This window comes from uncultured Comamonas sp. (assembly GCF_964277875.1).
In the GTDB taxonomy this organism is placed as follows: Bacteria; Pseudomonadota; Gammaproteobacteria; order Burkholderiales; family Burkholderiaceae_C; genus Comamonas; species Comamonas sediminis.
In genome coordinates this window covers 57672-100080 of the sequence record NZ_CAXYJV010000008.1, presented here as the reverse complement: position 1 = coordinate 100080, position 42409 = coordinate 57672, and the positions used below count along the sequence as shown (strand labels likewise).

Here is a 42409-nt window from a genome sequence, read left to right as displayed (position 1 = left end):
CGCAAGGCGTCTTTCGCAGTCAATAGCGAGCTATTGACAAGGAAGACAACGCAGCGGATCGCCCGAGCCCGCGTTCAGACCACGGCAGGGAGTTTTGCAGAGGGTCCCCTGGCCCGGCAGGTGTGGGATGGGGGCGGAGGCGGATCAGGCCAGATCGGCAGGCCGGGGCGCGCCATCGCGCATCAGCGCCTCGATCTCATCGGCCTTGACGGGCACGCCGCGCGTGAGCAGCTCGCAACCGCCGTCGGTGATCAGCGCATCATCCTCGATGCGGATGCCGATGTTGTGGAACGCTTCAGGCACGCCGTCGGCCGGGCGCACATAGATACCGGGCTCGATGGTGGTCAGCATGCCGGGGCGCAGGATGCGGCTGGGGCGGTTGAGGATCAGCTCGCCCGAGAGCGGATCGCGCCGCTCGCTGGTGTGGCCGACTTCGCTGGGCTCGATGTAGCTGCCGCAGTCATGCACATCCATGCCCATCCAGTGGCCGGTGCGGTGCATGTAGAACTGGAAATAGCTGCGGTTGTCGATGACATCCTGCACGCTGCCGACCTTGTTCTTGTCGAGCAGGCCCAGATCGAGCATGCCCTGGGCCAGCACGGCGACGGTGGCGTCATGCATGTCGTTGAAGCGCTTGCCAGGCCGGGCCAGCGCAATGGCCGCATCCTGGCTGGCCAGCACCAGATCGTACAGATCGCGCTGCGGGCCGCTGAATCTGCCATTGGCGGGGAAGGTGCGGGTGATGTCGCTGGCATAGCCATCGAGCTCGCAGCCTGCGTCGATCAGCACCAGCTCACCATCGCGGATGGGCGCGGCATCGGCGCGGTAGTGCAGCACGCAGGCATTGGCGCCAGCGGCCACGATGGAGCCATAAGCCGGGTACTGCGAGCCGTATTCGCGGAAGGCCTGCAGCAGCTCGGCATCCAGGTGGTACTCGCGCACATCCCGGCCGGCGCGGAGCATGCGGGCCGAGCGCTGCATCGCCAGAATATGGGCGCGGGCGCTGATAGCCCCGGCGCGGCGCAGGATCGGCACCTCATGCTCGTCCTTGAACAAACGCATTTCGTCGAGCACGGTGCACAGGTCGCACTGCTGCTCGGGCACCAGTGCGCCATAGCGGGTGCGGGCACGCACGCCGTTGAGCCACTGTGCCACCGTGCTCTCCAGCCCCTGGTGGATCGCAAACGGGTACCAGACCACGCTGCGGTTCTCCAGCATCTTGGGCATGCGGGCAGCCTGCTCAGCCACCGAATAGGCTTCCGTCACGCCCAAGGCCGCCACCGCTGCCTCCGGGCCCAGGCGGTAGCCGTCCCAGATCTCGCGCGCCAGGTCCTTGGGCGCGCAAAACAAGGTGGTCTTGCCATCGGCGGTGATCACGAGGCTGGCATGGGGCTCGGTGAAACCGGTCAGGTAGTAGAAATAGCTGTCGTGGCGGTACAGAAAGTCGCTGTCGCGATTGCGCGGATGCTCGGGCGCCGTGGGGATGATGGCGATCCCGCCTTCGCCCAGCTGGCGCGCGACCTGGGCGCGGCGCTCGGCATAGACGGACTGTGCGGGTATGGCTGGGGTGGGGGCAGGTGCGTGCATGGCGCTATCGTACTGCAGAGCATGGCTGCAGCGCCCGAGCTTGCATGGGCGCGGCAAGCCCTTTCGCCGCTTTTTATAATTTCAGCGACTTGGCACATAATGCCGCATGCCCCACCGCTGGAAACCCAACGTCACCGTGGCCGCCGTCATTGAGCGCGATGGCCGATTTTTGCTGGTCGAGGAAGACACCTCGGACGGCATCCGCCTGAACAACCCGGCGGGCCATCTGGACCCGGGCGAATCCCCCATCCAGGCCTGTGTGCGCGAGGTGCTTGAAGAGACGGCCTTCGACTTCAAGCCCTCGGCCCTGCTGGGCATCTACATGAACCGTTTTGTACGGACCAAGAGCGGCGCGGACACCACCTATATGCGCTTTGCGTTCACCGGCACCGTGGGCGCGTTCTATGAAAACCAGCCGCTCGACGAAGGCATACGCCGCACCGTCTGGATGACCGCCGATGAAATGCGCGCTGAGGCCCACCAGATGCGCAGCCCGCTGGTGCTGCAGTCTTTGGACGACTACCTGGCCGGCCAGCGTTTTGCGCTGAACCTGATCTACACCGATGCATCGGTGCTGGTGCAGCCCGATGGCGTGAACCCGCTGGAATAGACCCCGGGAGGCCTCAGGCATCGCACCGGCAGCCTCGGGGGCGGCCCCTGGCCGCTGCGTTCATTGCATGCTGATCTTGCGCTCCTTGACCACCTTGCCCCACTGCTCGTACTCCTTTTTCATGAAGGCGGCAAATGCTGCGCGTGTGGTCGGTTGCGGCGTCAGGCCGTGCACCTTCAACGCCTCGCCCACAGCGGGGTCGTTCAGCACCTTGACAATCTCCGCATTCCAGCGTTCGAGCACCGGCTCGGGCGTCTTGCCCGGCGCCACAAACGCATACCAATTGAGCGCTTCGAAGCCGGGGTAGCCCGCCTCGGCAACGGTGGGGATGTTGGGCATGTACGCGGGCCGCGTCAAGCCGGTGGTCGCCAGCGGAATCAGCTTGCCGGTCTCGATATGGGGAAGCGCTGTCGGCGGAGCCGCAAAGTACGAGGTCACGCGCTCCCCGATCAAGTCTTGCAGCGCGGGAGCGCCTCCTTTGTAAGGGACATGCACCATGTCGACGCCAGCGCGCTGGTTGAACAGCTCGCCCGCCAGGTGCGAGGCTGACCCGGCGCCGGTGGACGCATAGTCCACGCCACCGGCCGTCTTCCGGGCCTTGGCCACGAAACCGGCCAGATCCTTCACCCCAGCGCCCTGGTGCACCACCAGCACATTGGGAAAGTTCACGCCGCCCGAGATCGGCGCCAGGTCCTTGAACGGGTCGTAACCGACTTTCATGATGTGTGGCGCGATCGTCAGCGGGCCCACCGATCCAAACAGCAGCACCGAGCCATCGGCGGGGGCCTTGGCCACAAACTGGTGCGCGATGTTGCCACCGGCGCCGCCCCGGTTGTCCACGACCACCGTCTGGCCGATGTTCTCCGCGAGCTTCTTGGCAATCAGGCGGGCTGCTGAATCTGCCGCACCGCCAGCTGCAAAGCCCACCACCAGGGTGACCGGTTTGCGCGGCGGAAAATCCTGGGCATGGCCGGCGCCCTGCACTGCCACCAGTGCGAGCACCATCGTGCGCAACAGCGCTTGTCGTTTGTTCATCGTGAGTCTCCTGGGTATGGGATTTTTGTCAGTCGGCACCCAGGCCAACAGGGCTGGGCTGCCGCTTTTCGGTGTTGTGGCGCAACAGCGCGGCCGTGCGGAACACGCCATGGGCAAACTTGCCGTAGGGCAGCGTGGCGAACAATGCGATCACCGCGCCCAGGTGCAGGCACAGCAACAGTGCCAAGGCGGGCGTGCCGCGCCCCAGCCACAGCGCCATGCCACTGGAGGCCACCACAAACAGCAGCGCAATGAAGCCAAGGTCCATGGGCTTTTGCCGGGAATCGCCATGCAGCGGGTGACGGCTTCGGTGCAGGCGCCACAGGCCCACCGTGCCCACCATCATGCCCAGCCCGCCCAGCGCACCCAGCACCTTGGGCAGGCTGGGCAGCTCGTAAGGCGCAGGCAGGTCGAAGGCATAGTGGTACACCGTCCCCAGCGCCGTTGCCGCAAAGCACAGCGCAAAGCCGTAGAAGGTGAAATGGTGGAACCGGCGGCGCGCCAGCGTGTAGGCATCGTCTTCGTTGTGGCAGCCCTCGCCATGGCCGCCATCGAGGTACTTGAGGCGCAGCACATCCTGCGTCGCCTCTGCCGCAGCCGGCATACCGACATCCACCCCACTGGTGGCGGGCTTGACCTCCTTCCAAAAGCGGCGCACACCCATGAAGAGCGCCAGCACCACCAGCAGAAACACCGGTGCAAAGATGCCCACCATCAGGCCATGCGGGAACAGGTTGTAGAAGTTGTTGCCCAGCTGCGCATTCCACAGCTGGCCCACGCCGCCCCGCAACGCGATGGCCAAGGCCAGAAACAGGAACAGCCCCAGCACCATCGCCAGCGACAGGGTCAGGCCGTTTCTCTGGTACAGCCGCCCCAGCGCAGGGGGCCAGGCGTAGTCGGCATAGGTCTGGCCCCGTACCTCGGCCATGGCCTGGGGGATGTTGATGGCAAACTCGTGCGGCGGCGCGTACTGGCAGGCATGCAGGCAGGCGCCGCAGTTGTGGCACAGATTGGCCAGGTAATGCGCATCGCCCTTGCCAAACTCCAGACGGCGCGTCATCGCCGGGAACACGGCGCAAAAGCCTTCGCAGTAGCGGCAGGCATTGCAGATCTGCATCACGCGCGCCACCTCTTGCTCTGCGGGCGTCTGCGTGGGCGCAGCGATGATGGGGATGACCTTGCCAGTGGCCAGGGTCTGGGCCTGCTGACCCAGTTCTTGCAGTGATTGGATGCTCATTCAGACCTCGTCATTCACAGCGCCATGCAGCGCGGGCTGGCCGGCAGCGGCCAGTGCAGCATTGCGGCCGGCAATCCGCCCGAAAGCGGTACCAATGGACATGCCCACCCCCGCCGTGTAGCCCTTGCCCAGAACATTGCCCGCCATCATTTCGCCCGCCACGAACAGGTTCTGGCTGGCCTGCCCGCCAAAGCGCACTGCCGCGCTGTCATCGACCTTCAAACCCAGGTAGGTGAAGGTCACGCCCGGGCGCAGTGCATAGCCATAGAACGGGCCGGTATCCAGCGGCCGGGCCCAGTGCGTCTTGGCGGGGCTGATACCTTCGGTGTGGCAGTCGTCCAGCGCCGTATGGTCGAAATGGCCCGCCTTGCAGCTGGCGTTGTAGGCCTGGAGGGTCTGCATGAAGGTCTCCACCGGCAGTCCCAGCTTCTGGGCGAGCTGCGGCAGCGAATCAGCGCGCACGCCCGGAAACACCGGCGGCATGAAGCGGCCGATGGCTTTGCTGTCGATGATGGAATACGCCATCTGGCCAGGCTGCTGCGCCACCAGCCGGCCCCAGATGGCATAGCGCTTGGGCCAGAAATCCTCGCCTTCATCGTAGAAGCGCTGGGCATCGCGGTTGACCACCACGCCCAGCGACACGCAGTCAATGCGCGTGCAGATGCCCCCGTCATACAGCGGTGCACGGGCATCGATGGCCACCATGTGCGCCTGGGTGGGGTCGCCCACGGCATCGGCATGCTGGTCCTGGAGCATGTGCTTGAGCAACACACCCTGGTTGAAGGCCGTGCCACGGATGAGGAAGTTGTCGGCAGGCCATTCGCCACGGGCGTTCTGGCCCCAGGCCTCGCGCAGCCACTCCCGGTTCGACTCAAAGCCGCCGGCCGCCAGCACGCAGCTTTTGGCAGTGATGCGCTCGCCCTTGCACCAGGCGGCCTGGAAGCGGCCGTTGGCGATCTCCAGCCGGTCCACCGGTGACTCATAGCGCACGTCCACGCCCATCGCCTGCGCACTGCGGTAGTAGGCATTGACCAGAGCCTTGCCGCCACCCATGAAAAACGCGTTGGTGCGCGCCACATGCAGCGCGCCTGACAACGGAGGCTGAAAATGCACGCCATGCCGGCGCATCCAGCTGCGGCAGGTCGAAGAGGCGCGGATCACCAGGCGGGCCAGCTGCTCATCGGTGATGCCGGCAGTGACCTTGAGCAGGTCTTGCCAGTACTCCTCCTCCGGATAGGCATCGACCAGCACATCCTGCGGGGCGTTGTGCATGCAGCGGAGATTGCGGGTGTGGCCGGAGTTGCCGCCGCGCCATGCGCGTGGTGCCGCTTCCAGCAGCAGCACGCGGCTGCCCGCTTCACGGGCCATGAGGGCGGCGCACAGCGCGGCATTGCCGCCACCGATGACGAGCACATCGGTGTCAAAGGCTTCAGTATTCATGAGGGGTTGCCACAAGGCGTTCCTGGTGGCGGTTCAACGTGGGAAGGGCCCGTCCTGGTCGTGGCGCTGCATCACAAGGGACGCGGCCCCAGCACCCTGAGCGGCGAGTGTTCCTCCCACTGTAGACAACCGGTCCGCGCCGGTGCAGCCGTCCCAGCGCATGGGGGTATCACGGTTTGTGATGTGGCCGGGCGCTGCCCGCGTTCAGGCCGCGAGCGAGGCGCCCAGCCATTGGCCCGACTCCACCAGCCGTCTGGCGCAATCGACCAGCACCACACGCGCGGCGAGCGCCGCGGGCGACAGCTCATCATCCGACAGGCTGCACAGCGCCGCCTTGCGGCGCACCGAATCGTCTGCAATCTGCGACCACTGAAAACGCGCCTCCGCATCGCGGTACATGCCGACGGCCGACCAGGGCTGGACGGTCGCACCCATGCCTGCGTCCACCGCCTCCATCAACAGCGGCAGCGAATCGATTTCCATCGCCATCTGCGATTGGAAACCCGCACTGGTGAACGAGGCCATCACCGAGCTGCGCAGCCCATGGCTGCCCGAGGGCAGGATCAGCGGCACCTGTTGCAGCTGCGCCAGAGTGACCGGCGCGCCATGGCGGATCTTGGGTGCAACAGGGCACTGGCGGGACTGGATCAGAAAGAGCTGCTCTTCGAGCAGCGGCGTCACCCGCCAGCGGCGTGCGCTCTGCGTGTCGAACAGAATGGCAATGTCCATCTGCCGGGCGTTGAGCAGACTGGTCAGGTGGCCGGACAGCGCCGAGACCATGTGCAGCCGCACATCGGGGTAGCGCTCGCGCATGGCCCGCAGCAGCGGCAGGCCCAGCACGTTGGCGATCGTCGGAGACAGGCCCATGCTGACAGCGCCCGACAGCCGCGCCTGCTGGGCCGCATGGATGGCCTGGTCGGCATGGCGCAGGCTGAGCTGGGCTTCATGGAAAAACGCCAGGCCCGCCTCGGTCGGGATGACACCGCGTGAGGTGCGCTGGAGCAAACGGGTAGAGAGCTCGGACTCCAGGCGGCTGACCTGCTGGCTCAGGGCCGACTGCACCATGTCCAGATCCAGCGCGGCGCGGCTCATCGAGCCCAGTTCAACGATGCGTACAAAGTAGCGCAGCTGGCGCAGTTCCATGGTGGGGTTCCTTCCGAAGTCGCAGCCGCGAGCGCGTGCAGATGCGCGCATCCTCGCACAGATTGGAGCCCCGCCGGCGCCTGGCGCCAACGCGATTGCGCAGCGCGGGCAAGCATGGCATTGTCCCTGGACCATAACGAGGAGACATACCATGCCCCACCACGACCCCCGTCGTTTTGCCACGCGCCTGGCGCTGCCACTGGCCGCTGCGCTGCTTGCCGCCGGTTGCAGCTCCCTGGGTACACCGCCCACCAGCCAGCACAGCGCCAGGATTGCCGGGCTGGAAAAGCCGGCCGAGGTGCTGGTCGACCAGTGGGGCGTGCCGCACATCTACGCCGGCACCACCTATGACGCTTTTGTCGTGCAAGGCTACATGGCGGCGCGCGACCGGCTCTGGCAGATGGACTTGTGGCGCAAGCGCGGACTGGGCCAGATGGCCCAGGACTTTGGGCCGGCCTGGGTCGAGAGCGACAAGGCGGCGCGCGCGGTGCTGTTCCGTGGCGACATGTACCGCGAATGGCTGGCCTATGGCTCGGACTCCAAACGCGTCGCCGAAGCCTTTGTGGCCGGGGTCAACGCCTTTGTCGCCCAGACGAAGGCCGACCCCAGCCTGCTGCCCGAAGAGTTCAGGCTGCTGGGCTACCAGCCGGCCCGATGGGCTGCGGAAGACACGGTGCGCATCCGCCACCATGGCCTGACCCTGAACTTCACTGGTGAGGTGGACCGCGCCCAGGCCTTTTGCGAGGGCAAGCAGAACGGCGCCCGGGTGGACTGGCTGCGCCGCGAGCTGGTGCCCGATGTGAAGCCGCAGATCCCCGAGGGGCTGGATGTCTGCGGCCTGCCTGGCAAGGAGCTCAAGCGCGCCTATGCGCTGGCCACTGCCAGCCCGCGCTTTACCAAGGACAACGTCAAGGTGTCGGCCCAGGACATGGCACCCGAGCAGTTGCTGGCGCTGTCCGAATCCACCTTGAACCAGCCCGATGCGAATACCTTGGCCAGCTACGGCAGCAACAACTGGACGATCGCACCGGGCATGACCACCACCGGCCGCCCGATTCTGGCCAATGACCCGCACCGCGCCCATGGCGCGCCCAGCCTGCGCTATATCTCGCACATCTCCGCGCCTGGCATGGATGTGATCGGTGCTGGCGAGCCGTTTTTGCCTGGCATCTCCATCGGCCACAACGGCCGCATCGCCTTTGGCCTGACGCGCTTCTACATGGACCAGGAGGACCTGTATGTCTACGAAACCAACCCGCAGAACAGCAAGGAATACAGGTACCAGGGCCGCTGGGAGCCGATGACCCGGGTGACGGAGAGTATTGCCGTCAAGGGCGCCGCCCAGCCCGTCATCGTCGAGAACTGGTACACCCGCCACGGCCCGGTGCTGGCCGCCGAGGGCAACAAGGCCTATGCGCTGCGCGCCGCCTGGCTGGATTTGGGCATGGCGCCCTACTTCGGCTCGATGGACTATATGCGTGCGCAGGATTTCGACCAGTTCCGCGCCGCGATGAACCGCTGGGGCGCACCGGGCGAGAACCAGGTCTATGCCGACAGCAGTGGCAACATTGGCTGGATTCCGGGCGGGCTCACCCCCATCCGCCCCAACTGGGATGGGCTGACACCGGTGCCCGGTGACGGCCGCTATGAATGGTCGGGCTACCGCAACGGCGACGAGCTGCCCTGGGAGTTCAACCCGCAGCGCGGCTATGTCGTGACGGCCAACGAAAACAATGTGCCGCCCACCCACCCGCTCTACCAAAAGGGCATTGGCTACGAATGGTCCGATTCGGCCCGCGCGCAGCGCCTGCATGGCCTGTTTGAAAAGGCCGCCAAGGACGGCAAGAAGCTCAGCGTCGCAGACTCCGAAGCCTGGCAGACCGACATCGTCGCCGTACCGGCCCAGCGCCTGCTGAAGCTGCTGGCACCGCTGCAAAGCAGCGATGCACAGACTGCCCAGGGCCTGGCACTGCTGCAAGCCTGGGACGGCACGATGGCCAAGGACAGCGCAGCCGCCGCGCTCTACGAAGTCTGGAGCAATGCCACCCTGAAGAAAGCGCTGACCGACAAGGTGCTGGCCGCCAACGAGCGCAGCTTTGCCAAAGAGACCAGCGCCACCCGCATGATTGCGGTGCTGGAAAGCCCGCAGGGCTGGATGAGCGAGGCCGAGCGCGACCAGGTGCTGCTCTCGTCCATTGCACCGGCGATGCAGTGGCTGCAGACCAAGCTGGGGGCCGATGCCAGGAGCTGGACCTGGGGCAGCCTGCACCAGGCGATCTTTGTGCACCCGCTCGCCGGTGTGGTGGACAGTGCCACCCAGCAAAGGCTCAATGTCGGCGTCGGCGGCATCGGCGGCTCCTGGGCTACGCCGATGGCCACCAGCTACAACGTGGACACCTACCAGCTGACCTCTGGCGCATCCTTCCGCATGGTGGTGGACGTGGGCAACTGGGACGCCTCGCGCGTGGTCAACACGCCAGGCCAATCGGGCAACCCCGCCAGCCCGCATTACCGCGACCTGGCCAACACCTGGGCCGCAGGCCAGTACTTTCCGCTGGCCTACTCGCGCAGTGCGGTGGAAAAAGCCACCCGCGAGCGCATTGCGTTGACACCGCAGTAAGCCACGGCGGCGCGGCAGCCCGCAAGGCGATGCAGGCCATCGTCGGATCGCCTGCATCGCCCTCTGCCCCCACAGGTCTGCGGGGGTGTGGGGCAGGTGCTTACAGCAGGGCCAACCGCAGACCTTCTGCCGAGAGCCCATAGGCCTGCATGAACACCTCATAGCGCGCATGCGTACGGGTGTCCTCGAGGGTCTCCATCCCCACGCTGTGCAGGTTGCCTTGCAGCCGCTGGCCTTCACGCAAGGGCTGGTTGCCCCATTGTTCGGCCAGCGCGTAGCTGCCATCGGCCAGCTGCAGGCCGATGAGGCCGGTCTGCGGCTGGTAGACCAAGATCTGTGCTTGCTCCATGGCGGGACTCCTTCGCAGTGGCAACCGGGTGGGCTAGGGCAACGGCGCCTTACTGGCCGCCCTTGGCGCGCGCATAGCTGTTCATCAGATTGCGGTAATCCGGAATGTGGTTGCTGAACAGGGTGCCCAGGCCTTCGACATCATTGCGCCAGTCGCGGTGCAGCTCACAGGCCACGCCGAACCAGGTCATCAGCTGCGCGCCTGCCGCCTCCATGCGGCGCCAGGCCGAATCGCGGGTGACTTCGTTGAAGGTGCCCGAGGCATCGGTCACCACGAACACGTCAAAGCCCTCTGCAATCGCCGCCAGAGCCGGGAAAGCCACGCAGACCTCGGTCACCACACCGGCAATGATCAGCTGCTTTTTGCCGGTGGCCTTGACGGCCTTGACGAAGTCCTCGTTGTCCCAGGCGTTGATCTGGCCGGGGCGGGCGATGAACGGTGCACGGGGATGGGCCTGGACCAGCTCAGGTACCAGCGGGCCATTGGGCCCATCTTCAAAGCTGGTGGTCAGAATCGTGGGTAGCTGGAAATAATTGGCCAGATCACTCAGCGCCAGCACATTGTTCTTGAACTTGTCGGGGTCGATGTCGCGCACCAGCGAGAGCAGACCGGTCTGGTGGTCCACCAGCAGCACGGCAGCATTGTCTTTGTCGAGGCGAACATAGGGCTTGGAGGTCATGGTCGTTCCTTTTCTGAAGCGCTGGCGGGACGGGCCCACCGCAAGCGTCTGCAACGAGGATTCGTGCTTAACGCCTGGAACGAATATTAGCGATGGAACGATCAACGATAAATCACTGAAATTCGCATTCATCGTTCAAAAAAATGAACGATTAGCATGGCTTGGCGCATAGCCCTTGCACAGCGGCCGCCCGCTGCCCAGCGGATAATTGCGCCCATGGTTAAACAGCGCATCGTAGTGGGGCTGAGTGGCGGCGTGGATTCGGCCGTCACCGCGTATTTGCTCAAAAAGCAGGGGCACGAGGTCGTCGGCATCTTCATGAAGAACTGGGAAGATGATGACGACAGCGAGTACTGCTCGTCCAACATCGACTTTGTCGATGCCGCAGCCGTGGCCGACGTGGTGGGCATCGAGCTGGAACACGTCAACTTTGCGGCCGACTACAAGGACCGGGTGTTTGCCGAGTTTCTGCGCGAATACCAGGCCGGCCGCACACCCAACCCGGATGTGCTGTGCAATGCCGAGATCAAGTTCAAGGCCTTTTTGGACCATGCCATGCGGCTGGGCGCCGAAAAGATTGCCACCGGCCACTACGCCCGCGTGCGCCAGAACCCCGGCACCCAGCTGTTCGAGCTGCTCAAGGGCCTGGACCCGGCCAAGGACCAGAGCTATTTTCTGCACCGCCTGAACCAGGCCCAGCTATCCAGATCGCTGTTCCCGGTCGGTGAGCTGAAGAAGACCGAGGTGCGCCGCATTGCCGAGGAAATCGGCCTGCCCAATGCCAAGAAGAAGGACTCCACCGGTATCTGCTTCATCGGCGAGCGCCCTTTCCGCGATTTTCTCAACCGCTACATCAGCCAGGAACCGGGTCCGATCCTCGACGACCGCAACCGCAAGCTGGGCAAGCATGTCGGCCTGTCGTTCTACACCTTGGGCCAGCGCTCGGGCCTGGGCATTGGGGGCGTGAAGGAAAAAGGCGCTGCCCGTGGCGCAGGCGAGCATGCGCCGTGGTTTGTGGCCCGCAAGGAGCTGGACAAGAACATCCTGCGCGTGGTGCAAGGCCATGACCACCCCTGGCTGCTGTCGCAGGCACTGGACGCCGACAACACCAGCTGGGTCGCCGGCCACCCGCCCGCTGCCGGCACCTATGGCTCCAAAACCCGCTACCGCCAGCCCGATTCGCCCGCGATCATTGGTGCCGATACGACGCCCGCGCAGTTCCACCTCGACTTCCCCGAGGCGCAATGGGCAGTGACGCCGGGCCAGTCCGCCGTGCTGTATGACGGCGAGGTCTGCCTGGGCGGCGGCATCATTGCCAGCGTGGCGCCTTCAACGGCCGCTTAAAAATCCAGCAGCTCAGGCGGGTGCGGCAGGCGCCTGCGCAGCGCCCGGCAGCTCATCGCGCAAGATCCAGGCGGCCTCCTGCGTGCAGGCATGTTCGGGGTAGCGGATCTTCATGCGCATGAACACGCGCACGGCCTGGTCGGGCTTGTTGGCGCCCTGCTTGAGCACGCGCACCGTCAGCTCCAGCGCCTGGGGCACCAGATCGCTGCCGGCATAGCTTTTCTCGAAACCATGGAGCAAGGCCAAGGTGTGCGGCAGTTGCATGCGCTTCCAGGCCATCTGTGCCAGTGCCAAGGCATGGCTGGCTTCGTTCAGCCGAAAGGCTTTGTCGCGCTTGTAGCAACTGCCCCAGACCTCTAGCGCATCGGCACTGCGCTGCTTGCGCAGCAGCAGCGCAACATAGCTTTGCGCATGGCGCGCCAGCTCGTCGCCCTTGTCGCTGAGCTTGAGCACGCGGTGGTAGCGGCGCTGGTCGGCCAGGCTGTCCGGTTCGCTGCGCTGCCATTCACGGGCTTCAGCCAGGGCGGCGTTCATGTCGCCGCTTTGCACCAGCTGGGCCACCTGGGCATCGCGGCGCTGGGCCAGCGCGGTCTGCGGGTCCACCACCGGCGCGCCGGCTTCGGCCTGCGGCGCCTTGTCCGGCGTGATGCCCAGCGCCGCATGGTTCTGGTACATCACATAGCCGATCATCGCGGCAATCACGCCGTTGAAATAGATCACGACAAAGGCCAGCAAAGGCGCCAGCAGCGCCTGGGGCACCACCGTGACCAACAGCGCAAAGGCCATCGGCACGCCCTGCATCAGCAGGAACAGAAACAGGCACAGCAGGCCATAGGGCAGACCGATGGCACCCATGGTGCCAAGCAGCAGGAAGGGGTTGATGGCCGCACGCAGGCTGCCGCTGGTGATCAGCACCATCAACGTGGCGGGGATCAGAAAGGACGAGAGCAGATCGCCCAGCGCCGCCAGCCCCGGGCTGACCCGGGCGAGCATGCCGATCAGAAAGCCATGCACCAGCAACACGCCAAAGAACTTCCAGGGCAGCACCTTGAGGTCGGCATCGCAGGGGTAGTCGTCGTAGTCGTTGCTGTCGAGTACGCCATGCGAGGCATAGGCCGCGATCTTGAACGCATGCCGGCTGATCGCCAGCAGCAGGCCCACCGCCACGACCAGGCCGATCAGCAGGCCCCACATCAGCATATAGGCGCAGAGCGACAGCACCAGCGCATACAGCAAGGGCTTGCGCTGCAATGGGAACAGGAAAAAGCTGTTGAGCTTGCGCCAGAACGGCTCAATCACCCATTGGGCGCTGTCAACCTCGTCGTCTTGCTGTGGAGAACGCAATGGGCCCATGGCCAGCCTTTCTGTCTGCAGCCCCCGCTGGCGCAGCATGGGAGCGATCATAAGGCATGGCTTCACGAAAACTTTACATGGCGCTGACGCTTAGAGGCGCTCGGCCAGCGTTCAGGTGCCCGCCTGGCTGAGCCAGCGCGTCACCGGTTCCTGCGGCGCGGCGCGCTGCAGCGCTGGCAGCCAGCGCCGGGCGTCATCCAGCCGGCCGGCCTTGGCCAGGCCATTGGCCACCAGGGCCAGGGTCGCGGGCCAGTGCGGGTGGTCGGCGGCGTGCTCCAGCTGCTGGCAGATCTTCTGGGCATCGTCCCATTCGCCCAGGCGGACAAAGCTGCGCGCCAGCGCATGCAGGCTGTTGTCGCTGATGCGCGGGGCGGGCCGGGCGCGGTTCACATAGGTTTGCCAGCTGTGGTGCTGGAGCCGGCGCAGCGCCTCGGTGTTGGCTGGCAGCTTGAAGATGGCGCGGGCCGCGCGGTGGAAATCCTCGCTGCCCGGCGCATGGCGGGCGCTTTCAAACCAGGCGCGCAAGATGGCCGCATCGGCCGGCGCCAGCTTGGCCGCCTGGCGCCAGGCGGGGGCAGCCAGCTCGAAGGCCAGCGCATCGGTGTGCTTTTGCGCGCGTTGCACGGCGGCGGCCAGTGCGGCGCTCTGGGCCTGGGCCTGCTGCTTGTCACGGGCGGCCACCTCGACCACCGACTCCTTGCGCCGCAGCTGCAGGTACAAGGCCATCAGCAGGCCGCCGGCCAGCAGGCCGCCAAAGTGCGCCATATAGGCCACGCCCTGCTGCCCCAGAAAATGCTGGGCCAGCTCAAAGCCCATCCACACCGGCAGCACCACCAGCGCGGGCCAGGTGGCGTAGTTGAAGTAGAAGGCCAGCATGTAGAAAAAACGGATGCGGCGCATGCGGTAGAGCACCACATACATGGCCATCAGCCCGGCAATCGCGCCCGACGCGCCCAGCCCATAGCTGCCAGAGCCGGCATAGAACAGACCGGCAAACAGCGAGGCGCTGACACCGGCGGCCAGGTAGAAGCACAGGTAGAGCCCGGCACCCAGCGCCATCTCCAACGTAAAACCGAACAGAAACAAAAACACCATATTGCCCAGCAGGTGGCTGGTGCTGCCGTGCAAAAAGGTGGAGGTCAGCGCCTGCAGGGGCTGCAGGCCGGCACCGGCTTCATAGCTCATCGCCCAGCGGGCGGTGAAGGGAGCGGGCTCCAGCGGTGCAAAGCGGGCGCGGGCGGCCTGCCATTCGGCATGCAGCGGATCGCCTGCCTGGATCACCTCGCCGGCCAGCAGCTGGCGGCGAAAACGGCCTTCCTGCTGCATCAGCAGGTAGATCTGGCCGTAGTCCTGTTTTTTTTGCAGGCCCTGCACCATGCGCACCATCTGCGGTTGGATGCGGCTGTCCGGGTTGCGGCTTTGTGCGTCGAGGTACTTCACAAAGGCCGGCACCTCGATCGCCGGCAGCGCCGTATGCGCATAGGTTTTGGAGGCCCGCTCTGCCGCCCGCTCCTCACCCCCTTGCCAGACCCAGAATACCAGGCAGTTGATCGCAATCAGCAGCACCGTCATCCAGGGCGGCGACTGCCAGGAGGGCTTGTTTTCCAGCGGGATGGCGATGAACATGGCGCCTATTGTGCAGTGGCCCTGCGGCGGCAGGCTGCCGCGCCGGGCACAGCCGGCCGCAGTGTTGGATTTTTGCGTTAGCCCATAGCGCAGATGCGGTGCAACGCCGGCTTGGCCACGCGCACATAGTCCTGGGCATTGAGCACCATCGAGCGGTCCAGCCGCCCGGCATTGAACGCGATGTCGGCATGGCGCTCCACCAGGTCCGGGTCCACCACCAGGGCTACCTGCGGGCCCGGGCTGAACGGTGGAATGGCGCCGATCACGCAGCCGGTCCGCTCGGTGGCTTCTTCCGCGCTGGCCATCGTCATCTTGGGCAGGCCCAGCGCGGCCGCCAGCAGGCGAAAGTCCAGCTTCTGGTCGCCCGGCAGCACCGCCAGTACCCAATGCTCGGCATTGCGGGTCTTGCACAGCATGGCCTTGGCACCCTGGCCCGGCGTGGTGCCCCGGATGCGCGCCACCTCGTCCGATTTGCCCTCGGCCGGGTGGCTCAGCACCCGAAAGCGGGCGCCCTCGCCTTCCAGCAACTGCTGCAGCTGCTCAAACACGCTCATCGCTGCACTCCCGGCGCCACCACCGCGCCTTGCACCTGGTGCTGTGCCAGCGCCTGGGCCACAAAGCCGCTGGCCTTGGCCTCTTCAACAAACGCGGCCAGCCATTGGAGGGCGGCGTCGCCCCGGTCCCTGGGCAGGCCCATGGCCTGCTGGATCAGCATGAAATGCCCGGGCAGCATGCGCAGACCCGGGTGGCTGGCGACCGCAGCTTCCAGCTGCACCTTGACGCCCGCAGCCACATCGCCCCGGGGTTGCAGATAGACATCGACCACCGCCGGCGAGGTGGGCGCCCGCAGGATGCGGGCGTGTTTCAGCGCCCGGCTCAGGTACAGGTCATAGGCACTGCCCTGGCCCACCACCACTTCGTGCGCCGCCACATCCACCTGCGCGTTGTCGGTCAGCGCCGAATCGCTGCGCACCATGTAGGCGCCCTCGATCAGCACATAGGGCGCAGAAAAACCAATGCCCGCGCCGCGCACCGGGTCCACCGCAAAAAAGCCGACATCGGCCTGGCCCTGGGTGACCGCATCGACCGAATGGGCAGCGGCCTCAAACAGCTGCAGATCCAGCGGCAGCCCCAGCTGGGCCGCCATGCGCGCCGCCAGATCGACGGAAACGCCTGCGGCCGAGCCATCGGCCCGTTTGTGCGCCAGCACAGGATTGCCTACATTGATGGCCGCGCGCAGGCGGCCCCTGGGGGCGATGAGGGAAGCGATATCGGTGGTCTCTGTCATGGACGCTTTCGGACAAGGTGGAACAAAGGGCGTCGCGCTGCGCTGGGCCGACGCTCGGCGCGCAGGCACGCCGCAGCCCCCACATTCTCCCTCTGCCGGCATGGCCTGTGGCGCATAGGCCTCTGCACGGTGCTGAATGCCTGCCGCGACGTCGTCCAAAGCGCATACGGACCGGGCAGCCAACCGGTGGCGCAGCAAGACGTTTACGCTTTGAATCACAACAGCTTTTGACAGCCTACCTTTCAGTAGGTACATTCGAAAAATCAAATGAAATAGTATTTTTAATAGTTTTTATAAATGAATATGTCCACCTACGAAAAAATCATCGAGTTGGCCAATGTCTATATCCAGCAGCGTGGCTTCCAGGGCTTCAGCTACGCAGATCTGGAATCCGGCATTGGTATCCGAAAGGCCAGCATCCACCACCATTTCCCCAGCAAGACAGATCTGGGCCTGGCTTACTGTGCCTACAAGACCGCGCAGTTCGACCAGTTGCAAGCCGAGCTGAACCAATTGCCTGCGGGAGTGCAGCGGTTGCAGGGCTACCTGGAGGCCTTTTCGGACTGCGCTGCGCAAGGGCAGATGTGCGGCGTCTACGCGATGCTGTCAGACAGCCATCTCCTGCTTCCGGAGCTGCAGATTGCCGTGTTCCGGCTCGCACAGAAGGAGCAGCACCTGCTGCAGGACATCCTTGCAGCCGGTCAGCAATCTGCACAGCTCCAGGCTGCGCTGCCCGCTGCCGAGCTGGCAATGATGGTCAGCGCGGCGCTCAAAGGCGCGCTCTTGCTCAACCGCATTCCCCCACACGATGCCTATGCCGGCGCCGTCCAAGCCATCGTCCACTGGCTCAGCGCTGGTACCCATCCGCCCACCCCCGCCTTGAAACAGGAGACCCCATGAAAAACGCCATCCACCGCTTTGTGCATTCCGATGCCGACCTCACCCTGCTGCGGCTTTCCGTCATCTTTATCTTTGCGCTGTTCGGCACCTTCAAATGGTTTGATTTCGAGGTCAGCGAGTTGGAGCCGCTGATCTCCAGCACCTGGCTCAGCTTTCTCTACACCCTGTTTGGCGTGCACGGAGGCAGCTACTTTCTCGGCGTTGTCGAAACCCTGGCCTTTGTGGCCTTGGTCGTCGGTTTCAAGAAACCGGCCTTCGGTATCGTGGGCTCGGCCATCGTCATCGTGACAGGCATCACGACGCTGAGCCTGCTGCCGCAACTGACCATGCTGGACGGCTTCATCGTCAAGGACGTGTTGCTGCTCGGCGCAGGGGCCGTACTGCTCAAATTCGACCTGCGCCGCCATCTACGCATCCAGCAGGCCAGCGCGCCCGAGGGCGCATCAGCGCTCCCGGCGCAAGGCGTCCGCCAGACCTAGCAGACTGCGGGAGAGCCCCCCTTTTGCTCGGCCATCAAAATAGCCCGCGGCTGGTCAGGCGCGGGCTCGTCATTCATTGCGAAACAGGCAGCGGCTGTTTAGAACGGTTGTGCCCACTAAAAAGTGGTCTAGCTTCGCGAAATTCTCATTGGTATTGGCCCATTCTTTCCCATCGAGTTCTTCTTCTTACTATTAGGGCGTTGTCAAAATCACGGTCAACGCATGGTTAATGTAGTAGTTGCTGCGCCCCGCTTTCTGTTTTAGTAAAAAACCTGTCTCCGTCAGAGCATCCAGATACTTCGTCGCCGTCAACCGTGATACCTGCAGGTCGTTTTGCATGAACTCAATCTTGGTATACGGGTGCATGAACAAGCTGTTGATGAGGTCTTGGCTGTAGAACTTGTGCTGCTCCCGAATGCGGTGCTTGTAATCAAACAAGGCATCCCGAATGGCAATCACCGTCTTCACCGTCTGCTGGGCTGTCTGCTCCACTGCCTCTAGCATGTACAGCACCCAGTCCTCCCACGCATCGTCGTCACGCACCGCCTGCAGCAGGCGGTAATACTCAGCCTTGGTTTGCACAATATGGCGGCTCAGGTACAACACCGGAATGTCCATCAGCCCCTCTTTGACCAAATACAGCACATTCAAAATGCGCCCCGTTCGGCCATTGCCATCATAGAAGGGGTGAATGCTCTCAAACTGGTGGTGAATCAGCGCCATCTTGATAAGCGGGTCTACGGGCACTGCCTCGGGGTCGTTGATGACCTGCTCCAAATCGCGCATCAGCCCTACGATGGCATCTGGCTCCTGCGGCGGTGTGTACACCGTGCGACCTGCGCCATCCTTCAAGGCCGTGCCGGGCAATTTGCGAAAGCCTGCATGGTTGCGCTCCAGTGCACGCTGCATCTCGATCAGATGGTTGGCTGTCAGCAAGCCAGTCTCTTTCACCAGCCGGAAGCCCGTATACAACGCCTGCCGGTAACTCAGCACCTCTTTGCTGGCGGCAGACAGTTTGCTCTCAAGGGACACCTCGTCTTTGAAGAGCGCATCGTGCGTGGTGACAATGTTCTCAATCTCTGAGCTGTCCTTGGCCTCCTGCAAACCCAAGGTGTTGATGAGAATGCCTTGATTGGGTATGGCCGCAGCAATGCCCTTCAGCTCCGCCAGCTTGCGGCTGGCGCTGGCCAACTTCTTGAGGATGGGGGCGGTGTCAAAGCGCTCGGCCCGCAGCGCGGCAAGGGATTCCATCAAGTCAGCAGAACATGTATAGAAAACGCCAATTCTTATACATATCGCCGCCCACGTGTATAGAAAGCTGCGTTTAATGCAGCTTTTCGCGCAACGCGGCCTCCATCTGCATAGCTAACTGCGGTCATCTATACACATTGACCGCATGCTGCGTAAGCCCTGCATGATGAGGCACTGCGCGGCTGCAGGGGCCCAACGCTACCAAGGGGCATCCAACACGCAGGATGTACATAAGAAGTGCTACCTGCGAGGGGCCATTCCAATCACCCCACAAACGAGCGAAGCTGTGCAAAGAGCTGGCATTTGCTCACCGCGATGAAGCGGTCAAGGCGCGTGGGAGGTTGGGGCGGGCTATCTGGAAAAGATGGAGGGGCTACCCTCTTGGTCTCTGGTAGAGGCCAAGATGAATTGCTCCAAGCGTCTGGGCGAGAAGGTGATGGCCAGGACGTTTGAGCGCCAAGTGCCCGAGCTCAATATTCGAGCGTCAATCCTCAATCATTTACCGCGCTGGCCACGCCCCCAGACGGTCGCTGCTGCATAAATCCAGTGGAAACGAGGATGTCTCAGCTTATGGCCGAGGTATGCAGCAACGCCGGTAGGACTTAGAACGGAATATCGTCATCCATATCGTCAAAGCCCGACGCAGCGCGTGGGGCCGGCGCTGGCATGGGCGCCGGTGCTGGACGGGGAGGTGGCGCCTGGCGGGGTGCGGCCGCTGGGGCCATGGCCGGTGCCGGGGCGCGGCGCTGGTAGTTGCCAGCGGGTGCACCGCCGCCGCCTTGGTCGCCGTAGCCGCTGTCGCCATAGCCGTAGTCATCACCACCGCCCTGGCCGCCACCGCCGCCCTGGCCTTGGCGGCTGCCCAGCATTTGCATGGAATCAGCGCGGATTTCCGTCGCATAGCGCTCCTGGCCGGTGGCCTGGTCGGTCCACTTGCGGGTGCGCAGGCTGCCTTCCACATAGACCTGGCTGCCCTTGCGCAGGTACTGGCCGACGATTTCAGCCAGACGGCCATTGAACACCACACGGTGCCACTCGGTGGCTTCCTTGTTCTCGCCGGTGTTCTTGTCGCGCCAGCGGTCGGTGGTGGCGATGGTGACGTTGGCTACCTGGTCGCCCGAGGGGAAGGTGCGGATTTCAGGGTCGCGGCCGAGGTTGCCGACGATGATGACTTTGTTGACGGATGCCATGGTTCAGGTTTTTCCTTTGAAAAATGGGCGCCTACTATGCGTTGGCAGTGTTGCAGGCATTGCAGCCTTCAAAGCGCCCATCACCGAGATACAGGGGCGTATCCTACCCCAAAGCGGCCAGGCATTTCTTGCCCAGTACCCGCAGATTCTGCAAAGGGGCCTGACGGGCCGGCCCCATTCCCAGCCAGCGCTTACTTTTGTGCAGCGCCAGCGGCGGTGCGGGCCAGCGGTTGCAAGGGCCAGGTCAGCACCAGCCACAGCAGCGCCAAGGCGCTGGTGGCGATGAACAAATCGGTCACACTGCCCCAGCGGGTCAGCACCCCACCCAACGCGCCGCCGGCAAACAGGCCCAGCGATTGCAAAGTGTTGTAACTGCCCAGCGCCGCACCACGCAGGGAGGCTGGCGCCATGCGCGACACCAGGCTCGGCTGCGTCGCCTCCAGCGCATTGAAGCCGCAGAAAAACACGAACAGCAGCACCCCCATCAGCCACAGCGTGGGCGCCTGGCCGGAGGTCGCCACCAGCCCCAAGGCTATTTGCACCAGGGCCACCAGCCCGATCGAGCCCAGCAGCGCGCCGCGCAGGTAACCGCGCCGCTCCAGCGCAAACAACCCGCCCATCAGCACAAAGGACAGCACCACGGCCGGCAGGTAGACCTGCCAGTGCTCGGCCTTGGGCAGACCCGCAGCCACCAGCATCGCGGGCACGGCCACCCACATCGACATCTGCACCGTGTGCAACACAAACACCCCGGCGTTGAGCCGCACCAGATCGGCATGGCGAAACACCTCACGCAGGCCGCCGCGTGCGCCGCCCCGGTGCTCAAGCGGCTCCGGCGGCACCACCCACAGCACCACGGCAATGCCGCCCAGCGCCAGGCCGCAGGTCATCAAGAACAGGCCGCTCAGGCCGATATGCACGACCAGCAGCGGGCTGAGCACCAGCGCCAGCGCAAACATCAGCCCAATGCTCGCGCCCACCAGCGCCATGGCCTTGGTGCGCACCACATCGCGGGTCTGGTCGGCCAGCAGCGCCGTGACGGCGGCGGACACGGCGCCCGCGCCTTGCAGCGCCCGGCCCAGCAGCAAGGTATGCAGGTTGCCGGCCATGCCGGCGATCAGACTGCCGGCGGCGAACACCAGCAGGCCCAGCACGATGACCTTCTTGCGCCCGTAGCGGTCAGACGCCATGCCCAGCGGCAGTTGGCAGACGGCCTGGGTCAGGCCATAGACACCCATGGCCAGCCCGACCAGCGCCGGGTCATCACCACCAGGGTATTTGTGGGCCTCCAGCGCGAACACCGGCAGCACCAGGAACAGGCCCAGCATGCGCAATGCAAAGATCAGCGCCAGGCTGAAGCTGGCGCGCCGCTCGGCCGGCAGCATGGCCGTGGATGAAGAAACAGAAGTGAGAGACAAGGGCGATACGCTGGCAAACAAGGGACGGATGGCGACGATCGCCAGCGGCAAGTGTAGAGCGCAGCCGCAAGCCCTGCTGGCAGACGGAATCTACGCGGCTGCAGGCCCTTCAGAAACGATAGCTGGGCGCAAAGCTGCAGCAAGCCCCCACCTCGGTTTTGGCGGCAAGTTGTAGGCCGCTCCCCTGGGGCGGCGCCCGGTTTATCCGCAAAGCATGTGCAGCGATACCCGGCAGATTGCACAACGAACGGGCAGGCTGGCTATCATGAGGGGTTTTGGATCCTGACGCCCACATGCCACCACGCACCCCCACCGACCCATCCGCTGCCATCGACCTGCACCACGAACTCGGCGTGTCCGAGGCGCGCCAGGACGACAGCCGCTACCTGGGTGCGCGGCTGGCACACAGCCGCATCGCCATCCGTGGCGCGCGCACGCACAACCTCAAGAACATCGACCTGGACATCCCCCGCCACCAGCTGGTGGTGATCACCGGGCTATCCGGCTCGGGCAAATCCAGCCTGGCCTTTGACACCTTGTATGCCGAAGGCCAGCGCCGCTATGTCGAGAGCCTCTCGGCCTATGCGCGCCAGTTTCTGGGCCGGCTGGACAAACCCGATGTCGACCTGATCGAGGGCCTGTCGCCGGCCATCTCGATCGAGCAGAAGGCGACCAGCCACAACCCGCGCTCGACCGTGGGCACGGTCACCGAAATCCATGACTACCTGCGCCTGCTGTACGCCCGCGCAGGCACGCCCTTCTGCCCCGACCACAACCTGCCGCTGGCGGCCCAGACCGTCAGCCAGATGGTGGATGCCGTGCTGGCCCTGCCCGAGGACACCAGGCTGATGGTCCTGGCGCCAGTGGCGCGCGGCAAGAAGGGCGAGTTCGTCGAGCTGTTTGCCCAGATGCAGGCGCTGGGCTATGTGCGCTTTCGGGTCGATGGCCAGATGTACGAGCACGAGACCCTGCCCGCGCTGGCCAAGAACGAGAAGCACGACATCGACGTGGTCATCGACCGGATCAAGGTACGCGCCGGGCTGCAGCAGCGCCTGGCCGAAAGCATTGAGGCCGCGCTGCGCGTGGGCGGCAACGAAGGCAATGGCCGGGTGCTGGCGCTGGAGATGGACACCGGCAAGGAGCACTTGTTCAGCAGCAAGTTCTCCTGCCCGGTCTGCAGCTATGCGCTGGCCGAGCTGGAGCCGCGCCTGTTCTCCTTCAACTCGCCCCAGGGCGCCTGCCCGTCGTGCGACGGCCTGGGCCTGCATGAGGTGTTCGACGTCGAGCGTGTGGTGGCCTTCCCCACGCTCAGCCTGGCCAGCGGCGCCATCAAGGGCTGGGACCGGCGCAATGGCTACTATTTTGCGATGCTCGAAAGCCTGGGCCGCCACTACCAATTCGACATCGAGCAGCCTTTCGAGAGCCTGCCCGAGGCGGTGCGCCAGGTGGTGCTCTATGGCTCGGGCGACGAAGAAATTGCCTTCAAGTACGAGCTGGCCAGCGGCGAGAACGCCGGCAAGATGGTCACGAAGAAGCACCCGTTTGAAGGCATTCTGCCGAACATGACGCGGCGCTACCGCGAGACCGATTCGAGCATCGTGCGCGACGAGCTGGCGCGCTACCAGAGCGTGCAGCCCTGCCCGGATTGCCACGGCGCGCGCCTGCGCCGCGAGGCGCGCTTTGTGCGCGTGGGCGACGGCGACCAGGCCCGTGCAATCCAGGACATCAGCCAGGTCACCCTGAGCGAGGCCCACGCCTGGTTCACCACGGTGCAGCTGACGGGCGCCAAGGCCGATATTGCTGCCCGGGTGATCCAGGAGATCAGCACGCGGCTGCAGTTCCTCAACGATGTGGGCCTGACCTACCTGAGCCTGGCACGCAGCGCCGAGACCCTCTCGGGCGGCGAGGCGCAGCGCATTCGCCTGGCCTCGCAGATCGGCTCGGGCCTGACCGGCGTGATGTATGTGCTCGACGAGCCCTCGATCGGCCTGCACCAGCGCGACAACGACCGCTTGATCGCTACCTTGCAGCACCTGCGCGACATCGGCAACAGCGTGATCGTTGTCGAGCACGACGAGGACATGATGCGCGCGGCCGACCAGATCATCGACATGGGCCCGGGCGCCGGCGTGCACGGCGGCCAGATCATGGCCCAGGGCCGCTATGCCGACATCTGCGCCCATCCGCAGTCGCTCACCGGCCAGTACCTGAGCGGCCAGAAATCGATTGCCGTGCCTGCGCGCCGCACGCCCTGGCTGCCGGTGCTGGCCAGCACCGTGGGTGCACCGGTGGGCAAGGCCGTGGCGGACAAGAGCGGCTCGCAGTTCCCCACGGTGCGCACCTCGCTGGAGAAAAAGCCCAGCGGCAAGGCCAGCAGCGCCAAGGGCCGCAGCGCGCAGGAAGCAGCGCCCGCCCCGGTGGACCCGCATGCGGTGCAAAGCCTGCGCCTGGTGGGCGCCAGCGGCCACAACCTGCGCGATGTGACGGTGGATTTCCCCGTCGGCCTGTTCACCTGCGTGACCGGCGTCTCGGGCTCGGGCAAGTCGACCCTGGTCAACGACACCTTGTATGCCGCAGCGGCCCACAAGATCAACCGCGCCCAGGGCGATGTTGCGCCCTACCGGGAGATCGAAGGCCTGGATTATTTCGACAAGGTCATCAATGTGGACCAAAGCCCGATTGGCCGCACGCCCCGCAGCAACCCGGCAACCTACACGGGTCTGTTCACCCCCATCCGCGAGCTGATGGCCGAGACCAACACTGCCAAGGAGCGCGGCTATGGCCCGGGGCGCTTCAGCTTCAACGTAGCCGGCGGCCGCTGCGAGGCCTGCCAGGGCGATGGCATGGTGAAGGTGGAGATGCATTTTCTGCCCGACGTCTATGTGCCCTGCGACATCTGCCACGGCCAGCGCTACAACCGCGAAACCCTGCAGGTACAGTGGAAGGGCCGCAATATTGCGCAGATCCTGGAGATGACGGTGGAGGATGCGCACGACTTCTTCCGCGATGTACCCACCATTGCCCGCAAGCTGCAAACCCTGCTGGATGTGGGCCTGAGCTATATCCGCCTGGGCCAGAGCGCCACCACCTTGTCGGGGGGCGAGGCCCAGCGCGTCAAGCTGGCGCAGGAGCTGTCCAAGCGCGACACCGGCCGCACGCTCTACATCCTCGATGAGCCCACCACCGGCCTGCATTTTGCCGATATCGACCTGCTGCTCAAGGTGCTGCACCAGCTGCGCGATGCGGGTAATACGATTGTCGTCATCGAGCACAACCTTGACGTCATCAAGACGGCTGACTGGGTCATCGACATGGGGCCGGAAGGCGGCGCCGGTGGCGGACAACTGGTGGCCCAGGGCACGCCCGAGCAGGTGGCGGCCAACCCGGCCAGCCATACCGGCCGCTATCTGGCGCCCTACCTGAAGCGCTGAGCCCATTGGGCGATGCAACCACCACGACCTGGAGCGCCACCGCGATGCCGACCCAACTGATGTTCCGCACCGCAGCCCTTGCCGACCTGCCCGCCATCATCGCCTTGCTAGCCGATGATGCGCTGGGCCGCGAGCGCGAGGTGCTGACCGACCCGCCCGATGCGCGCTATACCGCAGCCTTTGATGCGATCTGCGCCGATGCGAACCAGCGCCTGGTGGTGGCGGAGTTGAACGGGCAGGTGGTCGGCACCCTGCAGCTGTCTTTTGTGCCCGGCTTGTCGCACACGGGCGCCTGGCGTGGCCAGATCGAATCGGTGCGCATTGCGGCAGAACTGCGCGGCGCCGGCGCGGGCCAGCAGATGCTGGAATGGGCGGTGGCGCAGTGCCGGGAGCGGGGCTGCGCGGTGGTGCAGCTGACCACCGACAAAAGCCGGGCCGATGCGCACCGTTTCTATGAAAAGCTGGGCTTTGTGCCCAGCCATCTGGGTTTCAAGCGCAAGCTTTAAGTGCCCGAGGGCGTGAGGCGGATGAGCTTGCCATCGGGCCCATCGGTCAGCAGGTAGACCAGGCCATCGGCACTCTGGCGCACATCGCGGATGCGCTCACCGAGGGATTCATAGAGCCGCTTCTCGCCCGTCACCTTGCCGTCCTTGACCGTCAGCTGGGCGACGCTGCGCGACTTGAGGCCGCCGACCAGCAGGCTGCCTTTCCAGGCCGGGCCATAGCGGTCGCTCGTGACAAAGGCCATGCCCGACGGTGCAATGCTGGGCACCCAGTAGTGCAAGGGCTGCTCCATGCCGGCCTTCTGCGTTCCTTCGCCGATCTTGCCGCCGCCGTATTCCTCGCCATAGGTGATCACCGGCCAGCCATAGTTCTTGCCGGGCTGGGGCCGGTTGATCTCGTCGCCGCCCTGGGGGCCGTGCTCGTGCTGCCACAGGCTGCCATCGGCGGCCACGGCCAGGCCCTGGCTGTTGCGGTGGCCATAGCTGTAGATTTCCGGCAGCGCATCCTGGCGGCCCACATAGGGGTTGTCCTTGGGCACGCTGCCATCCTTGGCGATGCGCACCAGCTTGCCGTGGTGGTTGTTCAGGGTCTGCGCATCGTTGCGCAACGAGAAGCGGTCGCCCAGGCTGAGGAACAGGTTGCCATCAGGCGTCTCGGCAATGCGGCAGCCAAAGTGGGCATTGCTCTTGGCCTTGGGGCGCTGGCTGAACAGGACCTTGACCTCGTCGAGCTGGCGCTCATCGGCCGCAATGCGCGCCGTGGCCAGCGCCGTGCTGTTGGTGCCCGCCTGGGGCCCGGCTTCGCTGAAGCAGAAATAGATGCGGCGGTTGCTGGCAAACTGGCTGTCGGCCACCACATCGAGCAGGCCGCCCTGGCCGGCATCGACCACCTTGGGTACGCCCTGCAGCTCGGACTGCTTGCGGCCATCGGCATCGAGCAGCCAAAGCTTGCCGCCGCGCTCGGTCAGCAAAAAGCGTTTGTCCGGCAACGGCGCAATGGCCCAGGGGTTGAGGTAGCCGCTGCCCACCACCGTGGGTTGGGGCAGCGCGGGCGCCACCGTTTGTGCTTGCGCAGTGCTGGCCGCACAGACGGCCAGCAGCCCGCTGGCGCCCAGCGCCCATGAATGAAAACCCTTGCGTGCCTGTTTCTGTCTCATGTTTGCCCTTTGCGAAGTGTCACTGACCTTACCATGCTGACCATGGATACCCCCAACAGTTCCCCTTCGGCCACCCCCACCCCGTCAGCCTCTGCCGCCGCCCGCCCGGCCGTCTGGGATTTTGTCGTCATCGGCGCCGGCATGGCCGGCAGCGCCACCGCCTGGCACCTGTCCAGCAGCGCCCAGGTGCTGGTGCTGGAGCAGGAATCCCAACCCGGCTACCACACCACCGGCCGCTCGGCCGCGCTGTTCGAAGAGCACTATGGCCCAGCCCAGGTGCAAGCGCTCACCCGGGCCAGCCGCGCGTTTTACGAGCAGCCGCCGGCCGATTTTGCCGAGCAGGCGCTGGTCAGCCCCCGGGGGGTGCTGTATGTGGCGACACCCGAGCAATTGCCCGCACTGCAAGCCGCCTACGACGAGGCGCGCCAGCATTCGCCCGGCGCCCGCTGGCTGGACAAGACCGAACTGAAAGCCTTCTTGCCGGCCTTGAACACCGAGGTGCTCGAAGCCGGTTTTACCGACGACGGCGCCCGCGATATCGATGTGCATGCGCTGCACCAGGGCTTTTTGAAGGGCATGCGCCGGCGCGGCGGCCAGCTGTGGAACGATGCACGGGTGCAGAGCCTGCACTGGGATGCCGGCGCCAGCCGCTGGCAGATCGGCCTGGCCGATGGCCGCCAGCTGCAGGCCCGCCATGTCGTCAATGCCGCCGGTGCCTGGGCCGATGAACTGGGCCAGATGGCTGGTGCCGCTGCGATTGGCCTCACACCCAAGCGCCGCAGCGCCTTCACCTTTGCGGTGCCCGAGGGCATGGACGGCCAGCACTGGCCGGCCGTCATCGATATTGGAGAGCAGTGGTATTTCAAGCCCGATGCCGGCCAGCTGCTGGGCTCGCCCGCCAATGCCGATGCCACCCACCCGCATGATGTGCAGCCCGAGATGCTCGACATTGCCGAGGGCATTGACCGCATCATGCAGGCCAGCCACTTCGAGATCCGCCGCCCCGGCCACAGCTGGGCGGGCCTGCGCTCCTTTGTCGCCGATGGCGAGATGGTGATCGGCTGGGATGGCCAGGCGCCGCAGTTTCTGTGGGTGGCCGCACAGGGCGGCTACGGCATCCAGAGCGCCTATGGCTACGGCCTGCTGGCGCGCAACCTGGCCTTGCATGAGCCGCTGGACCCGGCGCTGGCAGGCCAGGGTGTGCAGCCTGAGGCACTGTCGCCCACGCGCAACTTGCGCTGAGAGCCACCAACACAACCCTTGATACGTCGTTACCCAACCTTGTCGTACGTTGTACTGCCTGCGGCAGGGTGCCTCGTCTCAACCGCAAACCTGCGGTTTGCTGGGCCGTGTTAGAGGCTCTGAATAGCGCAGTGCCAGCACGCAGCCGCGCTTGCTGGCACACTGCTGGAAAACTTTGAATAACATCCGGCGCTGCGCACACCAGCGCCTCCAGCCATGTCCGCTTCCAGCTCCCCCGTCCCCTTCCGCCCCACTGACCTCGCGCTGGCGCTGGTCGTGGTGGTGGTCTGGGGCATCAACTTTGTGATCATGAAATGGGGGTTGCAAAGCCTGACCCCGTTCGAGCTGGGCGCCCTGCGCTACCTGTGCGCAGCCTTTCCGCTGGTGCTGTTCATCAAGCCGCCGCGCGTGCACTGGCGCTGGGTGGTGCTGTTTGGCCTGCTGCAAGGCGTGGGCCAGTTCGGCTTTCTGTTCACCGCGCTCAAGGTGGGCATGACGGCGTCGCTCGCCAGCGTGGTGCTGCAGACCCAGGTGTTTCTTACCGCCGTCTGGACCTGGGTGCTGCTGCGCGAGCGGCCCGGCCGCCCGCTGGTGGCGGGCATGGGCATTGCGGCGCTGGGCCTGGCCTGCCTGCTGATCAATGAGCTGCGCAGCAATGGCGCCGGTGGCACCACCTTGGCTGGCCTGCTGCTGGTGCTGTGCGCGGCCACCTCCTGGGCCTGCTCGAACGTGGTGGTGCGCCTGGCGCAAAAGGAAAACGCCCGCTACGACCCGGTGAGCTTTATCGCCTGGAGCAGCTTGATGCCGATCATTCCCTTCATCGGGCTGAGCGCCTGGTTGGACGATGGCAGCGTCGGCAAGTGGCTGCAGGCCGAGACCTGGCAGCAGATCCCGTGGCTGGCCTGGGCCTCCATCGCCTACCTGGGCTGGGTGGCCACCATCGTCGGCTACGGGCTGTGGACCAAACTGATCCAGCGCTACTCTGCCAACCGCGTGGCGCCCTTCAGCCTCTGCGTGCCAGTGATCGGGCTGACCACCGGCATGCTGGTGCTGGGCGAGACGGTGACAGCCTGGCAATGGGCCGGCGCGGTGTTTGTCGTGCTGGCCCTGGTGGTCGTGGTCTGGGGCGGCCGCTGGCTGCAGGCGGCGCGGCGCTAGCTCAGCGGTCGTCGATCTTCGCAGCCTCGACGATCTGCTGGTACTTGCCCACCTGGGCTTTCAAGAAAGCGCCCATGTCCTGGCCCGGTGCAGCCACCACGTTGCCACTGGCTTCGAGCTTGGCCCGAAAACCCGGCGATTGCAGCGTGTCGGACAGCGCCCCGCGCAACGCAGCCAGCACGTGGGGCGGCAGCTTGGCCGGGCCCATCAGCGCAAACCAGCTGTTGATATCGACCTTGGCAAACGCCGAAGTCTCGGCCAACGCAGGGATATCGGGCGTCACGGGGGAGCGCCTGGCCTCGGTCGTGCCCAGCGCCACCACCTTGCCGGCACGGATGTGCGGCAGGCCCGAGGACAGCACAAACACGCCAAATTCGAGGCTGCCGCCCAGCAGGTCATTGGTCAGCGGAGCCACGCCTTTGTACGGCACATGGGCCATCGTCACATCGCCGGCCTGCTGCACCATCTCACCGGCGATATGCAGCGCTGTGCCCACGCCCGAGCTGCCATAGCTGTACTTGCCGGGGTTCTGCCGCAGCAGGCTGAGGAACTCCTGCGTGTTCTTGACCCCGCTGGCCTGCGATGCGACCAGCACCATCGGCTGCGTCGCCACCAGGCTGATGGGCGTGAAATCCTGAAACACGCGGTACCTGATGGCCTTGTTGATCAGCGGCGCAATCGCCATCTCGTTGTTGGCCGCCAGCAGCAGGGTGTAGCCATCGGCGGGTGCCCGGGCCACCTTCTGCGCGCCGATCGCACCACCGGCACCGCCGAGGTTCTCGATCACCACCGGCTGCTTGAGCCGCTGCGCCAGCTCGGTGCCGACCAGGCGGCCCACCGCATCGGTGCTGCCGCCGGGCGGGTAGGCAATCACCAAGGTAATGGGCTTGTTCGGGTAGTGCGCAGCCGCTTGCGCGCCTGCCGCCATGCTGGCTGCCCATGCCAGCAGACCGACGGTGGCCGCAAGGCGGGGGCGAGAAAAAAGCGCTGGGAGCATCGGGAATCCTTGTGGCGGGTGGGAGCGTCGTCAGAGGAAAAGCGGCAGGCCGCATTGTGTCTTGGCGCAAGAGGCCCGCGCCCTGTCCCGGAAAAGAAGCAGGGTCCGTGCCAGCGTGCAGCACGGACCCTGTTGTCCTGGGCCTAGGATGTGTTTATTCCACGGCGTTCAGCAGATCGCGGGTCTTGATCGCAGCGGCGCGCGCGGCGCTGGCAAAGTCTTCGCCGCTGCTCGCGTACAGGATGGCGCGCGAGGAGTTGATGATGATCGGGCCGCCGCCAATGCGGGCCGCCTTGACGGTGGCCACCGCATCGCCGCCCTGTGCGCCAACGCCGGGAATCAGCAGCGGCAGGTGCGGGGCGACGGCGCGCACACGCTCGATCTCTTGCGGGCGGGTAGCGCCGACGACCAGGCCGAGCTGGCCATTGGTGTTCCAGAGGCCTTGGGCCAGGCGCGCCACATGTTCGAACATCGGCGGCTGGCCGGGCACATCGGCCAAGGTCTGGGCCTGCAGGTCGTCACCGCCGGGGTTGGAGGTGCGGCACAGCAGGAAGGCTCCCTTGCCTTCGTACTGCAGATAAGGCGTGATGGAGTCAAAGCCCATGAACGGCGACAAGGTCACCGCATCGGCGCCGTAGCGCTCAAAGGCTTCCTTGGCGTACTGCTCGGCGGTCGAGCCGATATCGCCGCGCTTGGCATCGAGAATCACCGGCACCTGCGGGGCCACGCGGCGCATATGGGCCATCAGCTTTTCCAGCTGGTCCTCGGCGCGGTGCGCGGCAAAATAGGCGATCTGCGGCTTGAAGCTGTTGACCAGGTCATGGGTGGCATCGACGATGGCTGCGCAAAAATCATAGATCTTGCTGGCATCGCCGCGCATCGTGGCGGGAAAGCGGCTGGGTTCCGGATCCAGGCCCACGCACAGCATGGAGTTGTTTTGGGTGGCTGCGGCGCGCAGCTGGTCGATGAAAGGCATGGCCGCTATTGTAAAAGCTGGCCAGGGGCCCCGCTCTGCGCAGGGCTGACTGCGTCACACGGGGATTGCAGGCACAATCGCAGCCCATGCCTACGCTGTCGAGACAACAACTGGTGACCCTGGGCCTGCTGACCCTGGTCTGGGGCCTGAACTGGCCGGTGATGAAAACAGGGGTTCAGCACTTCCCGCCGCTGAGCTTTCGCGCGCTGTCGATGCTGATCGGTCTGCCGTTGCTGGCGCTGGGCCTGGTGGTGCTGAAGGTGCCGTTCCGGCTGGAGCGCCGTTACTGGGGCCCGCTGCTGGTGCTGGGTTTTTTCAACATGGTGATGTGGCACACGCTGATCATCGTGGCCATCCCGCTGTTGCCCAGCGGCCGGGCGGCCATCCTCGGCTACACCATGCCTATTTTTTCAGCAGCGCTGGGCGCACTGTTCTTCAGCGACCGGCTGCCCCCGCGCGCCTGGATGGGTGTGGCCGCTGCCGCTGGCGGCGTGTTGCTGCTGCTGTGGAATGAGATGGACAAGCTCGGCGGCAAGCCCACCGGCGTGGCACTGATGCTGCTGGCCGCCGCCAGCTGGGCGCTGGGCACCCAGCTGCTGCGCCGCACCCGCATCCCCGCAGCCACGTTGACCCTGGCCTTCTGGATGACGGTGATGACCACCGCCTGCCTGTGCCTGCTGGCCACGGTGCTCGAGCGTCCACGCTGGCATGCGCCCGACCCGGTGGCCTGGGGCACCATCCTGTTCAATGCCGTGCTGGTGATCGGCTTTGCCCAGGTGGCCTGGTTCTTTCTGGTGCGCACCTTGCCACCGCTGGCGTCCACGTTGAGCGTGATGCTGATCCCCGTGCTCGGCGTCTTCAGCGGCGCCTGGTGGCTGGGTGAGATCCTGCACTGGCAGGACTGGACCGCGGTGGCCTTGATGGTGCTGGCCATTGCCTCGGTGCTCTGGCCCAGCCGGGCACGCGGCTGAGCCTGCGCGAGGCCGTCCTGGGCCGCTGGTATCAGCGGGCTGCAGGTGGCACGGGTGCGGCCAGGCTGTCGTTGTCCATCGTCAGGTAGACCAGCACCAGCAGCAAGGTGATGAAGAAGCGGAAGGCATCGGGCACGCCGTTCCACTCCTTGGACATCCACATGCCAAACCACTCGCCGCCCACCGACATGAAGCCCACCTGCCAGGTGAGAAAGCCCAAGGTGAGCCCCGCAATCGCCCATTTTTTGGCGGCGCGAAAGCCGGCGGCATCGGCATGGCGGGCCCGCAAGAGCTTGCTGCCCCCGATCCAGCACAGCACGGCCGTCAGCGTTTCCAGCGCAATGATGCCGGCATAGCCCAGGTGGTGGAGCCATTGCGCCTCGATGGCGCGGTACATGATGCCGTTGCCGGGGAAGGTGGTGTCCATCAGGAACACATGGTGCACAAAGGCAAAGTTGGTGGCGTAATCGGTGATATTGCCAAAAGCCACCAAGGTGGCGAAGAAAGCCATGGCCAGCACCATGGCGGACTTGGACAGACGAATCATCATTCGAAGCTCCAGACGTGAGAGAGTGAGAAAGGGACAGGAAAAAGACAGACGGATGCCGTGGCGCCGAACGACAAGGTTCGGCACCTGATCCATCAAAGATGTGCCAACGCAGCGTTGGCGGGGAGGTGTGCAAGAAGCACGCAGGCGCGCAGATCGGGACTGGAAAACCTGAAGCCGGCAGCGGGTCTGGGAAACACGCAGGCCGACGGGATCGAATGTCGCGCCAGGAGGGAGGCTGGATTCTGCCAGCCTGTGATGGCGGCTGTCAACGCCGGCCGTTCCGGCCATAAAAAAACGCACTGCCCAAGGGGAGTGCGTTCTTTGTAGCAGCCGGGCGCGGGCCCGGCAGGGGATCAGCGAGGCGCGTTCAGCAGACGGGTCACATCGCGGTCGTTGGGCAAGGCATAGTCGTAGCCCGACAGGATGCGGCTGTCTTCGGTACGCACCAGCTTGAGACTGACGTAGGTGAAGTTGGCCGCCGGCGAGAAGGTGCCGACCAGCACCATCGAGGCGTTCTGGCTGCGGGCGATGTCGCGCATCTCGCGCGACAGCAGCAGCTCGCCGGTGCCTTCGCGCACATACAGATCGGTGCGCAGCTTGACTTCCTTGACGTAGAAGCCCCGGGCAGCCATCTGGTTGGCATAGATCTCGGACAAGGTGCGGCCCAGAGGCGACGAGGCGCCCATGTTGTTCACGTTGACCACGGTGGCCACCAGCACCGGACCGGTTCCGGTCGACTGCGGCGCGACCGAGGCGGTCAGCTTGTTGATCGCATCCTGGCTGTTGGCCAGAAAGATGCTGGCATCGGCGGACTGGTAGGTGGGCTCGCTGCGCACCGTGCTCACGGGCTGGGCAGGCTCGGTCCAGCTGGCGCAACCCGCCAGCACAGTGGCACAGGCCACAGCAGCAAGGGTGGTCAGTCGCCGCATCATTGGTTCACCACCTTCATGTTGACGGCGCGGTAGGCTTGCGTCTTGGCGAACTGGCCAACCGTGGCATTGTCGACATAGTAGACGTTGGACTTGCGCGCGACGTACTGGCCCTGGCGCAGCACCGTGGTGGTCAGCAGCACTTCGGAGTAAGCCGGCGCGCCAGCGATGGTGGCGGCCTGGTAGTCGGTGCCGATGGTCGGGCTCACGCCAGCGATGACCTGGCCATTGTCGCCTTCATAGGCCCAGTTGCCGGCCTGCTGCAGGTTGTGGTGCACGATCTTGGCGTCGTAGCTCACCTCCAGTTGCTGGCCCGGGGTGGTGTAGACCGATGCGCCATGCTGCACCAGCTTGGTCACGACCAGGTCGTGGAACACGCTGTCAAAGGCGCTGGCGTTCTGTGGCAGGGCCACATACAAGGGCGTCTTGGCGTTCAGACCATTGCGCTCCAGCGTCGCCAGGGTGTCAGCGACCACTTCGCTGGCCATCAGGTCCCAGTGGCCTGCGGCACGCACCTTCATCTGGGTTGGCTGCGCATAGTTGGCGCCGTATGGAACGGGCGCCTCTACCGCGCAACCCGTCAACGCAAGCACGGCGCTTGCCAGCGCCGCCGCTCCGATGGTCTTTTTCAAAGCCATGTTTCCCTCCTCGGAATTAGATAGCCGACGGGCCAACACCCGCCCAGGCTTGCATCCATTGTTGTAGATGTGGTGGTGCCAAGACAAGAGAAACGATCCAAAGTGCGAACAGAGCCATGCATTTTGTTGTTTTTGCTCACACTTTGGAACGGTCATTTGCCCGCCCTGAAAGCTCAGCCTGCGGCGCGCTTTTGCAGAATTTCGAAAGCTGGCAAGGTCTTGCCTTCCAATACTTCCAAAAACGCACCACCTCCGGTGGAGATATAACCAATCTTGTCTTCGATGCCGTACTTGGCAATGGCGGCCAAAGTGTCACCACCGCCGGCAATGCTGAACGCGGGCGACTGGGCAATGGCCTGCGCCAAGGTTTCGGTGCCGTGCGCAAACGCATCGAACTCGAACACGCCCACCGGGCCGTTCCAGACGATGGTGCCGGCCTTCTTGAGCTGCTCGGCCAGGCGGGCGGCCGTCTCCGGGCCGATATCCAGGATCAGGTCGTCATCGGCCACATCGGTGGCGCGCTTGATGGTCGCTTCGGCATCGGCAGCAAAGGTCTTGGCGACGACCACATCGGTCGGAATCGGCACATCGGCACCGCGAGCGGCCATCGCATCGATCACCGCCTTGGCATCGCCGACCAGGTCGGCTTCGGCCAGCGACTTGCCGATTTTCAGGCCCGCAGCCAGCATGAAGGTGTTGGCGATGCCGCCGCCGACGATCAGCTGGTCCACGTTGCTGGACAGCGATTGCAGGATGGTCAGCTTGGTCGACACCTTGGAGCCCGCGACGATGGCCACCAGCGGACGCGCTGGCGCTGCCAGTGCCTTGGTGATGGCATCGATCTCGGCCGACAGCAGCGGGCCGGCGCAGGCGGTCTTCGCGTACTCGGCGATGCCGTAGGTTGTGCCTTCGGCGCGGTGGGCCGTGCCAAAGGCGTCATTCACATAGATGTCGCACAGCCGGGCCAGCTTTTGCGCCAGCGCGGGCAGGTTTTTCTTTTCGCCGACATTGGTGCGGCAGTTCTCTAGCATCACGACCTGGCCGGGTGCCACGTTGACGCCATCGACCCAGTCGGCGATCAGCGGCACTTCGCGGCCCAGCAGCTGGCCCAGGCGCTGGGCGACGGGGGCGAGCGAGTCCTCGGGCTTGAAGGCGCCTTCGGTGGGGCGGCCCAGGTGGCTGGTCACCATCACGGCGGCGCCGGCCTTGAGCGCCATCTCGATCGCAGGGACCGACGCACGCACACGCGTGTCTTCGGTGATCTCGCCCGCGTCGTTGAGCGGCACATTCAGATCGGAGCGGATGAAAACGCGTTGGCCTTGCACCTTGCCTTGGGCACACAGGTCGGAGAAACGAAGGATGTTCATGGGAATGGCTACCAAAGAGTCTAGAAACTGGGGCACAGGCCTTGGGAGCGGCCGAGCATGGCCGCCATTGTAGAGGCCTGCCCGGCCGCTCCCAAGCTGGCGGTCGCGCCGGCGTCTCTTCGCAGGTTTACCAGCCCAGGCCGATATGCAAAGGCAGGTAGACCGCCATGCCCACCACAATCGTGCCCAGGATGCCGCGCTTTTTGAAGTAATACACGGTCGCGCAGATCACCGCCGGAATGCGGGCGTCGAGCAAGGTGTCGGTCAGCTCGCCCTTGACCATCAGGAGCTCCGGCGCAATGACGGCCATCAGGGCCGCCAGCGGTGCGTATTTGAGGCCGCGCTTGAGCCAGTCGGGCAACGGCAGCTCGTTCTTCGGGATCATGAAGAACGCACGGGTGACCACGGTGATGACGGTCAGGCCCACAATGGCGGTCAGCTGGTACAGCAGATCCCAGTCGTCCTGGCTCATCGCACATGCTCCTCGCGCACGGGCACGGCTGTCGTGCCATCGTCGGGCTGCTCGGGCCCGGGCGACGGCAGCGGCTTGTTCTTGGCGACGACCACGATCTTGGGCTTGCGGCCGCGCTGGTCCACCGCCTCGACCAGCAGGCCGATGGTGACGGCGCAGGCAATCGCCACCAGGATGTTGAGCTTGAGCGGAATGCCGTAGGCCGCAATCGCCGCTGTCGCGGCCACCAGCGCCGCCACCTTGGTGGCGCGGTCGATCAGCATCGAGTACAGCACGCCCAACAGCGCCAGCACGCCGGCAAAGCCCAGGCCCCACTCCAGCGGCACCACATTGGCAAGCAAGATGCCGGCGATCGAGAAGCCCTGCCAGGTGATGAAGTTGAGCGACGAGGCGCCCCAGAAGTAGTACACCTGCTGGGGCTTGGCCACCGGCGCGGTGTAGCGGCGCATGAAGGCCACAAAGATCACATCACCGCTGAAATAGCCAATGCACAGGCGGTGCCACAGCGGCAGGTGCGCAAAATAGCTGCGCCACATGCTCGACAGAATGACAAAGCGCAGGTTCACGCAGGCCGCCGTGAACCAGACCACCCACATCGGCGAGCCCATCGCCATCAGCGGCAGCACCGCCAGCTGGGCGCTGCCGGCATAGACCACCAGGGACATGAAGATGGCCATGGGCGCGGAGATACCCGCCTTGACCATCGCCACGCCAGTGACCAGCGCCCAGGCCGCAATGCCCACGGCCGTGCCCGACATGTCGACCACACCGGCACGGAAACTGGGATGGTCGATGGCGCGGCGCCGGTGGTGCAGGCTCATGGAGCCGCCACGGATGGCCTGCCGTCGCCCAGAACCTGGCCGGGTTGCAGCGCATGGCCGCGCAGAAAATCTGCGGCCTGCAAGCGCTTGCCACCGGGCCGCTGCAGTTCGCTAATGCGCAACGCACCTTCGCCGCAGGCCACCACGATGCCTTGGTCATCCGCCACCAGCACCTGGCCGGGGACGGCATCGGCGGGCGAATGCCGCTCGGGCTGCGCCGCCCAGATCTTGACCACCTCGTCCCCCATGTGGGTGGAGGTTGCCGGGAAGGGGTTGAAGGCGCGCACACGGCGATCGATCTGTTCCGCACCCATTGACCAGTCAATCGCGCTTTCGGCCTTTTCGATCTTGTGCGCATAGGTGATGCCTTCTGCCGGCTGCGGCTCGCGCTGCAGGCGGCCTTCGTCGCTCAAGGCCAGCGCCTGCACCAGCATGCGGCCGCCCAGCGCTGCCAGCTTGTCGTGCAGGCTGGCGGTGGTGTCCTGGGCGGCAATGTCCAGCGCCTCGACCAGGCACATGTCGCCGGTATCCAGACCCGCGTCCATCTGCATGATGGTGACGCCGGTCTGCGCGTCACCGGCCTCGATCGCTCGGTGAATGGGTGCGGCACCGCGCCAGCGCGGCAGCAGGCTGGCGTGGATGTTGAGACAGCCCTTGGCAGGCAAGTCCAGCACCCATTGCGGCAGGATCAATCCGTAAGCCGCCACCACCATCACATCGGGCTGGGCGGCCAGCAGCGCTGCGCGCGCAGCAGCCGCTTCTTCGGGGTATTTGCCATCCAGGCGCAGGCTGCGTGGCTGGCTGACGGCAATGCCATGCGCCAGCGCGCACTGCTTGACTGGGGAGGCCTGCAGCTTCATGCCTCGGCCGGCGGGCCGGTCCGGCTGGGTCAACACCAGCGGCACCTCATGACCGGCGGCCAGCAGCTGCTCCAGCGCCACACGGGCGAATTCCGGCGTGCCGGCGAAAACTACTTTCATGTCTTTTTAGCGGGAGTAAGGGGCAAGCGGCGATCCGCCCTGGCACAGCGGCACTCAGTCACGCTGGCGGGGCTCGGGCAGGGGCTCATCGATGAACATCAGCTTTTGCACCACACCTTGCGGATCGACGTGCACATGCGCGAATCGCTTGATGCCATTGTCCCAGAATCGGTAGGTCCAGACCTGTCCCGTGAAGCTCCAGACCCGGGTGATTTCCATCGGCGGGCCAAAATCCTGCAGCAGCTGCTGCTGCGTGAACTGGCCCAGCGGGATCGCGCCAAAGTTGCCGGCCGTCAGCACCTGGGTGGTCGTCTCCAATTGGCCATCGGCACCAAATTGCAGCTGGTAGGCCTCGCGCCCCATCGGTTGGGTGGTGTAGAGCCAGCGCTCACCGCCGCCATCGAGCTTTTTGACGGTATTGGCAGGCCCCAGCTTGCTCAGCACCTCCTGCTGCGGAGTGCCGGGCTTGAACTGGGTCGGATAGGCGCAGCCAGCCAGGGCCGCGCACAGGATGAGCAAGGCCATCGCGCCCCACGCGCGGCCAGGCAGCCAGCTCCGTGAAGATCGCGTGGTGCCCATATCAGCCCTTGGCGTCGGCCAGTTCGCGCTTTTGCTGCTTGACCAGCTTGGACTTGATGCGGTTGCGCTTGAGCGGCGACAGGTACTCGACAAATACCTTGCCCAGCAGGTGGTCCATCTCATGCTGGATGCAGATGGCCAGCAGACCTTCGGCGTCGATCTCGCGGCTGTTGCCGTGCTCGTCGAGCGCCTTGATCTTGACCGCTACCGAACGCTCCACGCCGTCGTAGATGCCGGGTACCGACAGACAGCCCTCATCGCCGACCTGCTTCTCGTCGCTGGCCCAGATGATTTCCGGGTTGATGAGGGCCATCGGCTCGTTGCGCTCTTCAGAGACGTCGATCACCACCACGCGCTCATGCACGTCGATCTGCGTGGCTGCCAGGCCGATACCGCTGGCGTCGTACATGGTGGCCAGCATGTCCTGGACCAGGGTACGGATGCGGTCATCGACCACGGCCACGGGCTTGGCAACCTTGTGCAGACGGGGATCGGGGTAGCAGAGAATCGGGAGGATAGACATAGTTTTCACTTGTGAATGTCGTTATTTTCGCCACTTTTGCGCTTCAATGCCCGGATGCCTTGCAATAATCATTGATCGATCAAGGGCTTGGCCCGAGAATCAGAGGCAATTACAAACATTGACAGTAGGCCCACTGTGGCCTGCCAGCGACTGAGAGGGAGTCACCCGGCCATGCGAGCATCCACCACGCCCCTGTTCCACCAGCTGCGCAGCAGCGCCATTGCAGCCGCCTGCATGGCCTGCGCCGGCCTGAGTGCCTGGGCCGCCACGCCGGCTGCGCAGCTGCCGGTCACCGCGCAGCAACGCAGCACCGCCCAGCAAGTGGCGGCGCAGGGCATCCCCGAGGCCGAGCTGGCCGCCAATGCACCCGATACCTATATCGTCAAGCGTGGCGACACGCTGTGGGACATCTCGCGCGTCTACCTGCAGCAACCCTGGCGCTGGCCCGCGCTGTGGGGCATGAACCTGCAGACCATTGCCAACCCGCACCTGATCTACCCCGGCCAGACCCTGTACCTGGAACGCCGCAATGGCATGGCGCGTCTGGTCACATCGCGCTCGGGCGAGGAGGAAGTCATCCGCATCTCGCCACGCGTGCGCAGTGAAAGCCTGTCCGGCACCGCGCTGCCGGCTGTCAACCAGCGCCTGATCGAGGCCTTCCTGGTGGAGCCCGAGGTGCTGTCCGCCGGCGAGAGCGAAAAAGCCCCGCGCCTGGTCGGTGCCGCGCAAGAGCGCGCACTGCTGTCGCCCGGCGACCGTGTCTATGGCCGCTCGGCCGACCAGTCGCTGGAGATGGGGCAGGAGCGCCAGTACTACCGCGTGTTCCGCAATGCCGTGCCCATGGTCGACCCGGAAACCAATGCCATCCTGGGCTATGAAGCGCAGTACCTCGGCAAGGTGCAGCTGATGGCGGGCGAGCGCCAGGAGACGACCCTGGACGCCAAGGGCAATGCGCACACCGATCCGGTGCCCGCATCGCTCGATATCACCGCAGTGAAGGAGGAAATCCGCGTCGGCGACAAGCTGCTGCCGATGCCGCGCATCCAGGTCACCAGCTATGTGCCGCATGCGCCCGATGAGCATCTGCAGGGCAGCGTGATGTCGATCTACGGCAGCAACAGCGTGGCCTATGCATCGCGCAACAATGTGATCGCGATCAACCGGGGCCAGGCCGACGGTGTCGAGCTCGGCCATGTCTTCCGCCTGATGACACGCGGCGCGCGCATCAAGGACAAGACCGACAGCGACCAGACCGTCATCAAGCTGCCCAACGAGGCCAATGGCCTGGCCATGGTCTTTCGCACCTTCGACAAGGTGTCCTACGCGCTGATCCTCGAAGCCAAGGAAGGGGTGAAGGTCGGCGACGCGCTGATCTCGCCCGACTACCGCCCCTGACGCAGTGGACGGCACCGCAGCGCTGGCCCCATGACCGAACAAGAGCTGCACGACTGGATACGCCTGGCAGCGACCCCTGGCCTGGGGAACACCGGCATCCGGCGTCTGCTGGCGCGCTTTGGCCTGCCGGGTGCGGTACTGGCCCAGACTGCGGCACAGTTGGAGAGCTGCATCACACCTGCGCAAGCGCGGGCGCTGCTGAACCCCAGCGCTGAGCTGCAGGCGCTGCAGGCCACCACCTGGAGCTGGCTGGCCAGCGCGCCCGCACCTTTGGTGCGGCATGTGCTGACCCTGGGCGACGCCGGCTACCCGTCCGCGCTGCTCGAAACCGCCGACCCGCCCGTGTTGCTGTACATCACCGGCCATGCCCGCTGGTTCGAGGGGCCAGGTCCGGCATGGCCGCACAAGGCGCTGGCGATGGTCGGCAGCCGCAACCCCACGCCGCAGGGCGTGCAGAATGCCCGTGCTTTTGCCCAGACCCTCGTGCGCCAGGGCATCACCGTCATCTCCGGCATGGCGCTGGGCATCGATGCCGCTGCCCACGCCGGTGCGCTGGAAGCTGCAACCGGCCGGCAGCCCGCCACCATCGCCGTGATCGGCACCGGCATCGACCGGGTCTACCCCCGCGCCAACCATGCGCTGGCTGCACAGATTGCCGAGCAGGGCTGGATTGTCAGCGAGTACCACCTAGGCACGCCCCCGCTGGCGCAGAACTTTCCCAAACGCAACCGCCTGATAGCGGGTCTGGCCAGCGGCACCTTGGTGGTCGAGGCCGCGACCGCCTCGGGATCGCTGGTCACCGCCCGCCTGGCCAGCGAGCAGGGGCGCGAGGTTTTTGCGATCCCCGGCTCCATCCATGCGCCACAGAGCAAAGGCTGCCATGCGCTGATCCGCCAGGGCGCCAAGCTGGTGGAATCGGTGGAAGATATTCTGGAAGAACTGCCTGCGTTGGGCGCTGCGGCCCGGGCGCCAGCCGCAGAACCTGCGCCGGTGGATACCTCTGGCGCAGCGGCCAGTTACGATAGGCATGAAGACGAGGGCTTGCTGCAGGCACTGGGTTTTGACCCGGTCGATCTGGACAGCCTGTGCAGCCGCACCGGCATCGATATCGCCCGCCTGCAGATTCAGCTGCTGGAGCTGGAGCTGCAAGGCCGGGTGGCACGCCTGCCGGGCGGCTTGTTCCAGTGCCTGGCGGCAGGCTAGAACCGCAGCCAGTTACTGCAACAGCCGTTCGGGGTTGGCCTCGATCTTGGCCAGCGCATCGCGCGCGGCACGGGCCGTGATGCCTTCGGCATCGCGCGGCAGCAGCAGGCCGGCCTGCAGGTAATGGCCCATGCGCCGCATCTGGAAGAGAAAGCAGGAGCCGCTCAGCGCTGCAAACAGATGCAGCTGCTTGTGCTGGCTGTGCCAGACGTACTGCACCTGCAGCGGGCTGGCATTGTGGTCCAGCAGGAACCAGTTGCCCAGCGACAGATTCTTCGCCCACTCCAGTACCTCGGGCTGCACCAGCGCGCCATCGTCGGCAATCACCTGGATGCTGCTGGTGTCGATGCCCAGCATCAGCTCGATGCTCTCGGCGCTGAGCGGATACTCTTCGGTCACCACCTCGTCGAGTGCGTCTTCCAGATGGGCCAGGCGCTCTGCCAGCGCAATGATGCGCTCCTGCGGGATCTCATTGGTCTTGGCCAGGAAGGCCTCGGCCACGATATCCATCAGGCTCTTGATGATTTCGTCCTGGCGCTCGCCGACGATGTTCGACAGGGTCAGGCCCTGGCGCAGCACGGTCTGCAACAGCGGCAGCTGGCGGATCACCCGGGCGCGCTCTTCCTTGCTGGGCTTGGCCGATGCCGACCAGACCAGGTCCAGCGCCGCCTTCTTGAATTTCTGTGTGTTCTCGTGCTCGGCCCCGAAGCGGATCGCCGACATCGCCAGCACATCGGACCACTGCTTGAACAGGAACTCCCGCACATCGCTGTCGACCGGCATCTCCAGCAGCATGTCGCGCAGCTGGATGGTGTACTGGATGGCCAGCGTCTCCTTTTGCTCGATCTGCTGGGCCAGGCTGACCAGCTCGCGCGCGGTCGCGGTCTGGCCGGTCAGGTTCTTTTCGAGGAATTTCTGGAATTCCTTGAGCACCAGCTGGAACACGCGGCTGCCGGTGTCCGGGTACT

39 protein-coding genes and 1 pseudogene (1 of these 40 running past the window's edge) are annotated in these 42409 nt (G+C 65.2%); 13 read left to right on the top strand and 27 right to left on the bottom strand.

Going from position 1 to position 42409, the window contains the following annotated elements:
* Positions 1–144: 144 nt before the first annotated feature.
* Positions 145–1587 (bottom strand): aminopeptidase P N-terminal domain-containing protein, encoded by a 1443-nt coding sequence (locus ACHWUQ_RS03950; protein ID WP_394680403.1) that lies wholly within the window; start codon positions 1585–1587, stop codon positions 145–147.
* Positions 1588–1693: 106 nt separating this feature from the next.
* Here ACHWUQ_RS03950 and ACHWUQ_RS03945 point away from each other — a divergent pair, with 106 nt between their 5' ends.
* Positions 1694–2197 carry an NUDIX hydrolase gene (locus tag ACHWUQ_RS03945; RefSeq protein WP_239809782.1) on the top strand — a complete coding sequence of 168 codons (504 nt, stop codon included), beginning with the start codon at positions 1694–1696 and terminating at the stop codon, positions 2195–2197.
* Positions 2198–2257: 60 nt separating this feature from the next.
* Here the strand turns inward: ACHWUQ_RS03945 and ACHWUQ_RS03940 are convergent, their stop codons facing one another.
* From ACHWUQ_RS03940 to ACHWUQ_RS03925, 4 genes are all read right to left on the bottom strand, one after another.
* Positions 2258–3232, bottom strand: coding sequence for a Bug family tripartite tricarboxylate transporter substrate binding protein (locus ACHWUQ_RS03940; protein ID WP_394680402.1), 975 nt, complete (start codon positions 3230–3232; stop codon positions 2258–2260).
* A gap of 28 nt (positions 3233–3260) precedes the next feature.
* The gene (gene tcuB / locus ACHWUQ_RS03935; RefSeq protein ID WP_394680401.1) at positions 3261–4469 is read right to left on the bottom strand and encodes a tricarballylate utilization 4Fe-4S protein TcuB; all 1209 of its coding nucleotides are present in this window, start codon (positions 4467–4469) and stop codon (positions 3261–3263) included.
* Complete coding sequence (gene tcuA, locus ACHWUQ_RS03930) at positions 4470–5909, bottom strand: FAD-dependent tricarballylate dehydrogenase TcuA (protein ID WP_394680400.1); 1440 nt, start codon at positions 5907–5909, stop codon at positions 4470–4472. It lies immediately after the preceding gene.
* Positions 5910–6113: 204 nt separating this feature from the next.
* Positions 6114–7052: a LysR substrate-binding domain-containing protein gene (locus ACHWUQ_RS03925; protein ID WP_313335144.1), complete on the bottom strand. Its 939-nt coding sequence runs from the start codon at positions 7050–7052 to the stop codon at positions 6114–6116.
* A gap of 151 nt (positions 7053–7203) precedes the next feature.
* On the opposite strand from ACHWUQ_RS03925, the gene ACHWUQ_RS03920 reads away from it, so the two are divergent.
* Entirely contained in the window at positions 7204–9672 is a 2469-nt protein-coding gene (locus ACHWUQ_RS03920; protein ID WP_394680399.1) for a penicillin acylase family protein, read from the top strand.
* Between the two features lie 100 nt (positions 9673–9772).
* Here ACHWUQ_RS03920 and ACHWUQ_RS03915 read toward each other — a convergent pair whose 3' ends face one another.
* Together ACHWUQ_RS03915 and ycaC are read right to left on the bottom strand one after the other, a co-directional pair.
* On the bottom strand, positions 9773–10021 hold the full coding sequence (locus ACHWUQ_RS03915) for a hypothetical protein (RefSeq protein ID WP_239809787.1): 249 nt from the start codon (positions 10019–10021) through the stop codon (positions 9773–9775).
* 49 nt (positions 10022–10070) lie between these two features.
* On the bottom strand, positions 10071–10700 hold the full coding sequence (gene ycaC / locus ACHWUQ_RS03910) for an isochorismate family cysteine hydrolase YcaC (protein ID WP_239809788.1): 630 nt from the start codon (positions 10698–10700) through the stop codon (positions 10071–10073).
* A 216-nt stretch (positions 10701–10916) separates the two neighbouring features.
* Between ycaC and mnmA the strand changes: the two genes are divergently transcribed.
* The gene (gene mnmA / locus ACHWUQ_RS03905; protein WP_312450804.1) at positions 10917–12044 is read left to right on the top strand and encodes a tRNA 2-thiouridine(34) synthase MnmA; all 1128 of its coding nucleotides are present in this window, start codon (positions 10917–10919) and stop codon (positions 12042–12044) included.
* Between the two features lie 12 nt (positions 12045–12056).
* On the opposite strand, the gene ACHWUQ_RS03900 is transcribed toward mnmA, so the two are convergent.
* The 4 genes from ACHWUQ_RS03900 to ACHWUQ_RS03885 form a co-directional block, all read right to left on the bottom strand.
* Positions 12057–13397, bottom strand: a complete 1341-nt coding sequence (locus tag ACHWUQ_RS03900; RefSeq protein WP_313335150.1) for a hypothetical protein — start codon at positions 13395–13397, stop codon at positions 12057–12059.
* Positions 13398–13508: 111 nt separating this feature from the next.
* Positions 13509–15023: a rhomboid family intramembrane serine protease gene (locus ACHWUQ_RS03895; RefSeq protein WP_394680398.1), complete on the bottom strand. Its 1515-nt coding sequence runs from the start codon at positions 15021–15023 to the stop codon at positions 13509–13511.
* A 77-nt stretch (positions 15024–15100) separates the two neighbouring features.
* Positions 15101–15577, bottom strand: coding sequence for a YbaK/prolyl-tRNA synthetase associated domain-containing protein (locus ACHWUQ_RS03890; RefSeq protein WP_313333725.1), 477 nt, complete (start codon positions 15575–15577; stop codon positions 15101–15103).
* The gene (locus tag ACHWUQ_RS03885) at positions 15574–16311 is read right to left on the bottom strand and encodes a transporter substrate-binding domain-containing protein (protein ID WP_373449108.1); all 738 of its coding nucleotides are present in this window, start codon (positions 16309–16311) and stop codon (positions 15574–15576) included. Before ACHWUQ_RS03885 ends, ACHWUQ_RS03890 begins: the two co-directional genes overlap by 4 nt.
* A 297-nt stretch (positions 16312–16608) precedes the next feature.
* On the opposite strand from ACHWUQ_RS03885, the gene ACHWUQ_RS03880 reads away from it, so the two are divergent.
* Both ACHWUQ_RS03880 and ACHWUQ_RS03875 read left to right on the top strand, forming a co-directional pair.
* Positions 16609–17211, top strand: coding sequence for a TetR/AcrR family transcriptional regulator (locus ACHWUQ_RS03880; protein ID WP_394680397.1), 603 nt, complete (start codon positions 16609–16611; stop codon positions 17209–17211).
* Positions 17208–17690 (top strand): DUF417 family protein, encoded by a 483-nt coding sequence (locus ACHWUQ_RS03875; protein WP_394680396.1) that lies wholly within the window; start codon positions 17208–17210, stop codon positions 17688–17690. Before ACHWUQ_RS03880 ends, ACHWUQ_RS03875 begins: the two co-directional genes overlap by 4 nt.
* 192 nt (positions 17691–17882) lie before the next feature.
* Here the strand turns inward: ACHWUQ_RS03875 and ACHWUQ_RS03870 are convergent, their stop codons facing one another.
* A complete protein-coding gene (locus ACHWUQ_RS03870) occupies positions 17883–18941 on the bottom strand; it encodes a Fic family protein (RefSeq protein WP_394680395.1) in 1059 nt (352 codons plus the stop codon).
* A 205-nt stretch (positions 18942–19146) separates the two neighbouring features.
* Between ACHWUQ_RS03870 and ACHWUQ_RS03865 the strand changes: the two are divergent.
* Positions 19147–19482: pseudogene (locus tag ACHWUQ_RS03865) on the top strand (IS5/IS1182 family transposase); the annotation flags it as partial.
* A gap of 61 nt (positions 19483–19543) precedes the next feature.
* Here ACHWUQ_RS03865 and ssb read toward each other — a convergent pair.
* A complete protein-coding gene (ssb, locus tag ACHWUQ_RS03860; RefSeq protein ID WP_394680394.1) occupies positions 19544–20131 on the bottom strand; it encodes a single-stranded DNA-binding protein in 588 nt (195 codons plus the stop codon).
* Between the two features lie 191 nt (positions 20132–20322).
* Positions 20323–21516, bottom strand: a complete 1194-nt coding sequence (locus ACHWUQ_RS03855; RefSeq protein WP_394680406.1) for an MFS transporter — start codon at positions 21514–21516, stop codon at positions 20323–20325.
* 326 nt (positions 21517–21842) lie between these two features.
* Here ACHWUQ_RS03855 and uvrA point away from each other — a divergent pair, with 326 nt between their 5' ends.
* A complete protein-coding gene (uvrA, locus tag ACHWUQ_RS03850; RefSeq protein ID WP_394680393.1) occupies positions 21843–24980 on the top strand; it encodes an excinuclease ABC subunit UvrA in 3138 nt (1045 codons plus the stop codon).
* A gap of 44 nt (positions 24981–25024) precedes the next feature.
* Positions 25025–25486 carry a GNAT family N-acetyltransferase gene (locus tag ACHWUQ_RS03845; RefSeq protein WP_394680392.1) on the top strand — a complete coding sequence of 154 codons (462 nt, stop codon included), beginning with the start codon at positions 25025–25027 and terminating at the stop codon, positions 25484–25486.
* Here the strand turns inward: ACHWUQ_RS03845 and ACHWUQ_RS03840 are convergent.
* Positions 25483–26640, bottom strand: coding sequence for a PQQ-dependent sugar dehydrogenase (locus ACHWUQ_RS03840; RefSeq protein ID WP_394680391.1), 1158 nt, complete (start codon positions 26638–26640; stop codon positions 25483–25485). The genes ACHWUQ_RS03845 and ACHWUQ_RS03840 overlap by 4 nt on opposite strands.
* A gap of 42 nt (positions 26641–26682) precedes the next feature.
* On the opposite strand from ACHWUQ_RS03840, the gene ACHWUQ_RS03835 reads away from it, so the two are divergent.
* Positions 26683–27882, top strand: coding sequence for an NAD(P)/FAD-dependent oxidoreductase (locus tag ACHWUQ_RS03835; RefSeq protein WP_369460165.1), 1200 nt, complete (start codon positions 26683–26685; stop codon positions 27880–27882).
* Positions 27883–28098: 216 nt separating this feature from the next.
* The gene (locus ACHWUQ_RS03830; RefSeq protein ID WP_313333748.1) at positions 28099–29040 is read left to right on the top strand and encodes an EamA family transporter; all 942 of its coding nucleotides are present in this window, start codon (positions 28099–28101) and stop codon (positions 29038–29040) included.
* A 1-nt stretch (position 29041) separates the two neighbouring features.
* Here the strand turns inward: ACHWUQ_RS03830 and ACHWUQ_RS03825 are convergent, their stop codons facing one another.
* Both ACHWUQ_RS03825 and pyrF read right to left on the bottom strand, forming a co-directional pair.
* Complete coding sequence (locus ACHWUQ_RS03825) at positions 29042–30037, bottom strand: Bug family tripartite tricarboxylate transporter substrate binding protein (RefSeq protein ID WP_394680390.1); 996 nt, start codon at positions 30035–30037, stop codon at positions 29042–29044.
* A 154-nt stretch (positions 30038–30191) separates the two neighbouring features.
* Positions 30192–31013 carry an orotidine-5'-phosphate decarboxylase gene (gene pyrF, locus ACHWUQ_RS03820; RefSeq protein ID WP_394680389.1) on the bottom strand — a complete coding sequence of 274 codons (822 nt, stop codon included), beginning with the start codon at positions 31011–31013 and terminating at the stop codon, positions 30192–30194.
* Between the two features lie 86 nt (positions 31014–31099).
* Between pyrF and ACHWUQ_RS03815 the strand changes: the two genes are divergently transcribed.
* Complete coding sequence (locus ACHWUQ_RS03815) at positions 31100–31984, top strand: DMT family transporter (RefSeq protein ID WP_312527996.1); 885 nt, start codon at positions 31100–31102, stop codon at positions 31982–31984.
* A gap of 31 nt (positions 31985–32015) precedes the next feature.
* Here ACHWUQ_RS03815 and ACHWUQ_RS03810 read toward each other — a convergent pair whose 3' ends face one another.
* The 9 genes from ACHWUQ_RS03810 to def all read right to left on the bottom strand — a co-directional run bounded on the left by ACHWUQ_RS03810 (position 32016) and on the right by def (position 38843).
* Complete coding sequence (locus ACHWUQ_RS03810) at positions 32016–32534, bottom strand: DUF2165 domain-containing protein (RefSeq protein WP_312527994.1); 519 nt, start codon at positions 32532–32534, stop codon at positions 32016–32018.
* Positions 32535–32887: 353 nt separating this feature from the next.
* The gene (locus ACHWUQ_RS03805) at positions 32888–33463 is read right to left on the bottom strand and encodes a FlgO family outer membrane protein (RefSeq protein ID WP_312411824.1); all 576 of its coding nucleotides are present in this window, start codon (positions 33461–33463) and stop codon (positions 32888–32890) included.
* A complete protein-coding gene (locus ACHWUQ_RS03800; RefSeq protein WP_239809804.1) occupies positions 33463–34101 on the bottom strand; it encodes a hypothetical protein in 639 nt (212 codons plus the stop codon). Before ACHWUQ_RS03800 ends, ACHWUQ_RS03805 begins: the two co-directional genes overlap by 1 nt.
* A gap of 173 nt (positions 34102–34274) precedes the next feature.
* Positions 34275–35468: a phosphoglycerate kinase gene (locus tag ACHWUQ_RS03795; RefSeq protein WP_394680388.1), complete on the bottom strand. Its 1194-nt coding sequence runs from the start codon at positions 35466–35468 to the stop codon at positions 34275–34277.
* A 127-nt stretch (positions 35469–35595) separates the two neighbouring features.
* Positions 35596–35940 carry an AzlD domain-containing protein gene (locus ACHWUQ_RS03790; protein WP_239809806.1) on the bottom strand — a complete coding sequence of 115 codons (345 nt, stop codon included), beginning with the start codon at positions 35938–35940 and terminating at the stop codon, positions 35596–35598.
* A complete protein-coding gene (locus ACHWUQ_RS03785; protein ID WP_133856333.1) occupies positions 35937–36761 on the bottom strand; it encodes an AzlC family ABC transporter permease in 825 nt (274 codons plus the stop codon). Before ACHWUQ_RS03785 ends, ACHWUQ_RS03790 begins: the two co-directional genes overlap by 4 nt.
* Complete coding sequence (fmt, locus tag ACHWUQ_RS03780; protein ID WP_394680387.1) at positions 36758–37741, bottom strand: methionyl-tRNA formyltransferase; 984 nt, start codon at positions 37739–37741, stop codon at positions 36758–36760. The genes ACHWUQ_RS03785 and fmt overlap by 4 nt, the downstream gene beginning before the upstream one ends.
* 54 nt (positions 37742–37795) lie before the next feature.
* Complete coding sequence (locus ACHWUQ_RS03775; RefSeq protein ID WP_394680386.1) at positions 37796–38266, bottom strand: hypothetical protein; 471 nt, start codon at positions 38264–38266, stop codon at positions 37796–37798.
* A 55-nt stretch (positions 38267–38321) separates the two neighbouring features.
* The gene (gene def / locus ACHWUQ_RS03770; protein WP_312411845.1) at positions 38322–38843 is read right to left on the bottom strand and encodes a peptide deformylase; all 522 of its coding nucleotides are present in this window, start codon (positions 38841–38843) and stop codon (positions 38322–38324) included.
* Between the two features lie 171 nt (positions 38844–39014).
* On the opposite strand from def, the gene ACHWUQ_RS03765 reads away from it, so the two are divergent.
* Both ACHWUQ_RS03765 and dprA read left to right on the top strand, forming a co-directional pair.
* Positions 39015–40238, top strand: a complete 1224-nt coding sequence (locus ACHWUQ_RS03765; protein ID WP_394680385.1) for a LysM peptidoglycan-binding domain-containing protein — start codon at positions 39015–39017, stop codon at positions 40236–40238.
* A 30-nt stretch (positions 40239–40268) separates the two neighbouring features.
* Positions 40269–41441 carry a DNA-processing protein DprA gene (gene dprA, locus ACHWUQ_RS03760; protein ID WP_394680384.1) on the top strand — a complete coding sequence of 391 codons (1173 nt, stop codon included), beginning with the start codon at positions 40269–40271 and terminating at the stop codon, positions 41439–41441.
* Between the two features lie 12 nt (positions 41442–41453).
* Here dprA and ACHWUQ_RS03755 read toward each other — a convergent pair whose 3' ends face one another.
* A protein-coding gene (locus ACHWUQ_RS03755) for a DUF1631 family protein (protein ID WP_239809812.1) crosses the window boundary here: on the bottom strand, positions 41454–42409 show its end. Its footprint extends 1402 nt past the window's final position; 956 of the gene's 2358 nt are visible here — the last part of the coding sequence; its start codon lies off the right edge, out of view — the gene reads right to left on this strand; the stop codon is at positions 41454–41456.

Coding starts and splice junctions, on each gene's coding strand:
- mnmA (WP_312450804.1), top strand. CDS start 10,917: ATGGTTAAACAGCGCATCGTAGTGGGGCTGAGTGGCGGCGTGGATTCG.
- ACHWUQ_RS03900 (WP_313335150.1), bottom strand. CDS start 13,397: ATGGGCCCATTGCGTTCTCCACAGCAAGACGACGAGGTTGACAGCGCC.
- uvrA (WP_394680393.1), top strand. CDS start 21,843: ATGCCACCACGCACCCCCACCGACCCATCCGCTGCCATCGACCTGCAC.
- ACHWUQ_RS03880 (WP_394680397.1), top strand. CDS start 16,609: ATGAATATGTCCACCTACGAAAAAATCATCGAGTTGGCCAATGTCTAT.
- ACHWUQ_RS03870 (WP_394680395.1), bottom strand. CDS start 18,941: ATGGAATCCCTTGCCGCGCTGCGGGCCGAGCGCTTTGACACCGCCCCC.
- ACHWUQ_RS03945 (WP_239809782.1), top strand. CDS start 1,694: ATGCCCCACCGCTGGAAACCCAACGTCACCGTGGCCGCCGTCATTGAG.
- ACHWUQ_RS03795 (WP_394680388.1), bottom strand. CDS start 35,468: ATGAACATCCTTCGTTTCTCCGACCTGTGTGCCCAAGGCAAGGTGCAA.
- ACHWUQ_RS03950 (WP_394680403.1), bottom strand. CDS start 1,587: ATGCACGCACCTGCCCCCACCCCAGCCATACCCGCACAGTCCGTCTAT.
- ACHWUQ_RS03840 (WP_394680391.1), bottom strand. CDS start 26,640: ATGAGACAGAAACAGGCACGCAAGGGTTTTCATTCATGGGCGCTGGGC.
- ACHWUQ_RS03920 (WP_394680399.1), top strand. CDS start 7,204: ATGCCCCACCACGACCCCCGTCGTTTTGCCACGCGCCTGGCGCTGCCA.
- tcuA (WP_394680400.1), bottom strand. CDS start 5,909: ATGAATACTGAAGCCTTTGACACCGATGTGCTCGTCATCGGTGGCGGC.
- ACHWUQ_RS03790 (WP_239809806.1), bottom strand. CDS start 35,940: ATGAGCCAGGACGACTGGGATCTGCTGTACCAGCTGACCGCCATTGTG.
- ACHWUQ_RS03775 (WP_394680386.1), bottom strand. CDS start 38,266: ATGGCCTTGCTCATCCTGTGCGCGGCCCTGGCTGGCTGCGCCTATCCG.
- ACHWUQ_RS03915 (WP_239809787.1), bottom strand. CDS start 10,021: ATGGAGCAAGCACAGATCTTGGTCTACCAGCCGCAGACCGGCCTCATC.
- ACHWUQ_RS03805 (WP_312411824.1), bottom strand. CDS start 33,463: ATGCGGCGACTGACCACCCTTGCTGCTGTGGCCTGTGCCACTGTGCTG.
- ACHWUQ_RS03855 (WP_394680406.1), bottom strand. CDS start 21,516: ATGCTGCCGGCCGAGCGGCGCGCCAGCTTCAGCCTGGCGCTGATCTTT.
- def (WP_312411845.1), bottom strand. CDS start 38,843: ATGTCTATCCTCCCGATTCTCTGCTACCCCGATCCCCGTCTGCACAAG.
- fmt (WP_394680387.1), bottom strand. CDS start 37,741: ATGAAAGTAGTTTTCGCCGGCACGCCGGAATTCGCCCGTGTGGCGCTG.
- dprA (WP_394680384.1), top strand. CDS start 40,269: ATGACCGAACAAGAGCTGCACGACTGGATACGCCTGGCAGCGACCCCT.
- ACHWUQ_RS03890 (WP_313333725.1), bottom strand. CDS start 15,577: ATGAGCGTGTTTGAGCAGCTGCAGCAGTTGCTGGAAGGCGAGGGCGCC.
- ACHWUQ_RS03875 (WP_394680396.1), top strand. CDS start 17,208: ATGAAAAACGCCATCCACCGCTTTGTGCATTCCGATGCCGACCTCACC.
- ACHWUQ_RS03810 (WP_312527994.1), bottom strand. CDS start 32,534: ATGATGATTCGTCTGTCCAAGTCCGCCATGGTGCTGGCCATGGCTTTC.
- tcuB (WP_394680401.1), bottom strand. CDS start 4,469: ATGAGCATCCAATCACTGCAAGAACTGGGTCAGCAGGCCCAGACCCTG.
- ACHWUQ_RS03940 (WP_394680402.1), bottom strand. CDS start 3,232: ATGAACAAACGACAAGCGCTGTTGCGCACGATGGTGCTCGCACTGGTG.
- pyrF (WP_394680389.1), bottom strand. CDS start 31,013: ATGCCTTTCATCGACCAGCTGCGCGCCGCAGCCACCCAAAACAACTCC.
- ACHWUQ_RS03785 (WP_133856333.1), bottom strand. CDS start 36,761: ATGAGCCTGCACCACCGGCGCCGCGCCATCGACCATCCCAGTTTCCGT.
- ssb (WP_394680394.1), bottom strand. CDS start 20,131: ATGGCATCCGTCAACAAAGTCATCATCGTCGGCAACCTCGGCCGCGAC.
- ACHWUQ_RS03765 (WP_394680385.1), top strand. CDS start 39,015: ATGCGAGCATCCACCACGCCCCTGTTCCACCAGCTGCGCAGCAGCGCC.
- ycaC (WP_239809788.1), bottom strand. CDS start 10,700: ATGACCTCCAAGCCCTATGTTCGCCTCGACAAAGACAATGCTGCCGTG.
- ACHWUQ_RS03815 (WP_312527996.1), top strand. CDS start 31,100: ATGCCTACGCTGTCGAGACAACAACTGGTGACCCTGGGCCTGCTGACC.
- ACHWUQ_RS03825 (WP_394680390.1), bottom strand. CDS start 30,037: ATGCTCCCAGCGCTTTTTTCTCGCCCCCGCCTTGCGGCCACCGTCGGT.
- ACHWUQ_RS03800 (WP_239809804.1), bottom strand. CDS start 34,101: ATGGCTTTGAAAAAGACCATCGGAGCGGCGGCGCTGGCAAGCGCCGTG.
- ACHWUQ_RS03895 (WP_394680398.1), bottom strand. CDS start 15,023: ATGTTCATCGCCATCCCGCTGGAAAACAAGCCCTCCTGGCAGTCGCCG.
- ACHWUQ_RS03925 (WP_313335144.1), bottom strand. CDS start 7,052: ATGGAACTGCGCCAGCTGCGCTACTTTGTACGCATCGTTGAACTGGGC.
- ACHWUQ_RS03885 (WP_373449108.1), bottom strand. CDS start 16,311: ATGACAGAGACCACCGATATCGCTTCCCTCATCGCCCCCAGGGGCCGC.
- ACHWUQ_RS03830 (WP_313333748.1), top strand. CDS start 28,099: ATGTCCGCTTCCAGCTCCCCCGTCCCCTTCCGCCCCACTGACCTCGCG.
- ACHWUQ_RS03845 (WP_394680392.1), top strand. CDS start 25,025: ATGCCGACCCAACTGATGTTCCGCACCGCAGCCCTTGCCGACCTGCCC.
- ACHWUQ_RS03835 (WP_369460165.1), top strand. CDS start 26,683: ATGGATACCCCCAACAGTTCCCCTTCGGCCACCCCCACCCCGTCAGCC.